The sequence below is a fragment of the Neorhizobium sp. JUb45 genome, from assembly GCF_004343585.1.
GTDB lineage: Bacteria > Pseudomonadota > Alphaproteobacteria > Rhizobiales > Rhizobiaceae > Neorhizobium.
Genome location: NZ_SLYW01000002.1, coordinates 228,146 through 283,852, shown reverse-complemented (window position 1 = coordinate 283,852; position 55,707 = coordinate 228,146). Strand labels below are relative to the sequence as shown.

The window sequence follows — 55,707 nt, the reverse complement described above, 5'->3', positions numbered from 1 at the left end:
CTGTTCCTGAGGATATATCTAACGCAATTCGCGCTTTATTGAAGAGCGGGCAAGCGGAAACATTGGCTGGCGGGACTTTGTGGCAATCGGTATCCAATTGGATACTTTTCGCAAAATTGGGGAGCCTTCTTATGATAGCTACAAGTTGCTTCGAGATCGCCGATTATATCGAAAGTCCGGCAGATATGCTGGAATATCTCGAGATGGCGATGGAGGGTGAAAACCCGGATGTGTTTATCACTGCACTCGGCCATGTGGCCGAGGCTTGGCAGAAATGCGAGAAGAAAAACCAAGCGCCAGCCGTTGACTGACAAAAATCCCATTCGATGACGCCGTCATCCTCGGCCCTGTTGTAAAGCCCGGACACATACCTGACAGGTGTTCGGAGACATACCTGACAGTCAGGCTGGATTTGCGATATCGATTTTGGCGACCTTTGTTGCGCCGAAGAAGACACCGTAGAGGCCGTCTCGTTCGAGTGGCCGGATGGCAAGGCACTCGCCCTTGAAGGCGCCGGGCACACGCCATGCCTGGCCTTTGAAGCTGATATATCCCTTGGTGGAGCTGATGCGCCGGACGATTTCGCCACTGTCATAGACTGGCTCCGGCAGATGACGGGGAAACGGTCTCGGCGAAGGACGATAACGACTGGCCGGAACCGCCATGCCTATGGCCTCATGGGGGCGATGGTGATTGTAGATCTCGCGCCAGTGATCGAAGGCTCTTTGCGCTTGGGTTTGGCCGGCAAGCGCGGCGAAATCGAGCACCTCGGCTTTGAGGCTGCGGTGGAAACGCTCGTTCTTGCCGCGCCCTTGCGGGTGATAAGGCCTTGCATGGATGAGATCGATACCGAGCTTGAGCAGCCAGACGCGCAGCCGCGTCCACTGGTTGGGAACACCTGTGCCCCAAGGATTGCCGTTGTCGGTATAGATCGCCATCGGCAGGCCGTAGCGACGCAGGATCGGTTCCATCCGGTCGCGAACGGTCGGCATCTGCTGGTCGAGGCACGCCTCGATGCCGATGGCGAAGCGGGAATGGTCGTCGATAATGGTGAGAGGGTGGCACCAGTCGCCCGAGGTCAGCCTGATCTGTCCCTTGAAATCCATCTGCCAAAGCAGGTTGGGCGCCTCGCGTTCGAAGCGGCCTGGTGCCAGATGGTCCCTGGTGTGAGGACCAATCCTGTCGTGGCGGGCAAGGATCGCATGCACGGTTGAGGCGCAGGGCGGCTCGATGCCGAGATCCTGCAGCCGCCTTGCGATCTTGCGCGCGCCCCAAGCCGGATGTTCGTCGCGGATTGAAAGCACCGAACGCTCGAGATCGACCGAGGTCTGACGTGGACTTGCATGGGGTCGGCGGGACCGGTCTTCGACCGCCTCGCCGGCGCGATACCGCCTCAGCCAAACATAACCCGTCTGGCGGCTGATGCCGAAGCGTTCGCAAAGCATCGAGATATTGGTTCCCTCAAGGCAGGCAAGTCTCACGAATTCGCTGCGTTGATCCGCAATCGACACATCCCGCCAAACCATCCCGACCTCCCTTGCCAGAAAGCAAAAGTGTCAGGGATGTCTCCGAACATCTGTCAACTATGTCTCAAGGCCATACACCTGTGCCGAGGATCTAACCACATCAACGACATCGGCAGCAGCAGATCCTCGGGTCAGGTCCGAGGATGACGATCGAGAGGTTTGCGCCTTTGGGAGTAAGCTAAAGCAGCCTCAGGCCGCCTTCTCGCCCAGGTTTGCCCCACCGGCATCCGTCAGCAAGAATGCTTCACCACACGCCTTCGCCAACGTCCGCACGCGCAAAATGTAGCTCTGGCGCTCGGTAACCGAGATCACGCCGCGCGCATCAAGCAGGTTGAAGACGTGGGATGCCTTGATGCACTGGTCATAGGCCGGGAAAACGCATTTGTGCAGGATCTGGTTGGAGTTTTCGACCGGCGCACCGAAAGCCAGCAGCGCCAGGCATTCCTTTTCCGCATCGATGAAATGGCGATGCAGCATTTCGGTGTTGGCGAATTCAAAGTTGTGGCGGGAATATTCCTGTTCGGCCTGCAGGAAGACGTCGCCGTAGGAAATCTTCTCTTCGCCTTCGCGACCGTTGAAGTTGAGGTCGTAGACATTGTCGACGCCCTGCACATACATGGCGAGGCGTTCCAGACCATAGGTCAGTTCACCGGCAACCGGTGAGCATTCGATGCCGCAGACCTGCTGGAAATAGGTGAACTGCGAGACTTCCATGCCATCGCACCAGCATTCCCAGCCGAGACCCCAGGCTCCCAAGGTAGGGCTTTCCCAGTCGTCCTCGACGAAACGCACGTCATGCAGAAGCGGATCGAGACCGATCGCCTTCAGCGAGCCGAGATAAAGCTCCTGCAGGTTGGACGGGTTCGGCTTCAGGATGACCTGATACTGGTAATAATGCTGCAAACGGTTGGGGTTTTCACCGTAACGACCATCCGACGGGCGGCGGGAGGGCTGCACGTAAGCGGCCTTCCATGGCTTGGGGCCAAGCGCGCGCAGCGTGGTTGCCGGATGAAACGTGCCGGCGCCGACTTCCATGTCGTAAGGCTGCAGAACGGCGCAACCCTTGTCGGCCCAATAGTTATGGAGCGTCAGGATGAGCGCCTGGAAAGAGCGCTTGGGGTCCATGTGTTCGGGCAGATCGGTCATGGGCATATCGGCATCGTTTGATTGAGGATGCGGACGAGTGCCATGCAAGGCGGCAGGGGTCAAGGTTTTATGAGGCAGGTGGTCAAAGGAAGGGATTTTGGATCGTCAGTTTGGTTTCGATGACGAGGCCGTGCTGGAGGTCTTCGGAATAATAGGTCGTGCATTCCGCCTTCAGCGCGGCCGCTACCATAACCGCATCGTAGAATGCCAGATTGTAGCGCTGAACAAGCCTCAATGCCGTCATCGTCAATTCCGGCTCGACGGCAATGACACCCTCGGCTGTTTCCGCCATATCCTCGACAATCCGAGTGATCCGACCCCATGACAAGCCAAGCTTTCGCCGTCCTACATTTGCAAATTCATTGAGAGCCTGGGTACTGATGACGAATGGTTCGCTCATCAGTTTTTGCGCCAGCGCGGCCTTGGCGCCCCCGGTCGTGGAATAAACAAGAATATTGGTATCGAGAAAATTCGCAATCGCCGGCATCAGCGGGCATTGGCCTCTTCGCGATCAAATCTCCAATCGGGCGGCAGCGTGAGCTTCAAGGCCTTGATGCGTTCAAGCGCCTGTTTTTTGGCCTCCGTCCGCTCGGACTCCGGCAACGGTCCATTGGCAACCTCAACAGTCACCTCGTCGCCTTCCTTCAATCCGAGCGTTTCTGCAACGTCATCGGGGATTTGAACGGCAAGCGCATCATTCCATCTGGTTACGCGCATGAGACATCTCCGGACAGGTTTTGACGATCATACCATCGGCATCCCGGTGGTGAAAGACCGCTGTGCAAAGGAGGGTTTCCGCGATATTCTGGGCCGTACCTTGGAGCCACGACCATGAACGTCAAGAACACCATCACCCTGTCGGATCGCTATATGCGGTATGCCGAACAGCAGGTTGAAGATGGACAGTTTCCATCTGTGGAAAAGGTCGTCGAGGCCGGGCTGGATGAGTTGATGCGGGCAGAGCAAGAGTTGACGCCGGAGCAACTCGATTCCGTGATGGCCATGGCCGATGTGATCCGTGAGCGGATGGATACGCCGCGCGACCAGTTCATTCCCTGGGATGGTGACAGCATGGCGGAGCGTGTGAAGGCGGAACTCGACGCAAAATACGGCGAGAACAAAAAGGCCTCCCGGTGAGATACACGATCATCCGGCATCCGCGCGTCGAAGCCGATTTGCTGGAGATCACCGATTACATCGCTTCTTATGCAGGTCTCGCCGTGGGCAAGGCCAAAGTGGACGAGATCGTCGCCTTCATCAATCGCCTCGCCGATTATCCGAAAATCGGCTCATTGCGCAGTGAACTCAGCCCCGGCTTGAGAGCCATTCCGGCGGCCGGCAAGGCCACGGTCTGCTTTAAGGTCGATGATGAACGTCGACTTCTGGTTATCCTGTGTATCTCCTATGCCGGCGCCGACTGGGCATCCCGCATCAAGGACCGCGACTAAACCCTATTCCTCTTCCTCACGCTTCACCCGGTATTCCCCCGTCACCGGGTCCTTTTCCAGCGTCCCCATCGCCCCCGTCTGGCGTTCGCGCTCGGCCTTTTTCGAGCGTGCGGTCAGCTTTTCCGCGTCGCCGACGAATTTCTTGTAGATCATCCAGCCACCCACCACGAGGATAGCCAGGAATATGATTTGCGCCATTGTCCCCTCAAGCGTCTATCGTTTTTGTCAGAGCCCGTAACGGCTCCACATCGCCTTGTCTTCCAGCGTTGCCGCCAGCCCCGAAGCAGCACCCGCCGCCATCTCCGCCGCACCCGATTGCGATACCACACCCGGCACGCGGCGGCCGAACAGGTTGCGGCTGCCGCCGATCAGTTCCAGCTTGGCATCCGGGCCGTAACGGCGTTTCAGCGTTTCGCGCATCTCGCCGATCCCGTCAACAAGGCCGAGATCGACACCGCGAAGGCCGGTCCAGAACAGGCCGGAAAAGATCGTGTCTTCATCCGCCAGCCGCTCGCCACGGCGCATTTTCACCATCTCGATGAAGACCTTGTGGATCTCCAGCTGCAGCGTCTTCAGGTATTCGATATCGCCTTCCTTTTCCGGCTGGAAGGGATCGAGGATGACCTTGTTTTCGCCGGCCGTATAGACACGGCGCTCGACACCGATCTTCTTCAGCAATTCGGGGAAACCGAAACCGCCAGACACGACACCGATGGAGCCGACGATCGAGGTCGGATCGACAAAGATCTCGTCACCGGCGAGAGCGATCATGTAACCGCCGGATGCCGCGACATCTTCGACGAACACCAGCACGCGTTTGTCCTTTTCTTCGGCCAGCGAGCGGATGCGCTGAAAGATCAGGCGAGACTGCACCGGCGAGCCGCCGGGCGAATTGATGGAGATGGCGACGACCGGCGCGTCCTTCCTGGAAAAGGCCTTTTCCAGCAGCGGCGCCACGGTTGCGATATTGAGCGCCGGCCGGAACTGGCTGCCGCCTGCCATGATCGTGCCGTGCAGCCGCACGACGGGGATCGAAACACCCTTCTTGCGCAGGCGCTTCGGCAGCAGGCGTGTCAGAAATCCGGCCATGTCTCTTCCTTCCAAATCGAACAGCTGTTCATGTAGGGATTTGAACGGCCGGCGCAATCACTGCGTTCCATAAGTCGGCTTCATTTTATCGTCAGACGTGCCGGCCGGTGCGGCGCATATAGGCGGCACGGCCGTTGTTGAGGTCGTCGGCGCGGGTAAGGAGGGCGTGACCATCTTCGCCATGCAGGAAAAGCGGTGCGCGAAACACAAGGCGGGCCTTCGAGCCCTTGATGCCGCTGACGAGGATACGGGTGGCATCGGCATCCGGACGGGGATGGATGAGTGTCATCTCGAGACCGCCAAACCGTTTACCGCAAGCGGCGACGATTTCGCCGATCGATTCCGGCCGTGCAATCAAGGACAATTGCCCGCCGGCCATCGCGATTGCGCCGGCGGTGCGGATCCATGCCTCGAACAGCCCGTCGGTCATGGCATGCGCTTCCGCCTTCAGCCTGTCGGGCGTGGTGCGGTCGCCGGCATTGTTGAAGGGCGGGTTCATGATGACATGGCGAAAACTGTTGTCGGCGAGGCCGCTCGCCACGCGCGCCCGGCCGGTCAGCGTCACATCTGCCTCCATCACAGAAACCCGGCCGCTCAGATGCGAATTCTCTGAAAGGGCCACGCTGCGGCGGGCGTAATCGGCCATCAAGGGCGATCGCTCCACCAGAAGGACGTTCGCACCCGGCAGGCGCGAGGCGACCGCCATGCCGGCGGCTCCGGCACCGGCACCGAGATCGGCCACCGTGATCGGCCCGTCTTCCGCCACCAGCGAGGCCAGCAGCATGGCATCGACGCCGGAACGGTGGCCCTCGCCCTTCGGCTGCAGCACATGGAAATTGCCGCGATGGAAGGCGTCGAGCGTTTCGGTTCTGCTTTCCGCTGTTTCGCTGCTCACTGCTTTTCGTCCCGCAATTCATTCTCCAGCCCGGCATCGATGAAGATGCGGCGCGCCTCATCTGCCAGATCTTCCGCCACCAGCAGGCGTTTCGACAGCAATCCGAGCGAACCTTCCAATATGCTCATCGACTGGTCGGCAATCATGCAGGGAATATCGGCGTCTCGCATCAGGCTTTCCGCGAAGGACAGAAGCACGACATCATTGGTGCGGATCAGTTCTTTCATCACAATTCCCTCAAAATCACCGGTACGGGAGCTTTTGCCCCTTGCCGGGTCAGCCGCCCCTTTCTATGGTCCCCAGCAAAATTTGAACAGGAGTACGCATTCTTGGGCGTCGTCATTCCGCTCGAAGAGAGCAAGAACAAACATGCTTCGGTCAAGCCCCTGGTCGATCTGACCAAGGGTGACATGGAGCGTGTCAACCAACTGATCCTGTCGAAGGCCGGCTCCGACGTACAGATGATCCCGGAGGTTGCCAACCACCTGATCTCGTCCGGCGGCAAGCGCCTGCGGCCGATGCTCACCCTCGCCTCCGCCGCCATGTTCGGTTACGAAGGCGATGGCCATGTGAAGCTCGCGACCTCGGTCGAGTTCATGCACACGGCAACGCTTCTGCATGACGACGTTGTGGACGAAAGCGACCTGCGCCGCGGCAAATCCACGGCCCGCACCATCTGGGGCAACCAGGCCAGCGTTCTGGTCGGCGATTTTCTGCTCGGCCAGGCCTTCAAGATGATGGTCGAAGTCGGCTCCATGGATGCGCTCGACGTGCTGGCCACCGCCGCCTCGGTGATTGCCGAGGGCGAAGTGCTGCAGCTGTCGGTCGCCAAGAACATGGAAACCACCGAGGACGATTATCTTTCGGTCATCCGCGCCAAGACGGCGGCGCTGTTTGCCGCTGCCGCCGAAGTCGGCCCGATCATCGCTTCCACCGACAAGGCAAGCCGCAGCGCGCTGCGCTCCTACGGCATGAACCTCGGCCTCGCCTTCCAGCTGGTCGATGATGCGCTGGATTACGGTGGCAAGGCTGCCGAACTCGGCAAGAATGTCGGCGACGATTTCCGCGAGGGCAAGATCACCCTTCCGGTCATCCTCTCCTACCGTCGCGGCACGCCGGAAGAACGCGCTTTCTGGCGTCAGGCGATCGAGAACGGCGAGAGCACGGAAGAAAATCTCGAAAAGGCACTCGGCCTGATCACCAAATATAACGGTCTCAAGGACACGATTGCGCGAGCGGAGCACTATGGCACCATCGCCAGCGACGCACTCGCACCGTTGCCCGATTCCGCTTACAAATCAGCGCTTCTCGAGGTCATCGACTTCTGCATCGAGCGCGTGAACTGATCCCTGCCGGATAATAGGGTAGAGAAGGCAGTGTCCGCGTTATTCTTGCGGACCTGCTTCAAAAAAGCCATTCTGTCGTGAATCATCGGCGCAGGATTCTTCGGCGGCCATACTGTCGTCCTGCGTTTTTCATGAAAGGCACTTTTATGCGGCAGCAATTCGCCCTTCGTCTGCTTTCCGGCGCGGCCTTTGCCGCCGCCATCATGCTGGGTGGGCAGGCGATCGCCGCAGCCGGCAATGAGAAGCCGGCGACGGAAGAGACCCAGACCTTCGATGCAACGAAGGTCAATTCCTTCTCCGGCGCGTTTCTTGCAGCCCGCACGGCCGATGTCGATCACGACTATCCGAACGCCATCACGCTGTACCGCAAGGCACTGGAGCTGGAACCGGCCAACACGGAAATTCGCGAACGGTTGATGCTGTCGCTTTTGATGAGCGGCGATTTCGACGGCGCCCTGCCGTTTGCCAACGAATTGAAGACGGATGAAGGCGTCGAGCGCATCACCACGATCGTGCGCGGGCTGGATGATATCCGCAACCGCAAATTCGCCGAGGCCGAAAAGCTCCTGACCTACAAGGGCTCCAACGATCTCGACCGTATCACCCACACGCTTCTGGCCGCCTGGGCGCGCGTCGGTGCCGGCAAGGGCAAGGAAGCCCTGACGCTGGTGCGCGGCATGAAGGGCCCCGCCTGGTTCAAGGTGTTTACCGATTACCATCTCGGTGCCATGGCGCTGGTATCCGGCGATATCAACACCGCCCGCTCCAGCCTGACATCCGCCATCACCAATGATGACGGCGTCGCCACCACCCCCGACACTTTTATGCGCGCGATCATGGCGCTCGCACGTCTTGAGGCCAGCCAGGGCAACAAGCAGAAGGCGCTCGACACGATTGCCGTCGGCGACCGTCTGATCAGCAATTACGCACCGCTGAAGGCCCTGCGCCAGAGCATCGAGGCCGGCGACAAGCCGGACCAGCAGGTGACGACCGCCACCGAAGGTGCTGCCGCCGTGCTGTTTTCCGTCGGTGGCGCGCTGAACCGCCAGGGCGCCGAGGAAATGGTGTCGCTCTACCTGCACATGTCGCATGCGCTGGACCCGAAAAGCGCCGACACGCTGATCCTGCTCGGCGGCATTGCCGAAAAGCTGGAACAGCCGAAACAGGCGATCGCGCTTTATGAAAAGGTACCGGCGGATTCGCCGATGCGCCGCATTTCCGAACTGCAGCTTGGCCTGACCCTTGCCCAGACCGGCGAAGTGGACAAGGCCCGCGAGCACCTGAAGAACCTGATCGCGTCCGACCCTTCCGACCTGCGCAGCTACCTCGCTTATGGCAGCGTTCTTTCCGACGCCAAGGATTACAAGGCGATGGCGGAGAATTACGACAAGGCCGTCGCGGTAATCGGCCCGATCGCACGCCCGGCCGACTGGACGATCTTTTTCCAGCAGGCCATTTCCTATGAGCGCCTGAAGCAGTGGGACAAGGCCGAGCCTGCCTTCCGCAAATCGCTGGAGCTCAACCCGGAACAGCCACAGGTGCTGAACTATCTCGGTTATTCCTTTGTCGACATGAACCGCAACCTCGACGAGGGCATGGCGATGATCAAGAAGGCCGTGGATGCGCGGCCGGATGACGGTTACATCGTCGATTCGCTCGGCTGGGCCTATTACCGCCTCGGCCAGTTCGAGGAAGCGGTGACGGAACTGGAACGCGCCGTGCAGCTGCGCGCCGGCGATGCCGCCATCAACGACCATCTGGGCGACGCCTACTGGCGCGTGGGCCGCAAGCTGGAAGCCAATTACCAGTGGAAGCGCGCGCTGACCATGGAGCCGGAAGAAGCGGAAATTCCCAAAATCAAGGAAAAGATCGAAAACGGCCTGCCACCGGCAGAACCGATCAAGCGCGCCGAAACCACGGTGACGCCGCCGGCCACGACCGAGACGCAGACCGCCATGGTGACGCCACCGGCCAATCCGGCACCTGCAACGCCTGCCGCCGCAGAGACGCCCGCGGCCGATGCGGCAATCGCTGCACCGAAGGCGAACAGCTACACGGTCAATGCCGGTGATACGCTGTGGAAGATCGCCAATGACGCATTGGGTGATGGTGACCGCGTGATGGAACTGATCCGCGCCAACCCTTCGCTGCGCCGCAATCCGAACCGGATCTTTCCGGGCCAGGTTCTCGACCTGCCCGGCACTGGCAACTGACGGCGGCCCGTAACGCATGACCGAAATGCCAGTCGTGACGGAAGTGGCGCGAGCCAAGATCAATCTCGCGCTGCATGTCACCGGCCGGCGTGCCGATGGCTATCACCTGCTCGACAGTGTCGTGACCTTTTGCGACACCGGCGACCGGCTGCAGATTTCTGCGGCCGGTGAAGACACGTTCTCCGTCTCCGGCCGGTTTGCCGATGCGCTGGGTCAGCCATCCGACAATCTGGTGCTGCAAGCCCGTGACGGCCTGCGCCAGCGTCTTGCCGCAGCCGGCATCGACACTCCACCTGTCGCCATCTATCTCGAAAAGAACCTGCCCGTCGCCTCCGGCATCGGTGGCGGCTCTGCCGATGCGGCCGCTGCCCTGCATGGGTTGCTGCGCGTGTGGAACGCCGACCTGGAGCCTCAGGAAGGAACCGCGCTCGCCCTGTCTCTGGGGGCAGATGTGCCGATGTGTTTTGCCGGCCAGCCGCTGGCCGCGCGCGGCATCGGTGAGGAGATTGCCCCTCTGCCGCAGATGCCGGCCATGGCGCTGGTTCTTGGCAATCCGCTGATCGGCGTGTCGACACCGGCCATCTTCAAGGCGCTGCAGAACCGCGACAATCCGCCGGTCGGCCCGCTGCCCTCCTCCGATACGCTCAGTGACTGGATCGATTGCCTGAGCGCCTTGCGCAACGATCTGGAGCCGGCGGCCACCACGCTCGTTCCCGAGATCGCCACGCTGCGGTTTATGCTCGATGATCGCGGTGCGCTGCTGTCGCGCATGTCCGGCTCCGGCGCCACCTGCTTTGGCATTTTCCGCAGTTTGCAAGAAGCACAGGCAGCCGCATCGTCGCTCGCCGCCGAGCGTCCGCACTGGTATTTCTGCGCCACCAGCACCATGTCTGCCTGAAAACAGCACGGAGGATACCCATGAACCGGATCGACGAAAGCCGCCCTTTCATTCCCGTCGGCATTGCCGTGTTGACCGTCTCCGACACCCGCACGCTGGACGACGACCGTTCCGGCGACACGCTGGTTTCGCGCATCACCGAGGCCGGCCATGTGCTCAAAGGCCGCGCCATCGTGCCCGACGACAAGGGGCAGATCGCCGCGCAGGTGAAGGCGTGGAGCGAGGACGACAATATCGATGTGGTCATCACCACCGGTGGCACCGGCTTTACCGGCCGCGACGTGACACCGCAAGCGATCGAGCCGCTGTTCGAAAAGCGAATGGAAGGCTTTTCCGCCGTGTTCCACCGCATCTCCTACGACAAGATCGGCACCTCGACCATCCAGTCGCGTGCCACGGCCGGCGTTGCCAATGCCACCTATATCTTTGTTCTGCCCGGCTCCCCCGGCGCCTGCAAGGATGCCTGGGACGGCATATTGAAACCGCAGCTGGACTATCGCCACATGCCCTGCAATTTCATCGAGATATTGCCGCGGCTGGATGAGCATCTGAAGCGCGGCACGGGCAAGGCGTGAGGGGCAGGCCAGACCCAGTGATGTCGGGTAAAGCCTCCTGCTGCACTGCAGTCAGCCGTCCGAAAACTCAGCCACAAGCTTTTTGTAACTCTGTGCGTGCAATTCGCATGCTTTATCGATTTTGTCCTGTGCGCCCGTCAGCCGGCGCTGACCACGACCCAGCAAAAGTGCCTGATGGGGAACGCGCTCGTATCTCTTGCCATCCGAGCCGACAAACAGATCTTCGAAACGATCGAACTCCTCGATGGGCATTCGAAAACGAATGTCTCTTTCGACAATTTCCTCGATGTTTCCGCCGGATTTATAAAATGCCGGCCGCACCGCTCCATCCACACGCGGGCAATTTGCTTCAACCCAGGCGAAAACCTCCAGTGGAAACGTATGCATGGAAACATCCAGCTTTCGCAAATTGGGCAATGCCCTGATGGGCGATAATGGCTGATCCACTTTCGGCCCCTTGATGAGATGCAGCCCCAGATGTTCCAGACCATCCAGCGAGGACAGAAACTCAAAACTGTCGACCGGCTGAGGCCGATCGAAGGTTCCGTGAATGCTCAGATATTTCAGGCTGCCGGCACCCTTCAGACCTGAAAAATCCGAGACACGCCTCAGGTTTTCAAGATGCAGCGCTCTCAACTGCTTCAACTCTGCGAGGGGCGAAATATCACTGAAGCCGGACACATATTCCAGGATCACCTCCTCCAGATTCTGAAGACGCGCCAGAAAGCCGATATCCTTCGGTCTTGCGTGCGTGATCCGCAGACGCTTGAGACGCCAAAGCCTCGAGACAAACGCAAGCTGCTCGTGGCTCGGCGAATGAAGCGTCAGTTCCTGAAGATTGGGGAATGTCTCGATCAGCTCCCAGTTGGCATCGTCACTGCTGATCGTCGCGATGGAGACCAGCTTTTGTCCGCTCGTCCATTCCGGCATTTGATAGGCATATCGCTCGACATTCGGCAAAACCGTCCAGTGCCCGCCGCTGCGATCGAGCACGTCTCCGAAATGATGTTTCATGCTGCTGCCGCCTCAACCCAGGGGTAAAATACACTTTCTCAAAACCACATCGAGCATCAACGAATGATTGGGAGCGATAAATCCTGCGCTCGACCTAACCCCTTGCAGCCCAGGCCGGCACCATTTCGCTGATCAGCGTAAAGGCCTTCTGGTTTTGCGCCAGCTGCGACAGCGGCATGCCGGATTTGGCGAGTGCGATCGCCTGTTTCTTCGGCAGAACAAAACCGTATTCCAGCGGCGGCACACGACGGCTCAGACGCTTGAAAAAAGACGGGCGGTGATTGCGCGACGGCGAGAATTTTGCCGGCTGCCGGTTCATCGCCACATGCTCGCCAAGCTCGTCGATCCAGCCGATCTGTGGCCGCGCGCCGGGCTCGATCAGAAGCAGCCATTCGCCGCGCACGGATCGCAATATGTCCTTGATATCCCAGTGGGTGTGGAAACGGCAACCGGCGGCATCGGCCACCCTTGCGGAGGCATCGCGCGAGCCGTGATCGAGCACCACGACATCGCTGACGAGGCCTTCCACGGCACCCGCCACAAGCACGGACAGGGTCTGTGCCAGTTCCGATTCCTGATCGCGGCATTCCATGAGGACAGTCAGCATTCGTGACAGTTAGCGCATCGCAGCATGAAACGCCACTCGCTGTTTCTCGCAATTTTGTTCTTGCAATGTTCTCATTTGTCCGATAGCAATTCAGTCACAGCGGTGGCGCAATGCCTGCCGCGGGAGATTCCGATGAACGAGCTGTCAGACCTCAGGCAGGGTGCGCTAGCACCTGGCCATACGGCAGATATTGCCAACGCACTGGTGAGCGCCTCCGGTCTCAGGATCGAGATCGATCGGCGGCGTGGACGTGGTGCGGGCATCAACCCGAGCGGCCGTTTCGAGGAACAGCGCCGCGAGGCTTTTGACGACGGCTGGCAGTCGCTGGAGGAACTCGAGCCTTTCCGCACCGAAGTGCAGGTGGAAAAGCCGCGCACGGCAATCACCCGCAATGACAGTCCCGATATCGGCTTCGACCGCTCGATCAATCCCTATCGCGGCTGTGAGCATGGCTGCATCTATTGTTTCGCCCGGCCCACCCACAGCTATATGGGGCTTTCGCCGGGGCTGGATTTCGAGGCGAAACTGTTTGCCAAGCCGGATGCGCCCAAACTGCTGGAGCGGGAACTCAGCCGCCCGGAATACAAGGTGCGGCCGATCGCCATCGGCACCAATACCGACCCCTACCAGCCGATCGAAAAGGAGTGGCGCATCATGCGACAGCTTCTCGAAGTGCTGCAGAAGGCCAATCATCCGGTGCTGATCGTCACCAAGGGATCGCTGATCACCCGCGATATCGACATTCTTTCCGACATGGCGTCGAGGGGGCTGGCCAAGGTGGGGATTTCGGTGACGACGCTCGACCGCAAGCTGGCGCGGAGCATGGAGCCGCGCGCCGCGACGCCGTCCCGCCGGCTGGACACGATCAGGACGCTGACCGAGGCCGGCATTCCGACGGCGGTGATGGTGTCGCCGGTCATTCCGGCGCTCAACGATCACGAGATCGAACGGGTACTGGAGGCGGGACACGCCGCCGGTGCTCGCGAGGCAAGTTATGTTCTCCTGCGCCTGCCGCTGGAAGTGGCGCCGCTGTTTCGCGACTGGCTGCTGCAGAACTACCCGGACCGCTACCGGCATGTGATGAACCTGGTGCGCTCGATGCGCGGCGGCAAGGATTACGATGCCGACTTCACCAAGCGCATGAAGGGGGCAGGTCCCTATGCCTGGCAGATCGGCCGCCGTTTCGAGATGGCGACCAAACGACTGGGTCTGGCCCGGCGCGGCATGTCCTTGCGCGACGATCTGTTTGTGCGGCCGGATGGAGGGGGCGTGCAGTTGTCGTTGTTATGAGGGCAGGCCTCCTTTGAAATAAGGAAATTGCTGATGAGTTGAGAGAGGGTGTGGCTTGCTCCCAATGATCTCCCCCCATGTGGGGGAGATGTCACCGAAAGGTGACAGAGGGGGGTAAGCAACAGTGCGGCAGATGGGGCGTAGAGGCATTTGCGCCAGGATTACCCCCCTCTGCCCTGCCGGGCATCTCCCCCACATGGGGGGAGATCGGATGGGCGCACTGTCGATCCTTCAATCAGCTTTTCCATAGCGCCTACAGACAAAGAATTTCGACACGGTCCACCGCCGCTTTCCGTGTCGAAAAACCCCGGCTCTCGCCGCCCCTTGGCGAGGAAACGTTGCCGCCGTTATGCCGGGGCTTGCAGGAGATCGGGTCGGCGTGCGATTTTCGCCGCCATGAAAAGAAGCACGCCGCCCGATTCTCCCAAACTGTTCGATCCCCTGCCGCTGAAACCCGATTTCAGCATCGAGGACGCCGCACGCGCCGAAGGTCTCTGGCCGGTGGCCGGCACCGATGAGGCCGGTCGTGGCCCGCTCGCAGGCCCGGTCGTTGCCGCCGCCGTCATTCTCGACCCGCACAACATCCCGGCAGGGCTGAACGATTCGAAAAAACTCAGCCTGAAACAGCGCGAAAAACTGTTCGATGCGATCATCGCTACTGCTCAGGTGTCGATTGCCTCATCCGGCCCGAAACGGATCGACGACATGAATATTCTGCGCGCCAGCCTTGATGCCATGCGGCGCGCGGTGGCGGGGCTGGAAACGCCCCCTGCCCTCGTGCTCTCGGATGGTCGCGACGTTGTGCCGGGCATCACCTGCGCGGGCCGCGCCGTCATCAAGGGCGATGCCCGCTCGGTCTCCATCGCCGCCGCTTCCATCGTTGCCAAGGTGACGCGTGACCGCATGATGGCGCGGGCCGGCGCTGTGTGGCCTGCCTATGGGTTTGAAGGACATGCGGGATATGGCACGGCGCAGCACCGGGGCGCTATCGAGGCGCACGGGCCGTGCGTGCTACACCGGATGAGTTTTCGGCCGTTGAAGAAGGATGAGGTGGATTTCTGATGATTAATATTACTGCTCAATGACCTTCAGCCTGTCGAACAAGGCGGCGATTTCATCGGTAGCTTCAGACCAGTTCTTCAACTCATTGAGCGGCAACGAAAACGTATAGGTTTCAACCGTGCCCGTTGCCGTCACGTTACATCTCCGCTCCGAAAACAACCCGGAAAGGCAGCTTAGAACCATATGTCTGGCCGATTTTGGATCCATGCCGGAAAAAGTGATGGTTTCTCCACGCAACATTGTTTGAACGTCTAATTCTGAAAAATCGCTCAATGTAGACAGCGGCTTACTAAGTCGCGGAATGCGTGGTGTTGGATCACGGAAGCTAAGCGTTGCGTCTTTGAACCCACGGGGCAACACCACCCTGTTTTTTTCGGAGGCAACAGCCGAAATTCTCAGTACTTCAGGTGTCGCGGTGGCACTCAGCTCCGTAGGCACAGAGAAGATGTATGCCCCAATTGCAAAGACCTGATCCTCAATGTCATTCTCAAGCAAGGCTCGAGAATGAGTAGTTTGAGGAAAACAGGAGCCATAGGCGCCACGCGTACTTTTATTGAAGCGTTGCTGCCGGATGGACCAATCCGCCACAACAAAATTGTTCTTGTCGCGCACGAGCGCAATTAAATGCGCACCATCATTCTCTTTGCGAAGAGAGAAAAAACCGATGTCATCAATCCTGGGACTACGATTGCGCCATCCCGACGGTGTGATCAGGCACCAAGGGCGCCCTTCGGCAAGCTTTTCTGCTCCATCAATAATCCTTTGTGTTTGCCATGATCCATAAAAAGAGATGGATGCCGAAACCCAGAAAGCGGCCCCGACCGGTAACCAGACATGTTTCGGTCGCCAAAAAGCAATCGCTACGCCCATCACGCCCATGGCTACAGCAATACTGATATCCAGCATGTAACCGCCGGAACTTCCGCCCAATGCGGATGCAATCTTGATTGTGATATAGAAGCCGGCATTACCGCCAATCGCTGCCAGAAGCACATAGTCTACCCATCGATACGGGCGGGCGTCTGAAAACAAACCCAGTGATTCGAGAGTGAGATATTTGAGCGCCGCGGCGATGGCGAAGCGAATTGCCATCGCCGTGGCAATTGCCATCATAAACAATGCCTTGATGGCTTCGCCTACCGCGTCCGAAATATTCGGAGCCGCAATCGGTCCGGAAATAAGCTCACCTGCCAGAAATGCCAGCGCCGCCAGGGCCGCCGCCCTCCAGGCAAGCCCCAGTGGCAGAAACGGACTGACCGAACCGAGCATAAAGCAGGCCAATAAAAGGGCGTTTACCAGGTAACCTGCGACGCTCATGGAGTTTCCCAACGGCCAGATATGACATTGCGCCGCTGTGTGTATTGTCCACCCGCCCGGTTCACCAGTTTATTGTGCCAATGAGGTTAACTGACGCGCTCTTCATTTAAGGCGCTTGCACCGACGTGCTGTCAGACACTTGTCCATACCAAAACAACAAAAAAGCCGGGCGTCACCACCCGGCTTTCAAACTTAAACCCGATCAAAGCGATCAGTTCAAACGTGTCTTCACCTGTGCGACGGCGTCGGAGAAGAGAGCCTTCTGCGTTGCGGCATCGGTCTTGGCGGCGATCACCTTTTCGGCGGCAGCGACTGCGAGATCGACGGCGGCCGAGCGGACCGAGTTGATCGCGTCGGTTTCAGCTTGGCGGATCTTCTGTTCCGAAAGCGCGTTGCGGCGGGCGACGAATTCTTCCGTCTTCTGCTTTGCTTCAGCGGCCAGCGCTGCGGCTTCGCGTTCGGCGGCAGCAACGATGTTGGCGGCGTCCTGTTCGGCTTCCTTGCGCTTCTTCTGGTATTCGGCCAGCAGCGCCTGGGCTTCTTCACGCAGACGCTTGGCTTCGTCCAGCTCTTCGCGGATGTTGGCGGCGCGCTTGTCCAGCGAGCGGCCCATCATGCCCGGAACCTTCAGATAGGCAATCAGCGCGAGGAAAAGGATCAGGCCGACGAGAGCGTAAAATGTTGCGTCAAAAGCCATGGATCAGGCTCCCTGCTTGGCGGCAGTGACCGCGGTCTTGATCTCGGCATCGGTGGCCTTGGCGCCGATCAGCTGGTCGACGATGACCGATGCTGTTTCGGAAGCGATATCGCCGACGTTTGCAAAGGCCTTGGCCTTGATCTCGCCAATGCTGGCTTCTGCGGCTGCAAGCTTGGCGGAGAGTTCCGCTTCGATTGCGGCGCGGTCGGCGGCTGCCTTGGTCTTGGCGGCTTCGCGGGCTGCATCGGCAATGCCAGCGCCCTTGGCGCGTGCAGCTGCCAGTTCCTTTTCGTAGGTCTCGACGGCTGCATCGGCTTCGGCCTGCATGCGGCCGGCTTCGGCAAGATCGGCGGCGATGCGGTCATGGCGATCCGTCAGGATCGCTGCGAGACGCGGGCCGAGAACCTTCTGGATCAGAAGGAAGAACAGGCCGAAAGTGATGACGAGCCACAGAAGCTGCGAAGCAAAATGGGCGCTGTCGAAAGGCGGGAATACGCCGCCAGCATGGGCGCCATCATGAGCAACACCAGTTTCGGTATGCACTTCGGCCGCAGGAGCGGCGCCCGGTGCAACCGGCGTCTGTGTGGCGTCCGGCGCGGTCTGCGCATGTGCCGGTGTCACGAGCATCATCACCTCCAGGTGGAATTCGAATATCGAAGATGGCGGCCACCCTCAAAGGAGCCGCCGCCATCCGTATGCAATCAGTTCGCCGCGAATTAAACTGCGAAAAGCAGCAGGAGCGCGATGAGCAGCGAGAAGATGCCCAGAGCTTCCGTAACGGCGAAGCCGAATACCAGACGGCCGAACTGGCTGTCAGCGGCAGACGGGTTGCGCAGGGCGCCAGAGAGGTAGCTGCCGAAGATGTTGCCGAGGCCGAGGGCCGTGCCGGCCATACCAAAGCAAGCGAGACCTGCGCCGATGAACTTTGCTGCTTCCGCTTCCATGATGATCTCCTTAGAATGGGTGTTGCGGCTGATGACTGACGCCTTCAGGACGCCAATGGGTAGTTATCCTTAGTGCCCGCCGGGGTGAACTGCGTCGTTGAGGTACATGCAAGTCAGTACCGCGAAGACGTAGGCCTGGAGGAAGGCGACGAGGAATTCGAGACCGGTCAGAGCGACGGTCATGATGAGCGGCAGGATCGCGCCTCCGATGCCAAGCGCGCCGAGCGTGCTGAGCGAAGCAACGAAGCCTGCAAAAACCTTCAGCGTGATGTGACCTGCGAGCATGTTCGCGAAAAGACGAACGGAGAGCGAGATCGGACGCGACAGGAAGGAAATGATTTCGATGAGCACGACCAGCGGCAGAAGCACGCCCGGAATGCCCGACGGCACGAACACCTTGAGGAAATGCAGGCCGTGCTTGTAGAAGCCGTAACCGACGACCGTGCCGATGACCAGAAGGGCCAGTGCGAAGGTGACGATGACCTGGCTGGTGATCGTGTAGAAATACGGGAACATGCCGAGCAGGTTCGCAGTCAGAACGAACATGAACAGCGAAAAGACCAGCGGGAAGAATTTCATGCCGTGGCTGCCTGCGCCTTCGCGCAGCATGTTGGCGATGAATTCATAGGACATTTCGGCAACCGACTGCGCACGACCCGGGATCAGGCTCTTGGAGGCGGATGCGAAATACAGGAAGCCGGTGGCAACCGCGACGGTGGCGACCATGAACAGCGATGCATTGGTGAACGACAGGTCGACGCCGCCGATCTCGATCGGAACGATCTTGGAGATCTGGAACTGATGGATCGGATCGTTTGCCACCGCTTACCCTCTTCCTTCGCCGCGCATACCGCGCTTTGTATTCTCTTCATGTGAAACGGCTCGCGCCGCTTCTTTTCAGTCTTTACCTGTTCCGTCCTTGTCGGAAAACGGTGACGGCGCCACCATTCCAACTGAACGAAGCACATTCAGCACACCGGCACAGAAACCAAGAAGGAGCAGAATGATCAGCCCCCACGGCTTCGAAGCCGGCCAAACCAGTCCGAGGACGTAGCCCAGCATAGCGCCAACCGCGATCGCAGCTATGAATTCGGAGGATATTTTCAGTCCGAGAGCCATGCCTTTGCGGCTTGCCTCCGACTGCTCTTCCCTCGCCACCCCTGCCGCGTCGTCCACACGCTTTCCCGCAAGTTCCGCGGTCAAGCGCTTTCGGCGCTGCTCCAGACCTTCGTCCCGGTCGTCCGTCATTCGCGTCATCCTCTCCCCATCCCGTCCCGGCAAGCCGGTCCAGAGATGCCTGGGCCCGAGGAAATCGCGCCTGAAGGCCCGTTTTGAAGTCGCCGCAACATAGTTTTGCCCGCCCTCATAGTCAAGGCGTTGCAGACGCTTCATCCAGTACAAATTAACCGATGGAAATCAGTGCTTTAGTCGTTTTCGGGAGAGGAGGAGCCAAGTTTGCGAGGGAATCGGTCGCAGGTCGGCCGCGGCTCAGCTCCAGCCGCCGCCATGGGTGCGGTAGAACACATGCAGTCCGATGCGACCCACCTTCTGCATGGAACGGGCCCAGCCGGGGCGCACGTAAACGGCGTGATAATGGGTGGCGGAGCCGACTTCCGTCAGCCAGATCTTGCCGGCGGTGACGGCCATGGCGACTTCGCGGGCCATCTTCCAGTGTTCCTCGGAGCGGACACGATCCTTGATGTTGTCACAGGCGAAGGAGAACTGGCAGCGGTTGCGCCAATCCTCGTTCTGGTAAACCACGCCGCAGATCGTATCGGGATAGGCCGGGTTGCGCACGCGGTTGAGAATGACCTGGGCGACAGCCGCCTGCCCTTTGACCGATTCTCCGCGCGCTTCGAAATAGATGCCGGAGGCGAGGCACTGCTGTTCCTTGGGCGAAAAGGCTGCGGCGGGCAGCGCCGTTGCCGCCCAGGCGTGGTCCTTCGGGCCGATTTCCGGCACGAACCGGCCGGCATTCGGATCGGATTTCGACGGATCGTTGAGGATGGCGTCGAAAGGCGACTGACGGGAATAATCAGGCTTTGCCGGCGCATAGGCGGTGGCGAGAATATCCGGATTGCTGTTGGTGACCAGCTTGGCGATCATCGGGTCCATGCCGCCCTCGATCACCTTGTCTTCCTTCTTGCGGAAATAGAAGGCGGCAAGCTCGACGGCCTTTTCGCCCTTCTTGGGCTTGGCGAAGGCGACCTTTTCCGTGCCCTTTTCGGGCTGGCTGAACAGATAGCTGGTGCGCTGCAGAACGGAGCCGGCGGTAAAGGCCTTTGGCGGCTGCATACGCTCCACCGCCAGCACGCGACCCTTCTTGGCACCGCGGTTGACGCGCTCCTCGTCGGTCGTGCCGTCGCCGGGATTGTCCTTTTCCGCATTCGCCTTGCCATTGCCGACAAAGGCAACCTTGCGGCCATCGGGCAATTGCATGCCGGCGTCACCGAATTTGCCCGTGGCATTGGGAAACGCCAGTTCGGCATTGTGGATGGAACCGGCCGGCGAATTGGTCATGACCATGCGCCACTGGGCACCGTCACGCTCGAAACCGGACAGAAGATCGGTGAGATCGCCATTCGACGGAACGGCGGGAAACACGAGCCAGGCGGCAAGGCCAAAAACGGCGGGGGATGTCCACCCTTCCATACGGAACGAGGACTTGCGACGCAAAACGCTGATCGAACGCAAAACCGGGTACTCCAAGGCAACAGGCCGTATGGCAGGCTGAAAGGCAAATCGATGCCTTGAAGATGAATCATTAACCTTGATGAGCGGTTAACGCGGCCGTGGGGAGCCCCTGCAAACGCTGGGGTTTTAGCGATCTCACATAAACGTCAGCGCGGCGCGACCTTTTCGCCACGCCGCATAATGGGCAGAAATGTGAAGGAAAACCGTGTGGTTATCGGCTAGAGGACGGGCTTACAGCCAGCCTTTCCAGCGGAAGAAGAAAAACGGAATGATGGCGGAAAGCACCATGCCGAGAAGTGCCAGCGGATAACCGATCGTCCAGCTGAGTTCCGGCATATGTTCGAAATTCATGCCGTAGATGGAGGCGACCAATGTCGGCGGCAGGAACACGACCGAGGCGATGGAAAAGATCTTGATGATGGAATTCTGCTCGACGCTGATCAGGCCGAGCGAGGCATCGAGAAGAAAACCGATATTGCTGGACACGAAACCGGCATGTTCCGACAGCGTCGCAATGTCATGCGCCACTGTCTTGCAGAGATCCTCGATTTCCGGGTGGTGATGGATCTGCGGCACATTGAGCAAAAATGTCAGCATGCGCGACAGCGAACCGAGACTGTCACGCACCTTGCTGATCAGTCGGTGGTGGGCGGCGATATCGGCGAGCTTGTTTTCGAGAAACTGCGGCGGCCGGCGCGTGGCGCGCGGGCGAAAAATGTCCTTCGACAGTTCGTCGATATGCAGGACGGCGCTCTCGAGGATTTCGGCGGTGCGATCGGCGATGGTTTCCAGCAGGCGAGCAAGCAGCATCTTGCCCACCCACGGCGCCTCGGCGGGTTTGCGGCACAATTCGGCGGTAAACAGCTTGAACGACTTTGGATCGGCATAACGCACCGTCACCAGCCTGCCGCCGGTGAGGATGAAGGCGATATCGGTGATTTCGGGACTGTCGGAATCGGCCTTCCAGACCAGCGAGGCGGTCATATAGACGGCATTCTTTTCGATATAGAGCCGGCTGGAAGGCTCAAAATCCTTCAGCTCGGCGCGGGTCGGGACCTGGATGCCGAGCAGCTGCTCGACATAGCGATCCTCTTCCGGCGTCGGATCGAGCAGATCGAGCCAGACGATATCGTCGGCGAGCGTGGTCTGATTGCTCTCGATTGCCATCGGCGTGACCGAACCGTGGGAATGATAGGCATTGATCAAGATAGTTTCTCCACGGCGTCAGCGGATGCGAAAACGGTAAAAACGAAGGACGGTTCCATAAGGAAACGCTCCGAGTAACAAAACCCCTCCCCACCCTCCCCACAAGGGGGAGGGCTTAACCCAGCCTGACCGCCGAAGCTCAATTGAGGCAGGCGGTTGCCACAAGTTTTCTCCCCCCTTGTGGGGGAGATGGCCGGCAGGCCAGAGGGGGACTTGCTGCAAACACGACGGTTGCCGCCCTCCCCTTACACATCACTCAAACACGATCGCCGGCGCCTTGCGCTGCGGGCGACCGGACACCTGCGCCCAGACCGCCGTGGCGATATCGCGGTAGATCGCAGCCGAGGGGCCATCCGGTACGGCGGCCACCACCGGCGTGCCGGCATCGGAGCGTTCGCGGATTTCCATCGTCAGCGGCACCTCGCCGAGGAAAGGCACGCCGATGCGCGTCGCTTCGGCTTTCGCGCCGCCATGGCCAAAAATGTCGTAGCGGTTGCCGGTATCGGGGGCGAGAAAATAGCTCATGTTCTCGACGATGCCGAGAAGCGGGATTTCCACCTTGCGGAACATGTTGACGGCCTTGCGGGCATCGATCAGCGCCAGATCCTGCGGGGTCGAGACGATGACGGCGCCGGCCAGCGGCACCTGCTGCGCCATGGTCAGTTGCACATCGCCGGTGCCCGGCGGCATGTCGACCACGAGAACATCGAGTTCACCCCAGGCGACTTCGCGCAGCATCTGCAACAGCGCCGACTGCACCATCGGGCCGCGCCAGATCATCGCGGTTTCCTCGTCGACGAGAAAACCCATCGACATGGCTTTCAGGCCATAGTTTTCCATCGGCTTGATGTATTTGCCATCGATCTGTTCGGGACGACCGGAGATTTTCAACAGACGTGGCACAGACGGGCCATAGATATCGGCATCGAGCAGGCCGACGCGCAAACCATTGGCCAGAAGACCGAGCGCCAGATTGACGGCGGTGGTGGACTTGCCGACGCCGCCCTTGCCCGAGGCCACGGCGATGATGGCACCGACACCGGGCACGCCCGATTTGGCGGGCTTGGCCGGAGCGCCGCCTGCCGGCGGATGCGGGTGGGCTTGGCCGGAGGGCGCGGCTTGCGGGCGCGGTGGCGGCGCGGAACCGGCCTTGCGGTCGGCGGTCAGCGTGGCGAGCACGCCCTTCACGCCGGGAATGCCTTTGACGATGCGTTCGGCCGCAGCCCGCAACGGTTCCAGCTCCTTGGCGCGCTCAGCCGGAACGCTGACGGAGAAATAGACTTTTGCATCGGAGATGAAGACATCCGAGACCATGCCGAGCGAAACGATATCGCCCTCAAGATCCGGCCCGCGCACTTTCGACAGCGTTTCCAGAACCTGTTCTTTGGTGACGTCTGTCATGGCCGCTCCTCATGGTCTTCACGCGTAATGGTCCGCATCAGCGCTGCGCGGATCACTGCCGCTATACAGTCCGGCTTATAGTTCGTGATTGCGGGTAAGCAAATAAAGGAGAGCCGCCAAATAAACAGGGCGATAAAAAAACCGCCGCCAGCTTCCGCGCAAGGCCATTTAAGGCGCGCTGGAAGCCGACGGCGGCTTTTTCTTCTTGTCGCGCCTCTTGGTGCGCTTCCAGTCCCCTCTGGACCTGACCTCTATAATGCAGGGAACGTGCCAGTTTGTACAATAGCAAAAATTGTCTTTTAAATCAGAAAGTTAATTCTAGACCCTTATTACTTTTTGCGCATTGCAAACTGTGCATTGCGGGATGCGTCTGTTTTTTAAGCAGAATGACGCTTTCTGCTGCGGCGCACACGCTTCCTATTTGATCAGCCCGACACGCAGCGCCTTGGCCACCGCCTGGGTGCGGTTGACCGTATCGAGTTTCTTGGTGGCGCGGTTGAGATAGTGGTTCACGGTGTGCTCGGAGAGGCCGAGAATGCCGGCGATCTCGCTGCTGGTCTTGCCGGCTGCGGTCCAGTTCAGGCAATCCAGTTCGCGGTCGCTCAACTGTTCGGCCACCCGCACATCGAGGCTGCGGATATCCGACAGACGCTCGAAGACGTGGATTGAGATATAACTCAACTCCATCATCTGCTGCCTGGAGAAAGCCGGGCCGTCGCCTATGATCGAAACGACACCTCGGTTTCCGGAAATGTCGTGGACCGGGAAATAGCCGCCCCGCACCAGATTGAAGCGCTCGAACATGGCCTTGGCCACGGCATTGCCGCTGGCCTTGGTGACCTGATCGAGATCATAGGCGAATGGTGCCGAGGTGCGCCGCAGCTTGCGTACCAGGGTGCTGCTGGTCAACATTCTGCCCTGATCGAACGCCGTCAACAATTCCGCCGGCCAGTTGGTGATGATGGTGTTGCCCGCCAGTTCCGTCGCCGTCGCCGCCGGCAGGTTCATCACCATGAATGCCCGCTGCCGATAGGTCTCCGTCAACCGCTTCATGAAGCGGAAGAGATCGAACTGTGTTTTCAGCGCAGGAATTTCGGCAATATCGACGCCCCCGTTTCCAGGCTCGCCCAGATTTTCCATGTCTACTTGTCTCATTTTTTTCTTTTTCGCCGTCACTCGGTCACGCAGAACCTGCAGCCGAACCCAAGCGCCCCCATTCGACTTTTTCGTTCGTTCGTTCGTCGTGAGACGATTATCACTCTATTCGCAATGCGATCGACAATGATGACACATGATTAGTTTTGCAAACATTTGTTGTATTTTTTCTCGCGAATTACGCGGAAGTGAGCGGATATAGTTAGCGTCGCGGCGCCAGACCTGCCCGAACATCCCGCGTGATCGCTTCTGCGGCAGCCCGAAGCGGGCCGGACCACCCGTCCAGCACGCCCTCCCCGATACGATAGGCCGGTGCCGTGACAGAAACACCGGCAAGTATATTCTGCCCGGCCACACAGATCGATGCGGCGACACAACGAATACCCGGCTGATGTTCTTCCAGATCATAGGCAAAACCGCGCTGTCTGATCTCGCGCAGATCTGACAGAAGCGACACAAGATCGACATGGGTGCTGTCGGTAAAACGCTCGAACGCAACGCCTTTGAGGCGGCCGCGAACCTCCTCATCCGTCAGCGTCGAAAGCGCCGCCTTGCCGACGCCGGTGCAATAGGCCGGTGAGGCATTGCCGATCAGCGAATGCATGCGCACCGCCTGGCGCGCCTCTACCTTGTCGAGATAGATCACGTCGGCGCCGCGCAGCAGCGCCAGATGCACGGTTTCGCCGGTCGCCTCGTGCAGCACCTGCAGATGCGGCGCGGCAAGTTTGCGGAATTCGTTGCGCGACCATGCGCGCGAGGCAAGCCGCAACAGGCGCAGGCCGGGCACATAAGCGCCATCACGATCGGTCTCGATCAGCCCTTCTTCCAGCAGATGCCGCAACTGGCGATGCAGCGTTCCGCGCGGCTGGCCCGATGCATTGAGGATGTCGGTGAAGCGCAGAGGTTCGGGCGCATCCGCCACCATCTCGACAAGCGCCATCGCCTTGCCGAGCGTGCCGGTATCGACAGCCGGTGGCGTGCCTTTTGCCGCAGCCTGCAAACCCTTTTCGTCCACCCGCATCCCCGGCAATCTGGCTTGACAATTTTACCGGCATAGCCGACTTATTCCAAATAATCAAACACTGTTCCATTTAATGGAACTGATTGGACTGGAGTTTCTGGGAGGAGACCCGTGTCGACATCTGTCGCCCAATATCCCGATCTGGCCGGACGTGGCGTTCTCATCACCGGCGGCGGCTCCGGCATCGGTGCGGCGCTGACCACGGCCTTTGCCGCACAAGGCGCGCGCGTGGCATTCATCGATATCGCGGTGGAGGAAAGCCGGGCCTTGGCAGAAGCGCTGTCGGCCACGTCACAGCATCCCGTGCATTTCATCGAGGCCGATCTTTCCGACGTCGCCGCCGCGCAAGGCGCGGTCAATGAGGCGGCAGAACGGCTCGGCCGGCTGGATGTGCTGGTCAACAATGCCGCCCGCGACGACCGGCACGATCTGGAAACCGTCACCGACAGCTATTGGGACGAAAACCTTGCGGTGAACCTGAAGCCGGTGTTTTTTGCTGCACAGGCGGCGGTGCCGCATATGCGCGCACAGGGCGGCGGCGCGATCGTCAATTTTTCGTCGATCGCCTTCATGCTCAACATGGGCGAACTGCCGGCCTATGCCACCGCCAAGGCCGGTATTCTCGGATTGACCAAAAGCCTTGCCGGGCGGCTGGGGCCTGACAATATCCGCGTCAACGCCATATTGCCGGGCATGATCGTCACCGAACGGCAGAGGCGTCTGTGGCTGACGGATCAGTCGATCGCCGCGATGATCGAGCGCCAGTGCCTGAAGCGCATGCTGGTGGCCGAGGATCTGGCCGGCCCGACCCTGTTTCTGGCGTCATCGGCATCCGCCGCCATGACCGCCCAATGGATTATCGTCGATGGAGGAATTTTGTGACCAGCTTGCCCGCCTATGCCGCCGTTGACTGGGGCACCAGCAGTTTTCGCCTGTGGCTGATCGATGCCGAGGGCACAGTGCTCGGCGAACGCCGCAGCGGCGAAGGCATGACCACTGCTGCCCGAACCGGCTTTTCCGACATTCTCGAAAACCATCTGGCCGCTCTTTCTGCGCCAAAAAACCTGCCGGTGATCATCTGCGGCATGGCCGGTGCGCGGCAGGGCTGGGTGGAAGCCGGTTATGTGGATGTGCCCGCCGCCCTGCCGAAGGTGCTGACGGCGGCCGCCATCGTGCCTGATCCGAACCGCGATATCCGCATCCTGCCCGGCATTGCCCAGCGCGGCGTGGCTCCGGATGTGATGCGCGGCGAAGAAACCCAGCTGCTTGGCGCACGCGATGAAAGCGTGACCGGCGAGCAACTGTTCTGCATGCCGGGCACCCATTCGAAATGGGTGCGGCTTTCGGGCGATACGGTGACGGGTTTTGCCAGCTTCATGACCGGCGAACTGTTTGACGTCATTTCGAAAAACTCGATCCTGCAACATGCGCTGACCGATGCCGAAACATTCGATGGCAGCCATCCGGTGTTTCTGGCGGCGATCAAGGCGGTATTCGCGCAGCCGGCCCGCGCCACCAATCTGGTCTTCACCGTACGCTCCGGCCAGTTGCTGGACGGGCTGGATGCCACCGGTGCCGCCGCGCGCCTGTCCGGCACGCTGATCGGCGCGGAAATTGCCGGCGGCATGGCGGATGGCTGGCAGCGCAAAAAGCTCGACGCGCCGATCAGGCTGATCGCGTCCGGCCATCTTCAGGCGCTTTACGAAGCGGCCTTCGATGCGCTCAATCTTCCCTACAACACGATCGACGCCGACGAAGCGGTGCGCCGCGGCCTTTCGCAGGCGGCCAGCAGCGTTTTTGGCAATAGAGCATAAGGACATGACCATGACCCGAGTACCGTTTCCGCAGATGCAGCACCCGCTGGTGGCCATTCTTCGCGGCCTGAAACCGACAGAAGCGGAGGCCGTGGTCGGCACGCTGATCGAGGCCGGTTTTACGGCGATCGAAATCCCGCTCAACTCGCCCGATCCGTTCCGCTCGATCGAGACGGCGGCGAAACTGGCGCCGGCAAACGTGCTGATCGGTGCGGGCACGGTGCTTTCGGTCGAGCAGGTGAATTCGCTGGAAGCGGCAGGCGGCAAACTGATGGTGAGCCCGAATGTGGAACCGGCGGTGATCGAAACTGCCGCCGCCAAGGGCATGGTGACGCTGCCGGGCGTGTTTACCGCAACGGAGGCGTTGGCAGCGGCGAAGGCCGGTGCGACGGGTTTGAAATTTTTCCCCGCCAGCGTGCTCGGCCCATCGGGCATTACCGCGATCCGCGCCGTGCTGCCGCCGGAACTGGTGATCGCCGCCGTCGGTGGTGTTTCCGACGCCAACTTTGGCGAATACGTCAATGCCAACATTCTGGCCTTCGGTCTCGGCTCCAGCCTCTACAAGCCGGGCATGAGCGCGGCCGAAGTCGGCGAGCGCGCCAAGGTGACGATCGCCGCCTATGATGCGGCCATCGCTGCGAAAAAGGGAGGCTGAGGCATGACGGCAGAGATCATTCCGTTCAAGGGTTCCGTTCTTTCGGCTGCCACAAGCGAGCTTGGTGAAGGCCCGACTTTTGATCCGCATACGGCTAAGGCCTGGTGGTTCAACATCGTTGGCTCGGAACTGCATGAACTCGATACGGCAAGCGGCGAAACCCGCGTTCATACCCTGCCGTTCATGGGCAGCGTGCTGGCCCGCATCGATACCGGCCGGCAGCTGATCGCCTCCGACAAGGGGCTTTTCATCCGCGATACGGTGAGCGGCGAATTTTCGCCCTATCTGGAACTGGAGCCGGAAAAACCCGGCAACCGCTCCAATGACGGCCGCGTGCATCAGTCCGGTGCCTTGTGGATCGGCACGATGGGCCGCAAGGCCGAAGATGGGGCCGGCGCGATCTATCATGTCGCCAGGGGCACGGTGACAAAACTTTTTGGCAATATCAGCATCACTAACGCCATCTGCTTTTCGCCGGATGGCGCCACCGGTTATTTCGTCGATACCAAGATCAACCGGCTGATGCGCGTGGACCTCGATGCCGCCACCGGCCTGCCGACCGGCGAACCTTCCGTGCTGATCGACAACAACGGCAAGCCGGGCGGGATGGACGGTGCGGTCTGCGACGCCGAAGGAAAGATCTGGAATGCGCGCTGGGGTGCCGGCGTGGTGGACAGCTATGCGCCCGACGGCACGCTGCTCGCCCGCTACGAGGTACCGGTGAAACAGCCCAGCTGCCCGGCGTTTTTCGGAAAAGATGCCGAACGCCTGCTGGTGACATCCGCCTGGCAGGGAATGGACGATGAAGCCCGCAAGGCAGACCCGAAAGCCGGCAACCTGATCGATCTCGGCATCAACGTCAAAGGCCGTTTCGAGCCGGATTACCTGCTCTGAAGTTCGATCGCCGCGTCATCCTCGGGCCTGTCCCGAGGATCTAACCACGCCGATCATGAAGTTAGCAGATCCTCGGCACAACGCCGAGGATGACGGCCGCGGGCGCTTCTGGCCTCTTCATCGCGCCGAATTTTTCATACGGGTTGGTGCGACCTAACTTGCGGAATGATGAATTGTTCCGCATTTTTCCGCCTATTTTTTAATCATTAAAATCGGAACCAATCCTGCTCTCCGGCCATTCTCCTAGCGATCCGGCAAGGCGATCTTCCTTCAAGACGCCGCGCCGCCCACACGAGAAAGGCAGGTTTGATATGAGCAAGTTCCTTAGCACGATGGCAGCCGCAGCCCTTATGGCATCCACCGCGATTGCTCCGGCATTCGCCCAGACTGCCACCCCGGCACCGGCTGCTCCGGCCGAACAGTCGGCACCGGCCGATACGATGGCAAAGCCGGCAATGCCTTCCGCAACCTCTGCTGATGCGGGTGCCGCTTCCGGTACCTATCTGACAGAACAGGCTGCCACCCAGGTTGCCGCCAGCGATTACATGGGCAAGTCGATCTATAACGCCGAAGACAAGAGCATCGGCGATGTGAACGACCTGATCATGGAAGAAAATGGCGGTGTTGTTGCAGCCGTGGTAGGTGTCGGCGGCTTCCTTGGTATCGGCGAAAAGAACGTCGCCATTCCGATGGACAAGCTGACCGTGTCGCGTGAAGACAACAGCGTGCGCCTGACCACCACGGAAACGGCAGAATCGCTGCAGTCGGCGCCAAAATTCATGACGCTGGCCGAACAGCAGACCGCAGCAACGTCCGGCACCGATACGACGACCACGTCGTCGACAACGGGTCCGGAAACTCCGGCGGCTCCGGCCGGTAACGCCACTACCCCGGCAACGCCTGCCAAGCCATAACGGTTTTGCATGCTGGACTGAGGGACACGTTATCGGTCCCATTCGAAGGGCGGTGCTTTGGCATCGCCCTTTTTTCGTGAGCTGAGATCAGGCGGTGATGCGCTCGATGCGGGCGAATTCGCGGTAATGCGCTTCGAGATAACGCAGCGTCGCCATGCTGTCGGCCGGGCGGCCGTAATAATAACCCTGCCCCATGCCGCAGCCGAGCGCTTTCAGCTTTTCAGCCTCACCAATCTGCTCGATACCTTCGGCGACCACCTGAAGGTCAAGGCCATCACACATGGCGACGATCGCCTTGATGATATGTTCGGAGGCGCGGTCGGTGGTGATGCGCGACACGAAGGCGCGGTCGATCTTGACCTTGTCGAAGGTGAAATCACGCAGCCGCCCAAGGCTGGACTGGCCGGTGCCAAAGTCATCGAGCGAGATGCGCACACCGGCCTGACGCAATTCGGTGATGATGCGGTGGGCGGTGTCGGCCGAGGTCATCACCGCGGTTTCGGTGATTTCCAGCTCGACGCGGTTGGGATCGAGACCGACGCGGGCAAGCGTTTGCAGCATGGACTGCGCCGTGCCGGGATCCATCAGCTGCGCCGAGGAGAGATTGAACGAAAGGAACAGTTCGCGTGGCCATGAAAGTGCTGCTTCCGCCGCCTTGCGCAGCAGCGTTTCCGACAGCGCGTCGATGAACCCGCGCTCTTCCGCCAAAGGCACGAAGGCGGCGGGCGAAACAAAACCGAGATCGGGGTCGATCCAGCGGGCCAGCGCCTCGAAACCGAGCACGGCGCCATCGCGCAGGCGCACGATCGGCTGGAAATGCACATCGACCGCATCGGCGATGATGGCGTTGCGCAGTGCCTGTTCCAGCTGCGTGGCGCGCTTCATTTCCTGGGCGATTTCCTGGGAATAGACGGTGATCTGGCCACGGCCACGACGTTTGGAGCGGTAAAGCGCGGTTTCGGCGCTTTTCAAAAGATCCTCGAATTCCTCACCGGCAAAGGGATAGATGGCAAAACCGAAGGAAGAAGACAGGCGCACATTGCGATCGCCGAGATCGTAGGGAGCAGACAGCACATCCTTGATCATCTGACCGATGCGCTCGGCACCGTTCTTTTCGAAGACCAGCGGAAACACGAAGGCAAACTCGTCGCCGTCATGACGGGTGACGGTGGCGCCGTCGGGAATGCAAGCTTTGAGGCGATGGCCGACCTGACAGAGGATCTCGTCGCCGGCTTCGGCGCCGAACAGGTCGTTGATGGGTTTGAAACCGTCGAGATTGGCGATGCAGATGGCAAAGGGTGCAGGATCGTCGGCGCGTTCGGCCGCCAGCATGCGCACCTTGTCACGCAGGCGGTAACGATTGCCGAGCCCTGTCAGCGGGTCGCTGTAGGCCATGGCCTGCAACTCGTTCTGGCTGACCTGAGGCAACTGGGCGCCTGCCAATTTCATTTCATGATCCCGTATCACCTTCTGGCTGAAAGGAGGATGAGACGAAAAGATTAAGAAAACTTCAGCGTGCGGATGCACAGCTGATCAAACCGACCGGTTCTGCGCCTTTTCTTCTTCGCCGCCCATGCCCAGCGCCGTGAACACCGCCTCGACGGCATCGCTGCTGACCGGCTTGATGATGACCGCATCCATGCCGGACTGCTGACACTGTTCGCGATCGTTTTCGAATGCCGGTTGCAGGACGCCGATGACGACGGTGGCACCGGAGCCGCCTTCCAGATCACGGATGCGACGGGTGGCTTCGAAACCGTTCAGCTTCGGCAGGGTGATATCCATCAACACGGCGCGCGGCTTCTGTTCCTGCCAGATCCGCACCGCCTCTTCGCCATCCGTGGCGATGACATAACGATAACCGAGGCCTTCGAGGATCTGCGAAAAGACGATCTGGTTGACGGCATTGTCTTCGGCGACCAGCACATCGATCTGCTGTTGGCCGGAAATCTGCCAGTCGCCCTGGTCTTCGATCTGCGGCTCGTCTTCCGCCTGCACGGTCTGAGACTGCGCACTGCGTGTCTCGCCGAGATGGCGTTCGATGGCGGTAATCAGTTCGCCGCGCATCTGGAAGGGTTCGAGAGCCAGCACGTCGATGCCGTATTGGCCGGCTGTCTCGATGCAGCCGATCTCCATGGCGCTGTCGATGACGACGAGATCGACAATGACCTTGGCATCGGCGGCGATATCGAGAAAGATTTCCAGTTCGGCATGGCTCGTCACCCGTGAGCAATCGACACCCGCCTTTTGCAAGCTGGCAATCGCTGCTGCCGCCAGTTCATCCTCGGCGGTCGCCACCAGTATTCTGGTGTTTTCGGGAATGTGCATCGGCGGCGATGGCGGTCGGCGGCCGCTGGCATGGGACGAGATGACGCCAGCCTCGGAGAAATCGAGGCTGGGGGGCATGTCGGCCGGCGGCGGCGCAAATTCGGTATCGGCAAGCGCCGAAATATCCTGAATGACGGAAACGACGAAATACCGGCCCGGCTTGCCGATGCGATACCGGCTGGTAACGATCGAGGCCTCGCGGCCATCGGCGCGGATCATCTGTTCCGGCGTGACGATGGTGAGGCCGGTGTCCATCACCTGACGGGCGGTGTCGTCCAGACGCTCGACGAGATCGGTCCTGTGCAGGTCCGACAGGCGACGGCCGAGAATGGCGGTGGCCGGCAGGCCGTAGAGATCACAGGCCGCCTTGTTGACGGCGACGAACTGGAAATTGCGGTCCTTGACGAGCACCGGCACCGGCAGATTGTCGAGAATATCCTCGGTGACCTGCACGCGTTCCATATCGGCGCGCCACTGATCTTCACGCTTCTTGGTTTCCGACACGTCGCGGACGATGCACACACCATAACCGGAGGACAGGCGGCGTTTGGTATAGGAAATCCAGCGCTCGGCGCCGCAACGCTCCAGCGTTTCCGAGCGTTCCTTCCACAGGGTGGCGATCTGCTCGGCCACCCAGTCCTCGCGGCGCAGCGGCGAACGATGCGGCCGGTTCAGCGCATCGCGGCCGGCGAGCTTGCCCGTATCGTGGATCGAACCGAAAAAATCGCGCATGCGGGTGCGCGGCGCGGGCATGATGGTGGGGAAAAAATTGCGCAGTTGCGGGCTGGCGAAAACGATCAGGTCGTCGCGGTCATAGACCAGGAACGCCCCCGAAATGGCTTCGGAAACGACATCCAGCATGGCGGATTGAATGTTTGCGTCGTCAGACGTCAAATCATCCATCAAAACGTCTCCTGCACCCCACATGGCGCCCCGGCGAAAGCCGGACCGCAGAACCTGTCGATCACCTCAACCCTTGTCTTGACGCCCGACGGTGACGATCTTAGAGGATCGGTTATCGGCGTTTCCGGCTTGGGCGCCCCGATCGCCGCAAGGCAATGAGGAAAAGATCGGCAGGCATGATATACCCGCCGCAGATGTAGCGCTTTTGTCTTAAAGTCGAATTAATCGTCGCATTTTGGCCAGCCGCTTCGGCCTGGCCTTTGCAGGCGTCCACGAATCCGGGAAAATGGCGCCATGCCAGTCAAACTGCTTTCAGAAACGCTGATCAACCAGATCGCCGCCGGCGAGGTGATCGAGCGTCCGGCCAGCGCCGCCAAGGAACTCATCGAAAACGCCATCGATGCCGGCGCGACCCGTATCGAGATCGCCACGGCCGGTGGCGGCAAGAGCCTGATGCGCATCATCGACAACGGATCCGGCATGAATTCGGCCGATCTGGAGCTTGCCGTGCGCCGCCACTGCACCTCCAAGATCGACGTTCATCTCGACGATATCCGCACGCTCGGTTTCCGTGGCGAGGCGCTGCCTTCCATTGGCTCCGTCGCGCGGCTGACGATCACCAGCCGCCAGCAGGGGGCGCCGGAAGGTTATGAAGTGAGTGTTGTCGGCGGCAAAACGTCGGCCGTCAAACCGGCCGCGGCCAATGCCGGCACGGTTGTCGAAGTGCGCGACATCTTTTTCGCCACCCCTGCCCGCCTGAAGTTCCTGAAAACCGAAAAGGCCGAGGCCGGTGCGATCACCGAAGTGGTGAAGCGCATGGCGATCGCTTTCCCGAAAGTGCGGTTCGTGCTGTCGGGTCCCGACCGGTCGACGCTGGAACTGCCGGCCACCGGCGATGATCATCTCGCCCGCATGGCGCAGATTTTGGGCGCAGAGTTCAAGGACAATGCCATCGAGATCGATGCCGCACGCGAGGACGTGACGCTGACCGGTTTTGCCGGCGTGCCGACCTTCAACCGTGGCAATTCCGGCCATCAATACATGTTCGTCAACGGCCGGCCGGTGCAGGACAAGCTGCTGCTGTCGGCCATTCGCGGCGCCTATGCCGAAACCATTCCGTCCGGGCGGTATCCGATCGCCGTGCTTTCCATCGGGCTCGATCCGGCGCTGGTGGATGTCAACGTGCATCCGGCCAAGTCCGATGTGCGTTTTCGCGATCCGGGTCTGGTGCGCGGGCTGATCGTCGGCGCGATCCGGCAGGCTTTGGCACGCGAGGGGGATCGTGCGGCAACGACCGGCGCAAGCGGGTTGTTGCGGGCATTCCGGCCGGAAGCGCCGGGCGGGTATCAGCCGTCCTATCAGCCGCAGGGCCAGCCTGCGCAATCTGCCGGTGTTGGCGGCGGTTGGGCAAGCTCGCGTTTTGCCTCTTCGGCGCCGAGCCAGCCTTGGAGTGCGGCAACCTCCCCGTCACGTCCATTCCAGCAAACCGGTTTTGCCGAACGCCAGAGCGGTTTCGACGCCATGACCATGCCGAGCGCGCGGGCAGACCGTTTCGAGGCGCCGAGCATTGCCGAAGACGCGCCGATCCGCCACCGGCTGGGGGCAGCCAGGGCGCAGCTGCATGAAAACTATATCGTCGCGCAGACGGAAAACGGTCTCGTCATCGTCGACCAGCATGCGGCGCATGAACGGCTGGTGTTCGAGGCGATGCGCAAGGCGCTGGATGCCGACCGGCTGCCCTCGCAGGTTCTGCTCATCCCCGAGATCATCGATCTGCCGGAAGAGGATTGCGACCGGCTGATGGTGCATGCCGATGCGCTCGACCGGCTGGGGCTGGCCATCGAACGGTTCGGCCCCGGCGCGATCGCCGTGCGCGAAACACCTGCCATGCTGGGCGAGGTCGATGCCTCCGACCTGATCCGCGACCTTGCCGACGAGGTGGCGGAATGGAACACGGCGGGCGGGCTGAAGGGCCGGCTGGAACATGTGGCGGCAACCATGGCCTGCCATGGTTCGGTGCGCTCGGGCCGTCGTTTGAAGCCGGAAGAGATGAATGCACTGTTGCGCGACATGGAAGCGACGCCGGGATCGGGCCAGTGCAACCATGGCCGGCCGACCTATATCGAATTGAAGCTGACGGATATCGAGAAGTTGTTCGGGCGCAGTTGAGGGTGGTGGGTGGCAACGGCGCCGCAAACATCTTCTCCCCATCGGGGAGAAGTGCCGGAGCGCCAGCGAGGCGATGAGGGGGCCACACGGCAACACGTTTATGTGGCTTCGCCCCCCTCATCCGACCCTTCGGGCCACCTTCTCCCCGCTGGGGAGAAGATATCCTGAACAAGCCGCACCATATCCACCCCAAAACGAATGCCGCCTCAGCCCCTTCCCATCCCCTCACCTTCGCGGTAATCACCAGTCATGATTTTCGGGTCAAAGATTTTCGGCAGGAGACGCAGGATGAACCGTTTTGAAGGCGCAGGTTTTCGCGAGGCAAAACTTCGCTACCTCGACGGCGATTACCAGATCATCACATCCGGCTCGTTCGTCATCTGCGCCATGACCGGTGCCAATATTGCGCTCGACGAGTTGCGCTACTGGAGCGTTGCCCGTCAGGAACCCTATGCCGATTGCGCCGCATCGCTGGAAGCCGACAAGCGCGCCGGCATTTTGCCCAACCAGAAACGCGCCTGATTATTTCGCCTTCAAGAGCCGCTGGCGGCAATGGGCGATGGCCGCATCGATGATGTGGCCAGGTGCCTGCGGATCGTCGAACACCATGTCGATTTCCACCACGGTGGTCTTTTCCGAAAGTTCCTGTGCCTTGCCGGAATGACCGGTCAGCCGCACCGCGTCCTTGGATGTGGTAACCGGCAGAAGATCCTGCTTCGCCGCATCGTTCAGAAGATCGGCGATCTCGTCCTCAGTAAAATAATGATGATCCGGGAAGGCGCGGCGCTCGACGATGGCCGCGCCAAGGCTCATCACCGTGCGATAAAATTTGTCCGGATCGGCAATGCCGACATAGGCAAATACATGACGGTTGACCAAAGACGGGTCCGGCCGCGGCACGACGGATGCCACATGCACCGCCTTGCCCGCCCTTGCCGCCTGCCGCACAAGCGCATCCGCGGCCGGGCCATTGCCAACCTTGAGAATGGCCGAGAGCTGGTGCATTTGCTCCGAAATCGGCGCACGCACCGGGCCGCCGGGCACGAGATGGCCGTTGCCGATGCCGCGATTGCTGTCGATGACGACGAGCGCGAAATCCAGTTCCAGCCGGGCACTCTGGAAACCGTCATCCATGATGATGATATCGGCGCCTTCCGAGACCAGCCTTTTCGCTCCATCAACACGGCGACGGGAGATCACCGTCATCGCCTCGCGCGCCAGAAGCAGCGCCTCGTCACCGACGGCATCGGCGCGGTGGTGATGCGGATCGACGACGGTGACAACATCGAGCGAGCCGCCGTAACCGCGGCTCAGAAATCCGGGTTTGAGGCCACGCGCGATTGCGGCACGGGCAATGGCGATCGCCGTCGGTGTCTTGCCGGCGCCGCCGACGGTGAAATTGCCGATGCAGATCACGGGAATGGGAACGCTGCCGCGCCGCGCCTTGCGCATGCGGGCACCTGCGATACGACCGTAAAGGTATGAAATCGGGGACAGACCCCAGGCGCGCCAATCGGCCTTTGTCCACCAGAAGGGCGGCGCTTCGGAAACCATCTTTACTCTCTGCTCTTGCCTGTTTCCCGGCTTAAAAACTTCAGAACCGCTAAAAAGGCAAGATTTACGGCAAAAGATCTTCAATCAGGGTAATATCACCAAGCACTATATCAGCCAGCGGCGACAATGTTTCGGTGGTGCCGGTGCCGGTCAGCACCGCAACGTTCAGGCCTGACCCTGCCGATTGCCCGACATGCATGTCGTGTTTGTTGTCGCCGACCATGGCGACCTCGGCCGGTTCCACACCGACCGCACGGGCAAATGCCAAAAGCATGCCCGGTTCCGGCTTCACACCATGGCCACTGTCGTAACCCGCGACAAAATCGAGATATCCGGCAAAATCGAAACGCTCGGCGGTGGCGCGGATGGCGGCCTCGTTATCGCTGGAGGCGACGCCGAGCTTGAGGCCACGCGCCTTCAGCCGTCCAAAATAACCGGCAAGATCGGCGGCCGGCACGGAATATTCGGCAGATCGCAGGAAGAGCGCGTCGAGCTTTTGCGTAAGATCGACTGCATCCAGCGGCGAACCGGCAGCAACAAGCCCGCGGGCGATATCGGCGGCGCTGCCGGCGGCAAACAGGCTGTCGGCGCGGGTGTGGCCGGAGGCTTCGTCCATGCCGCCTGCGCAAAGAAGTGCGGGTTCGAGCACGGCATCACCGGCGGCGGCAATGCGGGCCGCCTCGCGGTTCACCGGCCCCCAGCTTTCGTCGTAGCGCAGAAGCGTGCCGTCCTTGTCGAACAGGATAGCCTTGATCGCGGAGAAATCCCGATTGCCCATGCTGTTTTACTGCGCCGCGGTCTTGGGCTGCAGGGCAGCGGAAACGGCGAGCGGATTGATATAGGGTTCCAGCGCCTTGACGGTGGCAGACAGCGCGCCGCGCATGTCCTGAATGGCCTCCTGGCCGGCATCGATCATGTTGCGGCGGGCAATATCGTTGGTCAGCAGGTAATGCACGGCCTTGGCCAGCATTTCGTTATCGCGGATCATGCGCGCGCCACCCTTGCGGATCAGCTGCTGATAGGTTTCGCGGAAATTCTGGACATTGCTGCCGGAGAGAACCGCGCAGCCGAGCATGGCCGACTCGATCGGGTTCTGCCCGCCTTCGGCCGTCAGCGAGCGGCCGACAAAGGAGACTTCGGTGAGGCGCAGATACATGCCCATCTCGCCGATACTGTCGCCGAGAAAGATATCGGTGTCCGGCGTGATGACATCGTTTCGGGAACGACGGGCGACCTTCAGGCCCTGCTCGGTCAGCATGGTCTCGATGGCATCGCCGCGCTCGGGATGGCGCGGCACGATGATGGTGAGCTGGCCATTGCGGGGTTTGAGCGCACGGTGAACGGTGGCGGCTGCGGTTTCCTCGCCATCGAAGGTGCAGATGGCGGCCCATGTCTTGCGGTTGCCGATCTGCGCCCGGTAGGTTTCGACGACGGCAGGATCAGCCGGCGGCGGATCGGTATCGCCCTTCAGGTTGCCGGAAACGGTGACCGGCCAGGCGCCGAGATCACGAAAACGCTCGGCATCGACCTCGGAGCGGGCAACAACCAGTGCCATCTTGCCGAAAAGCTGTTCGGCTATGCCGGAATAGCCTTTCCAGCGATCGAACGAACGATCGGAAATACGGGCGTTGACGCGGATCTGCGGGATGTGGCGACGGTTGAGCTCGGCGATCGTGGTCGGCCAGATTTCGGACTCGGCGGTAATCGCCGCATCCGGGCGCCAGTAATTGACGAAACGCTTGATGGCGAACTTGATGTCGAGCGGCACATATTGATGGATAACCTCGTTGCCGAGGCGGTTTTCCACCAGAGCTGCCGAGGTGACGGTGCCGGTGGTCAGCAGGACATGGATGCCGCGACGGCCGAACTCGCGGATCAGCGGAATGACGGCGAGCGTTTCGCCGACACTTGCGGCATGCACCCAGACGAGCGGCCCGAACGGGCGCGGCTGGCTGGCATAACCGAAACGCTCCAGCCGGCGCTGGCGGTCTTCCTTGCCCTTGACGGTGCGGTAGGCGAGATAACTTCCGGTGAGCGGATAGGCGAGGATGCCGACGACACGGTACCCGGTCAAAGCGATGCGCGCCAAGCCCTTGCTCATCGCATCATCCCCTGATCCGTCGCCATCAATGTCAATTGCCCAGCCCCTAGCATGTATTGCTTATAGCGTCCGCGTTCTGCTTTACAAATACGTCAAAAAAAGGGGGGCTGCAGTATAAGAACCGATAACCACAGCTATCGGTTCCGACTACACCGCAAACGTCAGAGGCCGGTCGACTTCGGGTCGAGCAGGCGATGCATATGCACGATGAAATAACGCATGTGGGCGTTGTCGACCGTCTGCTGCGCCTTGGCCTTCCAGGCAGTGAGGGCAGTGGCATAATCCGGGAAGATTCCGACGATATCGAGCGCGGACAGATCGCGGAACTGCACATCGGTGAGGTCGGAAAGCTCGCCTCCGAAAACCAGATGCAGAAGCTGTTTCTTTTCGGTGGTCTCGGTCATGTCGATCTCTCAATACGTGTCGGCTGGATGGCTTGCCTTATTTGGTTGTCATTGAGGGATTTCCCTCCAAAGGTCAACCGGAATGGGCTTGACGCAACAGGCTTTTGATAACCGATTCGCCACCGGCAAAGAGTGTTGCGTGCTTCACGGTTTCGCGATTGTAAACGAGGCGGGCACCATCCGTATCGACAAGGCTGCCACCTGACCGGGAAAGGATCAGGTCGGCTGCCGCCAGATCCCAGTCATGCGAATTGCGGGCAACCAGCGTGCCATCGATACGGCCATCGGCCACCATGGCAAGCCGGTAGGCAAGCGACGGCACATGTTTCACCCGGCTGAGCAGCTTGCGGTATTCCGGCTCGAATTTTTCCACCATCTCGGCAGAGGCGGCAATGTTGAGCACATCGTCGGGACGGTGGACGGCAACCGAGATCGCCTCGCCATTCTTGAGCGCCGGACCATCGAGAGCCGCCGAAAACTCTTCCTGCAAGGCCGGTGCAAACAATACGCCCGCAACCGGGCTTCCCTGATGCACAACCGCGACGCTGACGCACCAGTTGGTGGCGCCGTTGATGAAACCGCGCGTGCCATCGATCGGATCGACAACGAACACGGTTTGCGCCGACAGCCGCGCCCGGTCGTCGTCGTTTTCCTCCGACAGCCAGCCATAGTCCGGCCGCGCCTTGGTCAGCAGGTTCTGCAGGCAATCATTGGCGGCAAAATCGGCGGCGCTGACGGGCGATTGCCCGCCATTCTTCCACCAGACTTCCGGCGACTGGCCGAAAAAACCGAGCGCAATCTCGCCTGCAGCCCGCGCGGCTTCACGGATGAGGTCGAGATCGGCGTTCCAGCGGTCGCTTTCCATCATGTCACCGTCCGGCCAGAGTCATGCCCTCGATGGCAATGGTCGGCGAGGCAACACCGAACTTGCGGTCGATATCGTTTGCCGGCGTCAGCCGCATGAACATGTCTTTGAGATTGGAGGCGATGGTGACTTCCGAAACGGCAAAGGACAGTTCGCCATTCTCGATCCAGAAGCCGGTGGCGCCGCGCGAATATTCGCCGGTAATCATGTTGACGCCTTGGCCGATCAGTTCGGTCACGTAAAAGCCGTTGCCGATCTGGCGGATCAGGTCCTGCGGGGCGATATCGCCCGGCTCCAGCGCCAGATTGGTGGAGGCCGGCGAGACCGACGTACCACCACGCACGCCACGGCCATTGGTGGGCAGGCCAAGCTCACGGCCGGTGGAGGTGGACAGGAACCAGTGTTTCAAAACGCCGTCCTCGATCATCACCAGGCGCTCGCCCGAGATGCCCTCGCCATCGAAGGGGCGCGAGGAGGAGCCGCGCACGACCAGCGGATCATCGGTGATGTGCAGACCGGATTTCAGAACCTGTTGTCCCATCTTGTCGCGCAAGAAGCTGGTCTTGCGGGCGACCGAGGCACCATTGATGGCGCCGGCGATATGGCCGACGAAACCGCGGGCAATGCGCGGATCGAACACCACCGTGACATTGCTGCCGGTATCGACCTGACGCGGGTTGACGCGCTTGACGGTGCGCTCACCGGCGCGGCGGCCGATCAGCGCCGGATCGTCGAGATCGGCGTAATAGAGGCGGCTGTCGAAATCGTAGTCGCGCTCCATCCTGGTGCCTTCGCCGGCAATGACGCTGACGGAATGGCCGAAACGGCTGCCCATATAGCTGCCGGAAAAACCGTGCGAGGTGACGAGAACGAGACCGCCGGCACCGGCGGATGCACCGGCGCCCGAGGAATTGCTGACGCCCGGCACCTCAAGCGCTGCCTGTTCGGCGGCAAGGGCTGCGTCACGCAGCTGGTCGGTCGACACTTCGGTCGGATCGTAGAGTTCGAGATCGGCGTAAGAGCGCGCCAGATTGGCCTCCTCGGCGAGGCAGGCATAGGGATCTTCCGGCGACACTTTGGCCATCGACACGGCGCGCTCGGCCAGAACCTTGATGTCGAAACCGGGATTGGCCGACACGCTGGCGACCCTGTTGCCGACAAAGACGCGCAGGGCGAAATCATCGCTTTCGGAGGCTTCCGTGCCTTCGACCTTACCGAGGCGGACACTGACGGAACGCGAACTGGAGCGGATGACGACGGCATCGGCCTTGTCCGCACCCGCCTTGATGGCGAGGTCGATCAGTTGCGAAGCGCGGGAGAGAAGAGTTTCGGAATCGATTTCAGCGGACATGTGCAGGCCTTTCATTCCGAATCCATTTATTGTGCACTACATGACGCATCAAGGGCGTACCAGCGATTCTTGGGGGCCGCCCTCTTCACTCCTGCATGATGAGCACCAAAAATGGCCGCGCCAGAAACCCTGTTCACCGAAACCTTGCTGTTGCTCGGCGGCGCCGTGCTGGCCGCACCGCTGTTTCGCAAACTGGGTCTCGGCACCGTTCTCGGTTATCTGGCGGCCGGCGTCGTCATCGGCCCGATCCTGCACACGATCACCGATGCCGGCGAGGTTCTGCATGTGTCGGAACTCGGCGTGGTGTTCCTGCTGTTCATCATCGGACTGGAACTGAAACCCTCGCGCCTGTGGCAGATGCGGGGCGACGTGTTTGTGCTCGGCACGGCGCAGGTGGTGATCACCGGCCTCGTCCTCTCGGCGCTTGCCTATCTGACCGGCATTGCCGGATGGCGCGGCGGGCTGATTGCCGGTTTCGGACTGGCGCTGTCCTCCACCGCCTTTGCGCTGCAGATCCTTGCCGACAATGGCGATACCAATACCCGTTATGGCCAGCGGGCGTTTTCCATCCTGCTGTTTCAGGATCTGGCAATCGTGCCGCTGCTGGCGCTGGTGACCATTCTCGGCTCCGGGCCGGGCGAAGATACGACGCCGCTGCTGCAGGATTTTGCGGTGGCGATCGGCGCGATCGGCGCCGTCATCCTTGCGGGCCGTTATCTGCTGACGCCGATGTTCCAGATCATTGCCCGTACCGGCGCGCGCGAGGTGATGATTGCCGCCGCCCTGCTTGTCGTGCTCGGATCGGCCGCCGCCATGCAGGCTGTCGGCCTCTCCATGGCGATGGGCGCGTTTCTGGCTGGTGTGATGCTGTCGGAATCCTCCTACCGGCACGAACTGGAAGCCGATGTCGAGCCGTTTCGCGGCCTGCTTCTGGCGCTGTTCTTCATGGCGGTCGGCCTGTCGCTGGATCTGTCGGCGATTGCCGGCAACCTGATGATCATCCTGCCCGCCGTGCCGCTGTTCATGATCGTCAAGGCGACGGTTCTCTACAGCATATCGCGGCTGTGGGGATCTTCGCATGCGGACGCGGTGCGCATCGCCTTCCTGCTGCCGCAGGGCGGCGAGTTCGGGTTCGTGCTGTTTACCACGGCCACTGCCGCCGGCCTGTTGTCGCCGGGGGCCGCCTCGCTGCTGATCGCCAGCGTCACCATCTCGATGGCGCTGACACCGCTTGGCGCGCTTTTGGGCAAACGGCTGATCGGCAAGGAGGAAGGGCAGCGCGAGGAACTGGAGGAGGATTTTGAAGGTGCCGGCGCCGATGTGCTGATCATCGGCTTTTCCCGTTTCGGCCAGATTTCATCGCAGATCCTGCTGGCCGGCGGCCGGTCGGTGACGGTCATCGACGACAGCCCGGACCGTATCCGTCAGGCGGCGCTGTTCGGTTTCCGCATCTATTTTGGCGATGGCACCCGCCGTGACGTGCTGCAATCGGCCGGCATCGAAAAAGCCAAGATCGTCGCGGTGCTGACCCAGAAGCGCGAAACCACCGACCGTATCGTCGACCTGATCGCCAAGGAATTTCCGAGCACCCGCCTGTTCGTGCGTTCCTATGACCGCATCCACACGATCGCGCTGCGCGGCAAGGGCGTGGAGTACGAGCTGCGCGAAACGCTGGAATCCGGCCTGCTGTTCGGACAAAAGACGCTGGAAGCGCTGGGCATGCCGGAAAACGATGCGGAAGCGATCGGCGACGATATCCGCAAGCGCGACGAACAGCGGCTACAGCTACAGGCGGTGGAAGGCATTTCCGCCGGAAGAGACATGCTGCACAACCAACCGGTCAAACCGGAACCGCTGATGAAGCCGAAACGCGGCAGCGTGGGGGAAGAGGTGGCGACGGAAGAGGCCGCCAAGGTGGCGATCGGGAAGTGGTGAGGGATCAGCGGCGGGGTGGTGTCGAGGACGTTGCCGGAATTCTGTCGCTCGCCGTCAGGCCGAAACCGAAATGAGAAGCAACCTCGTTGAGTATCTGCGCCACGGTTTCCATTGCCGCCCCAAGTTCAGCCTGATCCGCCTTTGCCGGAAGACGACCGGCATCTTTCGGGTAGCGATACGTCGTGGCGTAGATCGTCAGGAACAAAACGCTCGAAAAACGCGGCTTGAACAAGTTGGCATCGGGTAGAAGCCCCTGCAGCACATCGAGACGGTGCGCGTCTTTCCGCTCAGCTCGAATTCCTTCAGAAGTCAGAAGAGCGATGAGGATTTTCTCTGCCGCCTGTTGGGTATGATATGCATCATTGCGGTTGCCGATTGCGAAGAGCGCACGAGCAGCTTCGATGTCCTCATGAGCCAATCTCAACGCATTTGCGATGTGAAGATCAGCGGACATTCAAAACAATACCGTCATCAACGATATGACTTGCAGCCGAGTTTGCAACGCTTAGATCAGCACGGAAATCGGACAGCCGCGTACAGGACACATCGGCGTAGACACCTGAGCCTTCCTGAACGCGCCAGCCCAGCATCGGCGAGAACAAGCTTTCGGGAGCATCGTCGGGGACTATGACCTTCAGGTCCCAGTCGCTTTGGGCGGTAGCTTCACCGCGAGCCTGGCTGCCGTAAAGAACGACATCGACCGGGTCGTATTCGTGCCGAATGCGCGCCAGCAAAATCGTCAGCTCCGGAAAACTCCCCGGCGCTGCCACAGGCCTTTTCAAGATCTCTGCAACGACACTCATGGCCGGTCCAAATTATACGCGCTCGCCGCGAATATAGCCTGTCCAAGGCCTGTATTCCAGAGCGTTTGCAAGACGCCCCCCTACCCGCTCGCCGTCACCTTCCACAAGGCATCGATCGAGCGCTTCAGCTCGTCCTTGATCTCGCTGGCCTCATCGAGGATCTCGCCCACCTTGTGAAAATCGAGAATGCCGAAGCGGGCGACGCGGGGGCGCAGGAAAATGTGGGGCGGGTGCAGCTTCAGTTTCAGCGCGATACAGCCCTGCATCATCAGCTGGCTTGAGCCGAAAAGGCTGTCGATGCGGTTGGGCATATGGGTGCCGTCGCCTTCCGGGCCGCCGACGACATCGACGCCGATGACGATGTCGGCGAGATCGAGAAGGTGGTCATAGGGGATGGGGTTCAGAATGCCGCCATCGACCATGATGCGGCCGTTGACATGCACCGGCATGAACAGCGCCGGAATGGCGGCGGAGGCAGCAATCGCCGGCAGCAGGTCGCCTTCTTCGAGGATGACCTCTTTCTGGCCGTAATAATCCGTCGCCGTCACCTTCAGCGGAATATGCAGTGCGTCGAATTTTTCCGGCACGGCCGCCGGCAGAAAGGCGCCGAGGATCGGTTCGAGGTTGAAATGGCCGAGCTTGAAGCCACCGATGCGGTCGCGCATGCTGGCCGGGCCGAGTGCCCAGAGCCGGTTGGCGATGAGGCGGCGGTTGCCGACGGTTGCCTTGGTATAATCGCGGATTTCGCGGCCGCGCATGCCGGCCGCCATGCCGGCGCCCATGATGGCGCCGATGGAGGAACCGGCAATCGCCACCGGGCGAATGCCGAGTTCATCGAGCGCTTCGATGATGGGGATATGGGCGATGCCGCGTGCACCGCCGCCACCAAACGCGATCGCCACCCTTGGTTCTGTTCCCGCCTCTCTGGCCGACTGAAATGCCGAAGCATGCGGGATGGAGAGGCGGGTGTTCATCGAAGAAAAATCCTCAGCTCGGCTGGTAGCGGAAGAAGTCTATCCGCGTATCGCCGAAGGAACGACTTTCGAGCGGCTTGAAACAGGCATCGACCGTCACCGTTACATCGGCACGCTCTTCCAGAATTGCAAGCGCGCCGGGCGCCAGCCAGCCGCCCTCATGGGCGGAGAGAAGCGCCGCCTCGCCGAGCCCCTTGCCATAAGGCGGGTCGGCGAACACGAACTGGAACGGCTCGATATTGTTGGCCGTGCCGAGCTTGGTGGCATCGCGCCGCAGGATGCGGGCGCGGCCATGCAGGCCGAGGCTTTCGATGTTTTCCCACAGAAGGCCACGACCTTCGACGCCATTCTCCACGAACAGCGCCGAACGGCAGCCGCGCGACAGGGCTTCAAGCCCCACCGCGCCGGTGCCGGCGAAAAGATCGAGAACACGGCACTGATCAACGGCCTCGGGATAAACGTGGCCGATGATGTTGAACAGGCTTTCGCGCGTCCGGTCGATGGTCGGCCGGATATCGTTCGACTTCGGAGCAGCCAATGCGCGGCCGCGGAATTCACCGCCTACAATCCGCACTTGGCCTTACCCTCTCGGCGTGCGCGGCTTAGCCCCGCCTGGTCGTCCGCCGGAGCGGGGAGCACCACCGGGTTTTCCACCGCCGCCGGGCTTGCCGCCAAAGGACTTTCCGCCACCTGGCTTGCCACCACCGGGCTTGCCACGGCCACCGGCCGGCTTGCCGCCGAAACCGGGTTTGCCACCGCCAAAGCCACCGGGCTTGCCGCTGCGGGGACGATCACCCTGCGGGCGGTCGCCGTAAGGGCGATCACCGGCCGGACGCTCCGAACGGCCCTCGCCACCGAAGGCACGCGCCGGACGCTCGCCACGATCCGCGCGATCTCCGCGCGGTCGGTCGCTGAACGGACGGTCGCCGCGGGGCCTGTCGCTGCGCGGGCGGTCACCCTCTTCGCGTGGCTTGCGATCGAAACGCGGCTTGTCGCCGAAGGAGCGTTCGCCACGTGGCTTGTCACCATATGGACGGTCACCGGCGGGACGATCACCACGCGGGCGATCACCCTCTTCCCGCGGCTTGCGGTCGAAACGCGGCTTGTCTCCAAAAGAGCCCTCGCCACGCGGCTTGTCGAACGAACGCTCGCCGCCACGCGCCGGACGGTCGCCGTAAGGGCGATCACCACGGGGGCGGTCTCCTGCCGGACGGTCACCACGGTCACCGCGTGGGCGGTCGCCATCTTCGCGGGGCTTGCGATCGAAGCGGGGCTTGTCGCCGAAGGAACGTTCGCCACGTGGCTTGTCGCCAAAACCGCCGCGCTTGTCGCCACGTTCCGGTTCCGGCGGGCTGTCGGCGCGGATCCAGTCGCTGTCGCCTTCGACGCGATTGATGACGATCGGGCGGTCGTTCTGCGGCGCCGGCTTCTTGAATAGCTGCTCGGCTTCGCTGCGTGCGGAAACCTTGCGGCCGCGGTCATCGGTGGTCGGGCGGGCGCCGGGCGCCATCCAGACATTGGCGGTGCGGCTGGTGCCGAGCGCCGGGCGCTTCTTGGGACGCTCTTCGCCTTCGCCATCCCGGCCGCGATCGGCAAAACCACCACGCGCGGCACCTGGCCCCTTGTTGCCAAAGCTTTTTGGCCCACGATCGCCAGCGGGCTTGGGGCCACGCGGCTTGTCGCCAAAACGATCGTCGGAACGACGCTCTGCGGGCTTTTCACGGTTCCAGTCTCCACGCTCGGAGCGATCGTCGCGTGCCGGGCGCTCGTTCCGGTCGGGGCGCTCCTGACGTTCAGGCTTGCCACCGCGTGCCGCCGGTGCTTCCTCGGTATCGACGGCATTGCCATAGATCGGCGCGTCGAAATTGGCCTTGGCATCGGCAATGAGGCGCGGACCAAGCTGATCGCGCAGCATGCGGCCCTTGACCTCGACGACGCGACCTTCTTCCAGATCACCTAGCTGGAACGGGCCGTAGGAGATACGGATCAGTCGGTTGACCTCGAGACCAAGCGCGCCGAGCACGTTCTTGATTTCGCGGTTCTTGCCTTCGCGCAGACCCATGGTGATCCACACGTTGCGGCCCTGGGAACGGTCGAGTGTCGCTTCGATGGAACCGTAGAGAACGCCGTCGACGGCGATACCGTCCTTCAGCGTGTCGAGTTTCGCCTGATCTACCTCACCATGGGCGCGCACGCGGTAACGGCGCAGCCAGCCGGTGGTCGGCAGTTCGAGAACGCGCGACAGGCCGCCGTCATTGGTCAGCAGCAGCAGGCCTTCGGTGTTGATATCGAGGCGGCCGATGGACAACACGCGCGGCAGATCGTCCGGCAGGTTTTCGAAAACGGTCGGACGGCCTTCCGGATCGGAATTGGTGGTCACCAGACCGCCGGGCTTGTGGTACAGCCACAGGCGGGTGCGCTCGACGCCGCGGATCGGCACGCCATCCACTTCGATCTTGTCTTCGAAGGTGACGTTGACGACCGGGGTTTCCAGAAGCTTGCCATTGAGGGTGACGCGGCCTTCCATGATCATGCGCTCGATATCGCGGCGCGATGCCACGCCGACGCGGGCAAGGATCTTAGAAATGCGCTCGGGCTTGCCATCGGCTTCCACCGTTGCCGGGGCTGCCGGCAGCTTGCGGGGGGCCTTTTTCACCGGTGCATCCTTGGCCGCTTGCGGCTTCGGGTTGGACCGGGGCTTGATTTCGCGCTCGAAGGGCTTGGGCCCGCCGCGCTTCGGCTTGTCTTTAAAGCTCATTTGTTGTTTGCCTGAAGCGTGATGTATCTCCGGCGTAACACCGGACAGATCATGTTGAGTTTATGTCGCATCATACCCGTTGCCTTGTGCTTCGGGTGACGCAGATTGAACCCGTCCTACCAGTTAGAGTGGATCGGGTTAAGAGGAAATCGCCCAATGACGGGGACAAATCGTTTCATGGACGAGGCTTTGGTCGAGGCAAAACATGCCGGCGACCGTGGTGAAGTGCCGATCGGCGCCGTCATCGTCATGGACGGGCGCATTGTCGGGCGTGGCGGAAACCGCACGCGCGAGACGAATGACGTGACGGCGCATGCGGAAATCGTCGCCATCCGCATGGCCTGCGAGGAACTCGGGCAGGAGCGGCTGAGCGGTGCCGATCTCTACGTGACGCTGGAACCCTGCACCATGTGCGCGGCGGCCATTTCGTTCGCCCGCATCCGCCGACTGTATTACGGCGCACACGACCCCAAGGGCGGCGCGGTGGAAAGCGGTGTGCAGTTTTATGCGGCACCGACCTGCCACCATGTGCCGGATGTCTATGCGGGCCTGAATGAAACGGCGGCGGCGGAAATTTTGACGGATTTTTTTAAAGCACGGCGGGACTAAGGTGCCTCAACGGAAAGGGTGCCAACCTCTCTTCCGTCATCCTCGGGCTTGACCCGAGAATCCACGCGGCACCCACCGAGCGCTTGGCTTTGGGTCCTCGGGTCAAGCCCGAGGATGACGACGGAGGGGAAACCGGGCTTTGCCAGACACAGAGAGGCCGGGAAAAATCCCGGCCATCAAGACTTTACTGGAACGGCTTCCACCAGGCGGAATTCTGCTTGCCGTTGGCTTCGGCTTCCTTCTTGCGGCGGCGTTCCTTGACCTTTTCCGGTTCGCCGAGATCATCGGCATTATCGACCTGACGATATTCGGCCGGCGGATCGGTCAGGAAACGGCGCTGGCCGGAACCGATCGTGCTGCCGGACTTGGCTTCTGCCTTGGCCTGACGGAAAGCTTCCCACTTCTGGCTTTCGGTCAGCTGGCCGCCCTGTCCCTTACCGACTGTGAGCGGCGATACGTAACGCGGATTGTTTTCGTTGGCAGCGGCCTCTTCACGCAGACGCTGGCGGGTCTCTTCCGGCGATTCAGCCCAATTCGGATTGTTTTCGCGGTTGGCCATGGACTGCTGCGGCGCAGGCAGATCGCTTACGCCCTTGCCGGCCACGACCAGACCCGGACGCGGATTGTACCGCACGTCCTTTTTCTTGTCGCCGCCACCAATGGAAACGGCGCTTCCAAGGTCATCAGCCAACTGTTCGGCAGCACTCTTGCTGGTTCCGTAGGTCGGGCTCTGGCAGCCAGAAACACCCGCGAGCACCGCGACGATGGCCGTTACACCAAGGCCGGAACGAAACACCTGTGACGTCTTCATCAAAACCCTTCCAGCCGCGCCCGTCCTCGACGCAAAACGATACCTGTCTCGGCCTGACGGAAAAATCCGGCCAATTTCAGGCAGGATTAACGGATGACTGCGCCAAGCGCAATCATCCGTCGCATTTCAATCAGCCCGACCGATCAACCAAGCTTGCCGAGCCTGGCCAGTTCATGCAGCGCCTCGGCATCACGTGCCGAAACATCCGGATAGGCAGCATCGGAGCCGACATCCGTCGTCACCCGCCACGAACGGGCGCATTTTACGCCTTCCGCAGGCTTCGGCTCGACCGACACGCCCTGAACTTCCGGCAGACGGAAGGCCGTTTCCGGGCCTTCACCTGCGGTGATCGTGATCGCCGAGGTGATGCAGGTTTCCTCGAATTCGAGGCCTTCCAGCGCCTTCAACAATTCGGCATCGGCAACATAAACCACCGGGGCCGCTTCCAGCGACGAGCCGATACGCTTGTCCTTGCGCTCGATTTCCAGAGCGCCGGTGACGACTGAGCGCACCTTGCGGATCTTTGCCCACTTTTCGGCAACAGCTTCGTTCTTCCATTCAGCAGGAACGGTTGGGAACTGTTCCAGATGGACCGATACCGCATCGGCTTTCAGCGACAGCCATGCCTCTTCCGTGGTGAACGGCAGCATGGGAGCCAGCCACGTCACCGTGCATTCAAAAATCTTGCGGATGACGGCGAGCGCCGCGCGACGGCGCAGCGACGACGGGGCGTCGCAATAAAGCGCGTCCTTGCGGATGTCGAAATAGAAGGCCGACAGTTCGATATTGGAGAAATCGATCAGGGCGCGGGCGATCTTCTTGAATTCGAATGCGTCATAGCCCTCACGCACCAGCGCATCCAGTTCGGACAGGCGGTGCAGCATCAGCTTTTCGAGTTCGGGCAGTTCCGCGTAGGCGATCTCTTCGCCATCGTCATGTGCGAGCGTGCCGAGCATCCAGCGAATGGTGTTGCGCAGCTTGCGATAGGCATCGACATTGGTCTGGATGATCGTCTTGCCGAGGCGCTGGTCTTCCCAGTAATCCGTGGTCATGACCCAGAGGCGCAGGATATCGGCACCGCTGTCCTTCATCACGTCCTGCGGGGACACGACATTGCCGAGCGATTTCGACATCTTCTGGCCCTTTTCATCCATGGTGAAACCATGGGTGACGACCGTGTCGTAAGGCGCGCGGCCACGGGTGGCAGCCGATTCCAGAAGCGAGGAATGGAACCAGCCGCGATGCTGGTCGGAGCCTTCGAGATAGACATCGGCCGGCCATTTCAGGTCGGGACGATCTTCCAGCGTGAACGTGTGAGTCGAGCCAGAGTCGAACCAGACGTCAAGAATGTCCATGACCTGGGTCCACTTGGCCGCGTCTTCGCGATTGCCGAGGAAACGCTCCTTGGCGCCGGCGGCAAACCATGCGTCGGCACCTTCGGCATCGAAGGCCTCGAGAATGCGGGCGTTAACGGCTTCGTCCTGCAGGACATTGCCATCTTCATCGGCAAACACGCAGATCGGGACGCCCCATGCGCGCTGGCGCGAAAGCACCCAGTCGGGGCGCTGTTCGATCATGGCGCGCAGACGGTTCTGGCCACCGGCGGGCACGAAACGGGTGTCGTCGATGGCGGAAAGCGCGCGGGTGCGCAAAGTCGTGCCGTCCTTCAGGTCCTTGTCCATATAGACGAACCACTGCGGCGTGTTGCGGAAGATGATCGGCTTTTTGGAGCGCCACGAATGCGGATACTGGTGTTTCAGGCGACCGCGGGCAAACAGCGCGTTGCGTTCGATCAGCGCCTTGATGACGCGGTCGTTGGCATCGCCCTTCTTGCCGTTGTCATCCATGACGCGGCCACCCTCGAAACCGGGTGCATCGGCGGTGTAGGTGCCGCTGTCGTCGACCGGGAACGGGATGCGCGGATCGATGCCGCGGGCTTCGAGTTCCTTGGCCGAGGACATCCAGGCGTCAAAGTCTTCGCGGCCGTGAGACGGCGCGGTGTGGACGAAACCAGTGCCGGCATCGTCGGTGACGTGATCGCCGGCGAGAAGCGGGACAATGAAGTCGTAGCCGAGATCCTTGAGGGGATGGGCAGCGGTGATGGCGCCGAGTTCATCGGCAGAAACGTCACGCAGCTTCTTGAAGGTGAGCTTTGCCTTGGCGGCGGATTCTTCCGACAGGCCATTGGCGAAGATCAGCTTTTCACCCGGACGCGGGCCAAAATCGTTTTCGGCGGTCAGGACTTCATAGAGGCCGTAAGCAACCTTCGGCGAAAACGCGATGGCGCGGTTGCCGGGGATAGTCCAGGGCGTGGTGGTCCAGATGACGACGTGGGCATCGGCCAACTCTTCCGAGCCACCGGCGACCGGGAACTTCACCCAGATCGTGTCACTCTCGTAATCGTGATACTCGACCTCGGCCTCGGCCAGCGCCGTGCGCTCGACGACCGACCACATGATCGGCTTCGATCCGCGATACAGCTGTCCGCTCATGGCGATTTTCAGCAGTTCGCCGGCGATGCGGCTTTCGGCGTGAAAATTCATCGTCAGATACGGGTTGTCGAAATCGCCGACGATGCCGAGGCGCTTGAACTCTTCCGCCTGGATCTTGATCCACTTTTCAGCATAGGCGCGGCATTCCTTGCGGAATTCGATCATCGCGTCGGGCTGCTTCAGGTCAGGCTTTGCCTTGCCCTTGGCGCGGTAATTCTCTTCCTCGATCTTCCACTCGATCGGCAGGCCGTGGCAATCCCAGCCGGGAACGTAGTTGCTATCGTAACCGCGCATCTGGAACGAGCGGGTGATGACGTCTTTCAGGATCTTGTTCAGCGCGTGGCCGATATGGATATTGCCGTTGGCATAGGGAGGGCCATCGTGCAGCACGAATTTTTCCCGGCCGGCAGCGGAGGCGCGCAGCTTCTTGTAGAGATCCATCTCGCGCCAGCGGGCAACGGTTTCCGGCTCCTTCTGCGGCAGGCCGGCGCGCATCGGGAATTCGGTTTCGGGCAGATAGAGGGTTTTCGAATAATCGAGCTTTTCAACGTTATCGGTCATTTTGGGCAATCATCTCTTGGCGCCGCTCAAGGGCGCAATGCGGATAAACACATCGGTGGCGTGGGCGCTTGAAAAAACGCCAAAATCCCGGACCTTCCGGCCGCTGCTCAGAGCGCGCGGAAGGCCGGGCCGATAATTCGTATGATCATCGCGCTGATCATCTGGGCCGACCGGAAATCTGTCATGGACGCGGTTCTTACGGGGTTTTGGCGCGGAAAGGAAGGGGGAATTGGGGCGTGTTTCTCGACTTTCGACGGGCAGCGGATTATAGCTATCGTCATAAGTGTGGAGGCGCTTATGGTGGACAAACCTCAGCCACGGTCAAACGAGCAGATCGTAAGAGATGCCGGGACACCTTCATTCGTCAGTCCGCAGACAAAAACGGATGGCAAGACATCACTCCTCGAGTTTCTGGAAAGCCTCGACCTCTGGGAACTCGACGTGACGCGCGAGCCGGATCGCGGTCGAGACGTTTTCGAGCCATGACATGAAAAGATCGTTCTTCGTGCACGCCATCTGGGATGACGAGGCAAAGGTTTTCTATTCGGAAAGCGATATCGATGGGCTGCATATCGAAGCGCCCACGATGGACGTTTTCGAAGAGGTCGTTCTGGATGTGGCAGCGGATATGATCGCGGCCAACCATCGACCAACTCCAAGCCACAGAGGGATCGAGAATGCCTGATTCAACTGAGCGGCACGATCCGAGCTATGTGGCGTTCATGCGCGCCAAGATTGAGATTGCGCGGGCGGAACTCGCTGCTGGCAAAGGCATTCCGGCAGAAGAGGTCGAGCGGGAGTTTGCAGCCCTCCGCAAAGAGGTAGCTGCGAAGATAAAAAGGAATGCGGACGGCGAGGCTGACTCCCTTTGATCTCCCCCCATGTGGGGGAGATGTCACCGAAAGGTGACAGAGGGGGGTATGCGAGGGTGCGGCAGGTGAATAGCAAAGTGGCATTTACGCGAGGATTACCCCCCTCTGCCCTGCCGGGCATCTCCCCCACATGGGGGGAGATCGGCTGGAGGCATCCCTCAGCAATTCAAAGCAGCTTCAATCCTTCGGGTTTTCCGCCATCACGGCCCGCAGCGCATCGTTGATGCGGTCCTGCCAGCCGGGGCCGTCACCTTGAAAATACTCGATCACCGCGCTGTCGAGCTTGATCGTCACCTGTTCCTTCACCGCAGGCGCAGCGCGCTTTTCGACGGCGGGTGCCGCGGCTTTCTTGACCGGCGCGAACAGGGCTTCGGCGGCATCCTTCGGGTTTGTCGGGCGGCGCGGGGTGGTGGCCATGGTGTTATCCTTCGTTTTTCGCGGTCTGCGCGAAAGCAATGTCGCTATCCAGCGGCCCGAGCGGCGTCACACCGGACAATAGCGCCCTTGCCTCTTCCTCGTCGCGCTTGATCTGGGCGATCAGCGGCTCCAGCCCGTCGAATTTCAGCTCATCGCGCAGGAAGCCGAAAAAGGAGACGGCGCAGACTTCGCCGTAAAGATCGCCGGAAAAATCGAACAGGTAGGTTTCCAGAAGCGGTGCGCCGTCTTCCGTCACCGTCGGGCGGCGGCCATAGCTGGCGACGCCGTCATAAAGCTCGCCATTGGGCCGGCGGAAACGCACGGCGTAAATGCCGTTGCGCAGTTCCGCCTCGCGCGGCAGCGCCATGTTGGCGGTAGGAAAACCGATCTGGCGGCCGAGCTTCTGGCCATCGATGACTTCGGCCTCCACCGTATAACGATAGCCGAGCAGGCCGGCGGCACCGACCATGTCGCCTTCCGCGATCAGTTCGCGGATGCGGCTCGACGACACCACCTCGGCGTTTTCATCGCGAAAGGCATCGACCAGAGAGACGGAAAAACCGTGACGTTCACCGGATGCCATCAGGAAGGCTGGACCGCCCTCGCGGCCCTTGCCGAAATGGAAATCGAAACCGGTGACGACGGCGCTTGCGCCCAGCCAGTCAATGAGAATGGTCTGGATGAATTCTTCCGCCGAACGGCCGGCAAAGTCGCGGTCGAACGGATATTCGATGACCGCGCCAAACCCCATGGATTCGAGAATGCGGGCTTTCAGCGGTGCGGCCGTGAGGCGGCAGACCGGCTGGTCCGGTTTGAAGACGGTGCGTGGATGCGGCTCGAATGTCAGCACGAGGGCCGGCACGCCGCGCTCGGCGGCAAGCTCCAGCGCGCGGTCCAGCACGCTGCGGTGGCCGCGATGCACGCCATCGAAATTGCCGATGGCGATGACGCCGCCCTTCAGATTGTCGGGCAGCGGGTCTTTTTTCTCATTGCGATGGAAGACGGTCATTCCGCAAACATTCCGTTCAGGCCAGCCGTGGCATCCAGAATTTTGGCGTGGCATTTTGTTCGGTCAGCCAGGCCTTCAGGATCGCTTCGTCCGTCTGGCCGCCCACCGTGTATTCGGCAGCATGGATACCGCCGCTGATATAAAGCAGGTCGAGTTCTTGTGAAAGCGCACCGCGCACATCGGTCGGCATGCCGTCACCGATCGCCAAGATCTTCGAGCGCTCGAAAGGACCGCGCACCGCTTCCGCTTCGGCGATTGCCGCCTCATAGATCGGGTGATGCGGCTTTCCGGCAATCCGGCTCTTGCCGCCGAGCTGTTCGTAATAGGCGGCAACGGCACCGGCGCAGGGGATCATCTTGTGGCCGCGCTCGACGATCAGGTCCGGGTTGGCGCAGATGAACGGCAGGTCGCGGGCGACCCATGCCTTCAGCATGTCGGTATAATCTTCCGGCACTTCCTTTTCGTCATCGAAAAAGCCGGTGCAGACGATACTTTCCGCCTCTTCCGCGGATGTAACGGTGACGTCGAGATCATCAAGCAGGTTGAGGTCACGCTCGGGACCGAGCAGAAACACCTTTTTCGGGCCTTCGGCGATCAGTTTGCGGGTGACATCACCCGAGGTGACGATGCGGTCATAGGTTTCGTCGGCAACGTGAAGCGCGCGCATCTGGGTGATGACATCGGCCGAACGGCGCGGCGAATTGGTGATGAGGACAACGGTGGCGCCGGCCTTGCTGGCGGCAGCAAGCGCTTCGCAGGACTGCGGAAAGGCTTCAACGCCGTTATGCACGACACCCCAGACATCGGAGAGAACGACGTCATAACCGCCGGTCACGTCGCTCAAATTCTGGATACGCTGTGTCATGCCTGCCCTGTCCATTCATCAATAAAGCTTGCGTTCATGTCGCAAAGCACAATGACGATGGCAAGGGCATTTGCTGTTTCAGCCGATATTTCACGTCCGCGTCAT

59 protein-coding genes and 1 pseudogene (1 of these 60 running past the window's edge) are annotated in these 55,707 nt (G+C 60.9%); 21 read left to right on the top strand and 39 right to left on the bottom strand.

The genetic code is table 11. From position 1 onward, the window contains the following. Positions 1-311, top strand: the 3' portion of a protein-coding gene (locus tag EDF70_RS08025) for a hypothetical protein (protein WP_132272838.1). It extends 25 nt beyond the left edge of the window; 311 of the gene's 336 nt are visible here — the last part of the coding sequence; the start codon falls outside the window, past its left edge; it ends in the stop codon at positions 309-311. A gap of 46 nt (positions 312-357) precedes the next feature. On the opposite strand, the pseudogene EDF70_RS08020 reads toward EDF70_RS08025, so the two are convergent. The 4 genes and pseudogenes from EDF70_RS08020 to EDF70_RS08005 all read right to left on the bottom strand — a co-directional run. Next, a pseudogene (locus EDF70_RS08020) lies at positions 358-1,526 on the bottom strand (IS481 family transposase); the annotation flags it as partial. 189 nt (positions 1,527-1,715) lie between these two features. After that, entirely contained in the window at positions 1,716-2,672 is a 957-nt protein-coding gene (locus EDF70_RS08015) for a glycine--tRNA ligase subunit alpha (protein WP_132272836.1), read from the bottom strand. An 82-nt stretch (positions 2,673-2,754) separates the two neighbouring features. Then, the gene (locus EDF70_RS08010; protein ID WP_132272835.1) at positions 2,755-3,159 is read right to left on the bottom strand and encodes a PIN domain-containing protein; all 405 of its coding nucleotides are present in this window, start codon (positions 3,157-3,159) and stop codon (positions 2,755-2,757) included. After that, positions 3,159-3,389, bottom strand: coding sequence for an AbrB/MazE/SpoVT family DNA-binding domain-containing protein (locus EDF70_RS08005; RefSeq protein ID WP_132272834.1), 231 nt, complete (start codon positions 3,387-3,389; stop codon positions 3,159-3,161). Before EDF70_RS08005 ends, EDF70_RS08010 begins: the two co-directional genes overlap by 1 nt. Before the next feature lie 114 nt (positions 3,390-3,503). On the opposite strand from EDF70_RS08005, the gene EDF70_RS08000 reads away from it, so the two are divergent. Continuing rightward, complete coding sequence (locus EDF70_RS08000; protein ID WP_132272833.1) at positions 3,504-3,809, top strand: hypothetical protein; 306 nt, start codon at positions 3,504-3,506, stop codon at positions 3,807-3,809. Next, positions 3,806-4,120 (top strand): type II toxin-antitoxin system RelE/ParE family toxin, encoded by a 315-nt coding sequence (locus EDF70_RS07995; protein WP_132272832.1) that lies wholly within the window; start codon positions 3,806-3,808, stop codon positions 4,118-4,120. Before EDF70_RS08000 ends, EDF70_RS07995 begins: the two co-directional genes overlap by 4 nt. A gap of 3 nt (positions 4,121-4,123) precedes the next feature. Here EDF70_RS07995 and EDF70_RS07990 read toward each other — a convergent pair whose 3' ends face one another. From EDF70_RS07990 to EDF70_RS07975, 4 genes are all read right to left on the bottom strand, one after another. Further along, positions 4,124-4,318: a hypothetical protein gene (locus EDF70_RS07990; protein ID WP_132272831.1), complete on the bottom strand. Its 195-nt coding sequence runs from the start codon at positions 4,316-4,318 to the stop codon at positions 4,124-4,126. 27 nt (positions 4,319-4,345) lie between these two features. Continuing rightward, positions 4,346-5,209, bottom strand: coding sequence for a S49 family peptidase (locus tag EDF70_RS07985; RefSeq protein WP_132272830.1), 864 nt, complete (start codon positions 5,207-5,209; stop codon positions 4,346-4,348). Positions 5,210-5,300: 91 nt separating this feature from the next. After that, on the bottom strand, positions 5,301-6,104 hold the full coding sequence (locus EDF70_RS07980; RefSeq protein ID WP_245519096.1) for a methyltransferase: 804 nt from the start codon (positions 6,102-6,104) through the stop codon (positions 5,301-5,303). Further along, positions 6,101-6,331, bottom strand: coding sequence for a DUF2007 domain-containing protein (locus tag EDF70_RS07975; RefSeq protein WP_132272829.1), 231 nt, complete (start codon positions 6,329-6,331; stop codon positions 6,101-6,103). Before EDF70_RS07975 ends, EDF70_RS07980 begins: the two co-directional genes overlap by 4 nt. A gap of 102 nt (positions 6,332-6,433) precedes the next feature. Here EDF70_RS07975 and EDF70_RS07970 point away from each other — a divergent pair, with 102 nt between their 5' ends. The 4 genes from EDF70_RS07970 (at position 6,434) to moaB (ending at position 11,136) form a co-directional block, all read left to right on the top strand. Further along, positions 6,434-7,450, top strand: coding sequence for a polyprenyl synthetase family protein (locus tag EDF70_RS07970; RefSeq protein ID WP_132272828.1), 1,017 nt, complete (start codon positions 6,434-6,436; stop codon positions 7,448-7,450). 146 nt (positions 7,451-7,596) lie between these two features. After that, positions 7,597-9,663, top strand: coding sequence for a tetratricopeptide repeat protein (locus tag EDF70_RS07965; protein WP_132272827.1), 2,067 nt, complete (start codon positions 7,597-7,599; stop codon positions 9,661-9,663). A gap of 16 nt (positions 9,664-9,679) precedes the next feature. After that, entirely contained in the window at positions 9,680-10,561 is an 882-nt protein-coding gene (locus EDF70_RS07960; RefSeq protein ID WP_245519095.1) for a 4-(cytidine 5'-diphospho)-2-C-methyl-D-erythritol kinase, read from the top strand. A 20-nt stretch (positions 10,562-10,581) separates the two neighbouring features. Then, positions 10,582-11,136 (top strand): molybdenum cofactor biosynthesis protein B, encoded by a 555-nt coding sequence (gene moaB / locus EDF70_RS07955; protein WP_132272826.1) that lies wholly within the window; start codon positions 10,582-10,584, stop codon positions 11,134-11,136. A 51-nt stretch (positions 11,137-11,187) separates the two neighbouring features. Here the strand turns inward: moaB and EDF70_RS30185 are convergent, their stop codons facing one another. Together EDF70_RS30185 and EDF70_RS07945 are read right to left on the bottom strand one after the other, a co-directional pair. After that, positions 11,188-12,150, bottom strand: coding sequence for a hypothetical protein (locus EDF70_RS30185; protein ID WP_207908237.1), 963 nt, complete (start codon positions 12,148-12,150; stop codon positions 11,188-11,190). A 94-nt stretch (positions 12,151-12,244) separates the two neighbouring features. Further along, positions 12,245-12,757, bottom strand: coding sequence for a glycosyl transferase (locus tag EDF70_RS07945; RefSeq protein ID WP_132272825.1), 513 nt, complete (start codon positions 12,755-12,757; stop codon positions 12,245-12,247). Between the two features lie 132 nt (positions 12,758-12,889). Here EDF70_RS07945 and EDF70_RS07940 point away from each other — a divergent pair, with 132 nt between their 5' ends. After that, positions 12,890-14,047: a PA0069 family radical SAM protein gene (locus EDF70_RS07940; RefSeq protein WP_132272824.1), complete on the top strand. Its 1,158-nt coding sequence runs from the start codon at positions 12,890-12,892 to the stop codon at positions 14,045-14,047. Between the two features lie 396 nt (positions 14,048-14,443). Continuing rightward, the gene (locus EDF70_RS07935; protein ID WP_132272823.1) at positions 14,444-15,109 is read left to right on the top strand and encodes a ribonuclease HII; all 666 of its coding nucleotides are present in this window, start codon (positions 14,444-14,446) and stop codon (positions 15,107-15,109) included. Positions 15,110-15,118: 9 nt separating this feature from the next. Here the strand turns inward: EDF70_RS07935 and EDF70_RS07930 are convergent, their stop codons facing one another. The 11 genes from EDF70_RS07930 to EDF70_RS07880 all read right to left on the bottom strand — a co-directional run bounded on the left by EDF70_RS07930 (position 15,119) and on the right by EDF70_RS07880 (position 25,463). Next, a complete protein-coding gene (locus EDF70_RS07930) occupies positions 15,119-16,426 on the bottom strand; it encodes a hypothetical protein (RefSeq protein ID WP_132272822.1) in 1,308 nt (435 codons plus the stop codon). Positions 16,427-16,637: 211 nt separating this feature from the next. Continuing rightward, complete coding sequence (locus EDF70_RS07925; RefSeq protein ID WP_132272821.1) at positions 16,638-17,123, bottom strand: F0F1 ATP synthase subunit B; 486 nt, start codon at positions 17,121-17,123, stop codon at positions 16,638-16,640. Between the two features lie 3 nt (positions 17,124-17,126). Next, entirely contained in the window at positions 17,127-17,750 is a 624-nt protein-coding gene (locus EDF70_RS07920) for a F0F1 ATP synthase subunit B (RefSeq protein WP_132272820.1), read from the bottom strand. 89 nt (positions 17,751-17,839) lie between these two features. Then, positions 17,840-18,067 carry a F0F1 ATP synthase subunit C gene (locus EDF70_RS07915; protein ID WP_028750571.1) on the bottom strand — a complete coding sequence of 76 codons (228 nt, stop codon included), beginning with the start codon at positions 18,065-18,067 and terminating at the stop codon, positions 17,840-17,842. A gap of 69 nt (positions 18,068-18,136) precedes the next feature. Next, a complete protein-coding gene (locus EDF70_RS07910) occupies positions 18,137-18,889 on the bottom strand; it encodes a F0F1 ATP synthase subunit A (RefSeq protein WP_132272819.1) in 753 nt (250 codons plus the stop codon). Positions 18,890-18,964: 75 nt separating this feature from the next. After that, positions 18,965-19,315: an AtpZ/AtpI family protein gene (locus EDF70_RS07905; RefSeq protein ID WP_132272818.1), complete on the bottom strand. Its 351-nt coding sequence runs from the start codon at positions 19,313-19,315 to the stop codon at positions 18,965-18,967. Positions 19,316-19,555: 240 nt separating this feature from the next. Further along, positions 19,556-20,743 (bottom strand): cell wall hydrolase, encoded by a 1,188-nt coding sequence (locus tag EDF70_RS07900; RefSeq protein WP_165932007.1) that lies wholly within the window; start codon positions 20,741-20,743, stop codon positions 19,556-19,558. Between the two features lie 249 nt (positions 20,744-20,992). After that, positions 20,993-21,928: a magnesium transporter CorA family protein gene (locus EDF70_RS07895; protein WP_132273674.1), complete on the bottom strand. Its 936-nt coding sequence runs from the start codon at positions 21,926-21,928 to the stop codon at positions 20,993-20,995. Positions 21,929-22,219: 291 nt separating this feature from the next. Then, positions 22,220-23,368, bottom strand: a complete 1,149-nt coding sequence (locus tag EDF70_RS07890; RefSeq protein ID WP_132272817.1) for an Mrp/NBP35 family ATP-binding protein — start codon at positions 23,366-23,368, stop codon at positions 22,220-22,222. Positions 23,369-23,785: 417 nt separating this feature from the next. Continuing rightward, positions 23,786-24,523: a LuxR family transcriptional regulator gene (locus EDF70_RS07885; RefSeq protein ID WP_245519094.1), complete on the bottom strand. Its 738-nt coding sequence runs from the start codon at positions 24,521-24,523 to the stop codon at positions 23,786-23,788. Between the two features lie 202 nt (positions 24,524-24,725). Continuing rightward, positions 24,726-25,463, bottom strand: a complete 738-nt coding sequence (locus EDF70_RS07880; protein WP_245519139.1) for an IclR family transcriptional regulator — start codon at positions 25,461-25,463, stop codon at positions 24,726-24,728. Between the two features lie 192 nt (positions 25,464-25,655). Here EDF70_RS07880 and EDF70_RS07875 point away from each other — a divergent pair, with 192 nt between their 5' ends. The 5 genes from EDF70_RS07875 to EDF70_RS07855 all read left to right on the top strand — a co-directional run bounded on the left by EDF70_RS07875 (position 25,656) and on the right by EDF70_RS07855 (position 29,821). Continuing rightward, positions 25,656-26,426, top strand: coding sequence for an SDR family oxidoreductase (locus EDF70_RS07875; protein WP_132272815.1), 771 nt, complete (start codon positions 25,656-25,658; stop codon positions 26,424-26,426). After that, positions 26,423-27,358, top strand: a complete 936-nt coding sequence (locus EDF70_RS07870; protein WP_245519093.1) for a 2-dehydro-3-deoxygalactonokinase — start codon at positions 26,423-26,425, stop codon at positions 27,356-27,358. Before EDF70_RS07875 ends, EDF70_RS07870 begins: the two co-directional genes overlap by 4 nt. 10 nt (positions 27,359-27,368) lie before the next feature. After that, the gene (locus tag EDF70_RS07865) at positions 27,369-28,013 is read left to right on the top strand and encodes a 2-dehydro-3-deoxy-6-phosphogalactonate aldolase (protein ID WP_132272813.1); all 645 of its coding nucleotides are present in this window, start codon (positions 27,369-27,371) and stop codon (positions 28,011-28,013) included. A 3-nt stretch (positions 28,014-28,016) separates the two neighbouring features. Then, positions 28,017-28,907 (top strand): SMP-30/gluconolactonase/LRE family protein, encoded by an 891-nt coding sequence (locus tag EDF70_RS07860; protein ID WP_132272812.1) that lies wholly within the window; start codon positions 28,017-28,019, stop codon positions 28,905-28,907. A gap of 311 nt (positions 28,908-29,218) precedes the next feature. Continuing rightward, positions 29,219-29,821 carry a PRC-barrel domain-containing protein gene (locus tag EDF70_RS07855; RefSeq protein ID WP_132272811.1) on the top strand — a complete coding sequence of 201 codons (603 nt, stop codon included), beginning with the start codon at positions 29,219-29,221 and terminating at the stop codon, positions 29,819-29,821. An 87-nt stretch (positions 29,822-29,908) separates the two neighbouring features. Here EDF70_RS07855 and EDF70_RS07850 read toward each other — a convergent pair whose 3' ends face one another. Then, on the bottom strand, positions 29,909-31,270 hold the full coding sequence (locus tag EDF70_RS07850) for an EAL domain-containing protein (RefSeq protein WP_132272810.1): 1,362 nt from the start codon (positions 31,268-31,270) through the stop codon (positions 29,909-29,911). 84 nt (positions 31,271-31,354) lie between these two features. After that, on the bottom strand, positions 31,355-33,052 hold the full coding sequence (locus EDF70_RS07845; protein ID WP_165931963.1) for a response regulator: 1,698 nt from the start codon (positions 33,050-33,052) through the stop codon (positions 31,355-31,357). A gap of 294 nt (positions 33,053-33,346) precedes the next feature. On the opposite strand from EDF70_RS07845, the gene mutL reads away from it, so the two are divergent. Both mutL and EDF70_RS07835 read left to right on the top strand, forming a co-directional pair. Further along, positions 33,347-35,221 (top strand): DNA mismatch repair endonuclease MutL, encoded by a 1,875-nt coding sequence (mutL, locus tag EDF70_RS07840; RefSeq protein ID WP_132272808.1) that lies wholly within the window; start codon positions 33,347-33,349, stop codon positions 35,219-35,221. 288 nt (positions 35,222-35,509) lie between these two features. Continuing rightward, positions 35,510-35,743 carry a DUF2093 domain-containing protein gene (locus tag EDF70_RS07835; RefSeq protein ID WP_132272807.1) on the top strand — a complete coding sequence of 78 codons (234 nt, stop codon included), beginning with the start codon at positions 35,510-35,512 and terminating at the stop codon, positions 35,741-35,743. Here the strand turns inward: EDF70_RS07835 and lpxK are convergent, their stop codons facing one another. From lpxK to EDF70_RS07805, 6 genes are all read right to left on the bottom strand, one after another. After that, positions 35,744-36,775 (bottom strand): tetraacyldisaccharide 4'-kinase, encoded by a 1,032-nt coding sequence (gene lpxK / locus EDF70_RS07830; RefSeq protein WP_132272806.1) that lies wholly within the window; start codon positions 36,773-36,775, stop codon positions 35,744-35,746. It abuts the gene before it with no gap. A 64-nt stretch (positions 36,776-36,839) separates the two neighbouring features. Beyond that, positions 36,840-37,553, bottom strand: coding sequence for an HAD family hydrolase (locus tag EDF70_RS07825; RefSeq protein WP_132272805.1), 714 nt, complete (start codon positions 37,551-37,553; stop codon positions 36,840-36,842). 6 nt (positions 37,554-37,559) lie between these two features. Next, positions 37,560-38,876, bottom strand: a complete 1,317-nt coding sequence (gene waaA / locus EDF70_RS07820) for a lipid IV(A) 3-deoxy-D-manno-octulosonic acid transferase (protein ID WP_132272804.1) — start codon at positions 38,874-38,876, stop codon at positions 37,560-37,562. Positions 38,877-39,037: 161 nt separating this feature from the next. Further along, complete coding sequence (locus EDF70_RS07815) at positions 39,038-39,280, bottom strand: DUF4170 domain-containing protein (protein WP_132272803.1); 243 nt, start codon at positions 39,278-39,280, stop codon at positions 39,038-39,040. 73 nt (positions 39,281-39,353) lie between these two features. Further along, a complete protein-coding gene (locus EDF70_RS07810) occupies positions 39,354-40,148 on the bottom strand; it encodes a 3'(2'),5'-bisphosphate nucleotidase CysQ (RefSeq protein ID WP_132272802.1) in 795 nt (264 codons plus the stop codon). A gap of 1 nt (position 40,149) precedes the next feature. Beyond that, positions 40,150-41,496: a TldD/PmbA family protein gene (locus EDF70_RS07805; RefSeq protein ID WP_132272801.1), complete on the bottom strand. Its 1,347-nt coding sequence runs from the start codon at positions 41,494-41,496 to the stop codon at positions 40,150-40,152. A gap of 111 nt (positions 41,497-41,607) precedes the next feature. On the opposite strand from EDF70_RS07805, the gene EDF70_RS07800 reads away from it, so the two are divergent. Then, positions 41,608-43,431: a monovalent cation:proton antiporter-2 (CPA2) family protein gene (locus tag EDF70_RS07800; protein ID WP_132272800.1), complete on the top strand. Its 1,824-nt coding sequence runs from the start codon at positions 41,608-41,610 to the stop codon at positions 43,429-43,431. Between the two features lie 4 nt (positions 43,432-43,435). Here EDF70_RS07800 and EDF70_RS07795 read toward each other — a convergent pair whose 3' ends face one another. The 5 genes from EDF70_RS07795 to EDF70_RS07775 all read right to left on the bottom strand — a co-directional run bounded on the left by EDF70_RS07795 (position 43,436) and on the right by EDF70_RS07775 (position 47,966). Beyond that, positions 43,436-43,885: a HEPN domain-containing protein gene (locus EDF70_RS07795; protein WP_132272799.1), complete on the bottom strand. Its 450-nt coding sequence runs from the start codon at positions 43,883-43,885 to the stop codon at positions 43,436-43,438. Next, positions 43,875-44,234 carry a nucleotidyltransferase domain-containing protein gene (locus EDF70_RS07790; RefSeq protein WP_132272798.1) on the bottom strand — a complete coding sequence of 120 codons (360 nt, stop codon included), beginning with the start codon at positions 44,232-44,234 and terminating at the stop codon, positions 43,875-43,877. Before EDF70_RS07790 ends, EDF70_RS07795 begins: the two co-directional genes overlap by 11 nt. A gap of 80 nt (positions 44,235-44,314) precedes the next feature. Beyond that, positions 44,315-45,208 carry a patatin-like phospholipase family protein gene (locus EDF70_RS07785; RefSeq protein ID WP_132272797.1) on the bottom strand — a complete coding sequence of 298 codons (894 nt, stop codon included), beginning with the start codon at positions 45,206-45,208 and terminating at the stop codon, positions 44,315-44,317. Positions 45,209-45,221: 13 nt separating this feature from the next. Next, a complete protein-coding gene (gene rsmD, locus EDF70_RS07780) occupies positions 45,222-45,782 on the bottom strand; it encodes a 16S rRNA (guanine(966)-N(2))-methyltransferase RsmD (protein WP_132272796.1) in 561 nt (186 codons plus the stop codon). A 6-nt stretch (positions 45,783-45,788) separates the two neighbouring features. Beyond that, positions 45,789-47,966 (bottom strand): pseudouridine synthase, encoded by a 2,178-nt coding sequence (locus tag EDF70_RS07775; protein WP_132272795.1) that lies wholly within the window; start codon positions 47,964-47,966, stop codon positions 45,789-45,791. A gap of 156 nt (positions 47,967-48,122) precedes the next feature. Between EDF70_RS07775 and EDF70_RS07770 the strand changes: the two genes are divergently transcribed. Beyond that, the gene (locus EDF70_RS07770) at positions 48,123-48,575 is read left to right on the top strand and encodes a nucleoside deaminase (RefSeq protein WP_132272794.1); all 453 of its coding nucleotides are present in this window, start codon (positions 48,123-48,125) and stop codon (positions 48,573-48,575) included. Positions 48,576-48,759: 184 nt separating this feature from the next. Here EDF70_RS07770 and EDF70_RS07765 read toward each other — a convergent pair whose 3' ends face one another. Both EDF70_RS07765 and ileS read right to left on the bottom strand, forming a co-directional pair. Then, positions 48,760-49,386: a hypothetical protein gene (locus EDF70_RS07765; protein WP_132272793.1), complete on the bottom strand. Its 627-nt coding sequence runs from the start codon at positions 49,384-49,386 to the stop codon at positions 48,760-48,762. A gap of 143 nt (positions 49,387-49,529) precedes the next feature. After that, positions 49,530-52,439: an isoleucine--tRNA ligase gene (gene ileS, locus EDF70_RS07760; RefSeq protein ID WP_132272792.1), complete on the bottom strand. Its 2,910-nt coding sequence runs from the start codon at positions 52,437-52,439 to the stop codon at positions 49,530-49,532. A 141-nt stretch (positions 52,440-52,580) separates the two neighbouring features. Between ileS and EDF70_RS07755 the strand changes: the two genes are divergently transcribed. From EDF70_RS07755 to EDF70_RS07745, 3 genes are read left to right on the top strand one after another with little or no spacing between them, the layout of a single operon-like run. Beyond that, positions 52,581-52,925, top strand: a complete 345-nt coding sequence (locus EDF70_RS07755) for a hypothetical protein (protein ID WP_132272791.1) — start codon at positions 52,581-52,583, stop codon at positions 52,923-52,925. A gap of 1 nt (position 52,926) precedes the next feature. Next, entirely contained in the window at positions 52,927-53,124 is a 198-nt protein-coding gene (locus tag EDF70_RS07750; RefSeq protein ID WP_132272790.1) for a DUF1902 domain-containing protein, read from the top strand. Next, positions 53,117-53,311: a hypothetical protein gene (locus tag EDF70_RS07745; RefSeq protein ID WP_132272789.1), complete on the top strand. Its 195-nt coding sequence runs from the start codon at positions 53,117-53,119 to the stop codon at positions 53,309-53,311. Before EDF70_RS07750 ends, EDF70_RS07745 begins: the two co-directional genes overlap by 8 nt. A 177-nt stretch (positions 53,312-53,488) precedes the next feature. Here the strand turns inward: EDF70_RS07745 and EDF70_RS07740 are convergent, their stop codons facing one another. Genes EDF70_RS07740 through EDF70_RS07730 form a run of 3 tightly spaced genes read right to left on the bottom strand, consistent with a single transcriptional unit; the run spans position 53,489 to position 55,602 of the window. Further along, positions 53,489-53,728: a BrnA antitoxin family protein gene (locus EDF70_RS07740; protein ID WP_132272788.1), complete on the bottom strand. Its 240-nt coding sequence runs from the start codon at positions 53,726-53,728 to the stop codon at positions 53,489-53,491. Positions 53,729-53,732: 4 nt separating this feature from the next. Beyond that, positions 53,733-54,737 (bottom strand): bifunctional riboflavin kinase/FAD synthetase, encoded by a 1,005-nt coding sequence (locus EDF70_RS07735; protein ID WP_132272787.1) that lies wholly within the window; start codon positions 54,735-54,737, stop codon positions 53,733-53,735. Positions 54,738-54,753: 16 nt separating this feature from the next. Continuing rightward, a complete protein-coding gene (locus EDF70_RS07730; protein WP_132272786.1) occupies positions 54,754-55,602 on the bottom strand; it encodes a TIGR01459 family HAD-type hydrolase in 849 nt (282 codons plus the stop codon). Positions 55,603-55,707 lie beyond the last annotated feature (105 nt).

Bases quoted from the DNA above. Each gene is read 5' to 3' on its own strand.
- EDF70_RS07975 (WP_132272829.1), bottom strand. From the start codon at position 6,331: ATGAAAGAACTGATCCGCACCAATGATGTCGTGCTTCTGTCCTTCGCG.
- waaA (WP_132272804.1), bottom strand. From the start codon at position 38,876: ATGAGCAAGGGCTTGGCGCGCATCGCTTTGACCGGGTACCGTGTCGTC.
- EDF70_RS07800 (WP_132272800.1), top strand. From the start codon at position 41,608: ATGGCCGCGCCAGAAACCCTGTTCACCGAAACCTTGCTGTTGCTCGGC.
- EDF70_RS08005 (WP_132272834.1), bottom strand. From the start codon at position 3,389: ATGCGCGTAACCAGATGGAATGATGCGCTTGCCGTTCAAATCCCCGAT.
- mutL (WP_132272808.1), top strand. From the start codon at position 33,347: ATGCCAGTCAAACTGCTTTCAGAAACGCTGATCAACCAGATCGCCGCC.
- EDF70_RS07745 (WP_132272789.1), top strand. From the start codon at position 53,117: ATGCCTGATTCAACTGAGCGGCACGATCCGAGCTATGTGGCGTTCATG.
- moaB (WP_132272826.1), top strand. From the start codon at position 10,582: ATGAACCGGATCGACGAAAGCCGCCCTTTCATTCCCGTCGGCATTGCC.
- EDF70_RS07735 (WP_132272787.1), bottom strand. From the start codon at position 54,737: ATGACCGTCTTCCATCGCAATGAGAAAAAAGACCCGCTGCCCGACAAT.
- EDF70_RS07880 (WP_245519139.1), bottom strand. From the start codon at position 25,463: ATGGCGCTTGTCGAGATGGTGGCGGATGCGCCCGAACCTCTGCGCTTC.
- EDF70_RS07940 (WP_132272824.1), top strand. From the start codon at position 12,890: ATGAACGAGCTGTCAGACCTCAGGCAGGGTGCGCTAGCACCTGGCCAT.
- EDF70_RS08015 (WP_132272836.1), bottom strand. From the start codon at position 2,672: ATGACCGATCTGCCCGAACACATGGACCCCAAGCGCTCTTTCCAGGCG.
- EDF70_RS07925 (WP_132272821.1), bottom strand. From the start codon at position 17,123: ATGGCTTTTGACGCAACATTTTACGCTCTCGTCGGCCTGATCCTTTTC.
- EDF70_RS08010 (WP_132272835.1), bottom strand. From the start codon at position 3,159: ATGCCGGCGATTGCGAATTTTCTCGATACCAATATTCTTGTTTATTCC.
- EDF70_RS07795 (WP_132272799.1), bottom strand. From the start codon at position 43,885: ATGTCCGCTGATCTTCACATCGCAAATGCGTTGAGATTGGCTCATGAG.
- EDF70_RS07890 (WP_132272817.1), bottom strand. From the start codon at position 23,368: ATGACAGACGTCACCAAAGAACAGGTTCTGGAAACGCTGTCGAAAGTG.
- EDF70_RS07805 (WP_132272801.1), bottom strand. From the start codon at position 41,496: ATGTCCGCTGAAATCGATTCCGAAACTCTTCTCTCCCGCGCTTCGCAA.
- EDF70_RS07850 (WP_132272810.1), bottom strand. From the start codon at position 31,270: ATGAAATTGGCAGGCGCCCAGTTGCCTCAGGTCAGCCAGAACGAGTTG.
- EDF70_RS07810 (WP_132272802.1), bottom strand. From the start codon at position 40,148: ATGATGGAAAGCGACCGCTGGAACGCCGATCTCGACCTCATCCGTGAA.
- EDF70_RS07885 (WP_245519094.1), bottom strand. From the start codon at position 24,523: ATGAGACAAGTAGACATGGAAAATCTGGGCGAGCCTGGAAACGGGGGC.
- EDF70_RS07855 (WP_132272811.1), top strand. From the start codon at position 29,219: ATGAGCAAGTTCCTTAGCACGATGGCAGCCGCAGCCCTTATGGCATCC.
- EDF70_RS07895 (WP_132273674.1), bottom strand. From the start codon at position 21,928: ATGGCAATCGAGAGCAATCAGACCACGCTCGCCGACGATATCGTCTGG.
- EDF70_RS07905 (WP_132272818.1), bottom strand. From the start codon at position 19,315: ATGACGGACGACCGGGACGAAGGTCTGGAGCAGCGCCGAAAGCGCTTG.
- EDF70_RS07785 (WP_132272797.1), bottom strand. From the start codon at position 45,208: ATGAACACCCGCCTCTCCATCCCGCATGCTTCGGCATTTCAGTCGGCC.
- ileS (WP_132272792.1), bottom strand. From the start codon at position 52,439: ATGACCGATAACGTTGAAAAGCTCGATTATTCGAAAACCCTCTATCTG.
- EDF70_RS07755 (WP_132272791.1), top strand. From the start codon at position 52,581: ATGATCATCGCGCTGATCATCTGGGCCGACCGGAAATCTGTCATGGAC.
- EDF70_RS07775 (WP_132272795.1), bottom strand. From the start codon at position 47,966: ATGAGCTTTAAAGACAAGCCGAAGCGCGGCGGGCCCAAGCCCTTCGAG.
- EDF70_RS07985 (WP_132272830.1), bottom strand. From the start codon at position 5,209: ATGGCCGGATTTCTGACACGCCTGCTGCCGAAGCGCCTGCGCAAGAAG.
- EDF70_RS07770 (WP_132272794.1), top strand. From the start codon at position 48,123: ATGACGGGGACAAATCGTTTCATGGACGAGGCTTTGGTCGAGGCAAAA.
- EDF70_RS07845 (WP_165931963.1), bottom strand. From the start codon at position 33,052: ATGGATGATTTGACGTCTGACGACGCAAACATTCAATCCGCCATGCTG.
- EDF70_RS07835 (WP_132272807.1), top strand. From the start codon at position 35,510: ATGAACCGTTTTGAAGGCGCAGGTTTTCGCGAGGCAAAACTTCGCTAC.
- lpxK (WP_132272806.1), bottom strand. From the start codon at position 36,775: ATGGTTTCCGAAGCGCCGCCCTTCTGGTGGACAAAGGCCGATTGGCGC.
- EDF70_RS08000 (WP_132272833.1), top strand. From the start codon at position 3,504: ATGAACGTCAAGAACACCATCACCCTGTCGGATCGCTATATGCGGTAT.
- EDF70_RS07825 (WP_132272805.1), bottom strand. From the start codon at position 37,553: ATGGGCAATCGGGATTTCTCCGCGATCAAGGCTATCCTGTTCGACAAG.
- EDF70_RS07945 (WP_132272825.1), bottom strand. From the start codon at position 12,757: ATGCTGACTGTCCTCATGGAATGCCGCGATCAGGAATCGGAACTGGCA.
- EDF70_RS07750 (WP_132272790.1), top strand. From the start codon at position 52,927: ATGAAAAGATCGTTCTTCGTGCACGCCATCTGGGATGACGAGGCAAAG.
- EDF70_RS07930 (WP_132272822.1), bottom strand. From the start codon at position 16,426: ATGAGCGTCGCAGGTTACCTGGTAAACGCCCTTTTATTGGCCTGCTTT.
- EDF70_RS07965 (WP_132272827.1), top strand. From the start codon at position 7,597: ATGCGGCAGCAATTCGCCCTTCGTCTGCTTTCCGGCGCGGCCTTTGCC.
- EDF70_RS07860 (WP_132272812.1), top strand. From the start codon at position 28,017: ATGACGGCAGAGATCATTCCGTTCAAGGGTTCCGTTCTTTCGGCTGCC.
- EDF70_RS07815 (WP_132272803.1), bottom strand. From the start codon at position 39,280: ATGACCGAGACCACCGAAAAGAAACAGCTTCTGCATCTGGTTTTCGGA.
- EDF70_RS07935 (WP_132272823.1), top strand. From the start codon at position 14,444: ATGAAAAGAAGCACGCCGCCCGATTCTCCCAAACTGTTCGATCCCCTG.
- EDF70_RS07920 (WP_132272820.1), bottom strand. From the start codon at position 17,750: ATGCTCGTGACACCGGCACATGCGCAGACCGCGCCGGACGCCACACAG.
- EDF70_RS07790 (WP_132272798.1), bottom strand. From the start codon at position 44,234: ATGAGTGTCGTTGCAGAGATCTTGAAAAGGCCTGTGGCAGCGCCGGGG.
- EDF70_RS07990 (WP_132272831.1), bottom strand. From the start codon at position 4,318: ATGGCGCAAATCATATTCCTGGCTATCCTCGTGGTGGGTGGCTGGATG.
- EDF70_RS30185 (WP_207908237.1), bottom strand. From the start codon at position 12,150: ATGAAACATCATTTCGGAGACGTGCTCGATCGCAGCGGCGGGCACTGG.
- EDF70_RS07730 (WP_132272786.1), bottom strand. From the start codon at position 55,602: ATGACACAGCGTATCCAGAATTTGAGCGACGTGACCGGCGGTTATGAC.
- EDF70_RS07960 (WP_245519095.1), top strand. From the start codon at position 9,680: ATGACCGAAATGCCAGTCGTGACGGAAGTGGCGCGAGCCAAGATCAAT.
- EDF70_RS07915 (WP_028750571.1), bottom strand. From the start codon at position 18,067: ATGGAAGCGGAAGCAGCAAAGTTCATCGGCGCAGGTCTCGCTTGCTTT.
- EDF70_RS07865 (WP_132272813.1), top strand. From the start codon at position 27,369: ATGACCCGAGTACCGTTTCCGCAGATGCAGCACCCGCTGGTGGCCATT.
- EDF70_RS07740 (WP_132272788.1), bottom strand. From the start codon at position 53,728: ATGGCCACCACCCCGCGCCGCCCGACAAACCCGAAGGATGCCGCCGAA.
- EDF70_RS07765 (WP_132272793.1), bottom strand. From the start codon at position 49,386: ATGAAGACGTCACAGGTGTTTCGTTCCGGCCTTGGTGTAACGGCCATC.